This is a genomic window from Streptomyces sp. NPDC018026 (assembly GCF_044327745.1).
Lineage (GTDB): Bacteria > Actinomycetota > Actinomycetes > Streptomycetales > Streptomycetaceae > Streptomyces > Streptomyces rubrogriseus.
This window is the reverse complement of the sequence record NZ_JBIRFY010000006.1, coordinates 396645-452656: the sequence shown is the minus strand read 5'-3', so window position 1 is coordinate 452656 and position 56012 is coordinate 396645. Positions and strand designations below refer to the sequence as shown.

Annotated in this window: 56 protein-coding genes (2 of these 56 cut by a window edge); 35 read left to right on the top strand and 21 right to left on the bottom strand. The window is 71.8% G+C overall.

From position 1 onward, the window contains the following. The 10 genes from ACH4D3_RS21750 to ACH4D3_RS21705 form a co-directional block, all read left to right on the top strand. A protein-coding gene (locus tag ACH4D3_RS21750) for an ABC transporter permease (RefSeq protein ID WP_398324243.1) crosses the window boundary here: on the top strand, positions 1–703 show its 3' portion. It extends 329 nt beyond the left edge of the window; the window shows 703 of its 1032 coding nt (coding positions 330–1032); the start codon falls outside the window, past its left edge; its stop codon occupies positions 701–703. Between the two features lie 110 nt (positions 704–813). Continuing rightward, a complete protein-coding gene (locus ACH4D3_RS21745; RefSeq protein WP_398324241.1) occupies positions 814–2616 on the top strand; it encodes an ABC transporter substrate-binding protein in 1803 nt (600 codons plus the stop codon). 113 nt (positions 2617–2729) lie between these two features. Beyond that, on the top strand, positions 2730–3707 hold the full coding sequence (locus ACH4D3_RS21740) for an ABC transporter permease (RefSeq protein WP_115744033.1): 978 nt from the start codon (positions 2730–2732) through the stop codon (positions 3705–3707). Positions 3708–3717: 10 nt separating this feature from the next. After that, positions 3718–4779, top strand: a complete 1062-nt coding sequence (locus ACH4D3_RS21735) for an ABC transporter ATP-binding protein (RefSeq protein WP_398324239.1) — start codon at positions 3718–3720, stop codon at positions 4777–4779. A gap of 27 nt (positions 4780–4806) precedes the next feature. After that, positions 4807–5949, top strand: a complete 1143-nt coding sequence (locus ACH4D3_RS21730; RefSeq protein ID WP_398324238.1) for an ABC transporter ATP-binding protein — start codon at positions 4807–4809, stop codon at positions 5947–5949. Positions 5950–6152: 203 nt separating this feature from the next. Further along, positions 6153–7787: an ABC transporter substrate-binding protein gene (locus ACH4D3_RS21725; RefSeq protein WP_398324236.1), complete on the top strand. Its 1635-nt coding sequence runs from the start codon at positions 6153–6155 to the stop codon at positions 7785–7787. Positions 7788–7796: 9 nt separating this feature from the next. After that, positions 7797–8720, top strand: a complete 924-nt coding sequence (locus ACH4D3_RS21720; RefSeq protein WP_102930859.1) for an ABC transporter permease — start codon at positions 7797–7799, stop codon at positions 8718–8720. Beyond that, positions 8713–9693 (top strand): ABC transporter permease, encoded by a 981-nt coding sequence (locus tag ACH4D3_RS21715; RefSeq protein WP_398324235.1) that lies wholly within the window; start codon positions 8713–8715, stop codon positions 9691–9693. Before ACH4D3_RS21720 ends, ACH4D3_RS21715 begins: the two co-directional genes overlap by 8 nt. Positions 9694–9701: 8 nt before the next feature. Then, entirely contained in the window at positions 9702–10685 is a 984-nt protein-coding gene (locus tag ACH4D3_RS21710) for an ABC transporter ATP-binding protein (protein WP_398324233.1), read from the top strand. Further along, entirely contained in the window at positions 10678–11841 is a 1164-nt protein-coding gene (locus ACH4D3_RS21705) for an ABC transporter ATP-binding protein (protein ID WP_398324231.1), read from the top strand. Before ACH4D3_RS21710 ends, ACH4D3_RS21705 begins: the two co-directional genes overlap by 8 nt. Before the next feature lie 54 nt (positions 11842–11895). Here ACH4D3_RS21705 and ACH4D3_RS21700 read toward each other — a convergent pair whose 3' ends face one another. Then, positions 11896–14019, bottom strand: a complete 2124-nt coding sequence (locus tag ACH4D3_RS21700) for a prolyl oligopeptidase family serine peptidase (protein ID WP_398324229.1) — start codon at positions 14017–14019, stop codon at positions 11896–11898. Between the two features lie 186 nt (positions 14020–14205). On the opposite strand from ACH4D3_RS21700, the gene ACH4D3_RS21695 reads away from it, so the two are divergent. From ACH4D3_RS21695 to ACH4D3_RS21670, 6 genes are all read left to right on the top strand, one after another. Further along, positions 14206–14400, top strand: a complete 195-nt coding sequence (locus ACH4D3_RS21695; protein ID WP_398324227.1) for a hypothetical protein — start codon at positions 14206–14208, stop codon at positions 14398–14400. 79 nt (positions 14401–14479) lie between these two features. After that, positions 14480–14887 (top strand): DUF3592 domain-containing protein, encoded by a 408-nt coding sequence (locus ACH4D3_RS21690; protein WP_398324226.1) that lies wholly within the window; start codon positions 14480–14482, stop codon positions 14885–14887. 142 nt (positions 14888–15029) lie between these two features. Beyond that, positions 15030–15179 (top strand): hypothetical protein, encoded by a 150-nt coding sequence (locus tag ACH4D3_RS21685; protein WP_398324224.1) that lies wholly within the window; start codon positions 15030–15032, stop codon positions 15177–15179. A gap of 10 nt (positions 15180–15189) precedes the next feature. Next, positions 15190–16080: an N-acetyl-1-D-myo-inositol-2-amino-2-deoxy-alpha-D-glucopyranoside deacetylase gene (gene mshB / locus ACH4D3_RS21680; protein WP_398324222.1), complete on the top strand. Its 891-nt coding sequence runs from the start codon at positions 15190–15192 to the stop codon at positions 16078–16080. After that, a complete protein-coding gene (locus tag ACH4D3_RS21675) occupies positions 16077–16499 on the top strand; it encodes a DUF6113 family protein (protein WP_356856493.1) in 423 nt (140 codons plus the stop codon). The genes mshB and ACH4D3_RS21675 overlap by 4 nt, the downstream gene beginning before the upstream one ends. Positions 16500–16654: 155 nt before the next feature. Then, complete coding sequence (locus tag ACH4D3_RS21670) at positions 16655–18955, top strand: hypothetical protein (protein ID WP_398324220.1); 2301 nt, start codon at positions 16655–16657, stop codon at positions 18953–18955. 97 nt (positions 18956–19052) lie between these two features. Here ACH4D3_RS21670 and ACH4D3_RS21665 read toward each other — a convergent pair whose 3' ends face one another. Then, entirely contained in the window at positions 19053–19949 is an 897-nt protein-coding gene (locus ACH4D3_RS21665; protein ID WP_398324218.1) for a transglutaminase-like domain-containing protein, read from the bottom strand. A 41-nt stretch (positions 19950–19990) separates the two neighbouring features. Next, positions 19991–21025, bottom strand: a complete 1035-nt coding sequence (locus ACH4D3_RS21660) for a GNAT family N-acetyltransferase (RefSeq protein ID WP_398324217.1) — start codon at positions 21023–21025, stop codon at positions 19991–19993. A gap of 140 nt (positions 21026–21165) precedes the next feature. Here ACH4D3_RS21660 and fdxA point away from each other — a divergent pair, with 140 nt between their 5' ends. Both fdxA and ACH4D3_RS21650 read left to right on the top strand, forming a co-directional pair. Beyond that, a complete protein-coding gene (gene fdxA, locus ACH4D3_RS21655; RefSeq protein WP_003973842.1) occupies positions 21166–21486 on the top strand; it encodes a ferredoxin in 321 nt (106 codons plus the stop codon). A 116-nt stretch (positions 21487–21602) separates the two neighbouring features. Beyond that, a complete protein-coding gene (locus tag ACH4D3_RS21650) occupies positions 21603–22700 on the top strand; it encodes a bifunctional succinyldiaminopimelate transaminase/glutamate-prephenate aminotransferase (protein WP_398324215.1) in 1098 nt (365 codons plus the stop codon). A gap of 161 nt (positions 22701–22861) precedes the next feature. On the opposite strand, the gene ACH4D3_RS21645 is transcribed toward ACH4D3_RS21650, so the two are convergent. Both ACH4D3_RS21645 and ACH4D3_RS21640 read right to left on the bottom strand, forming a co-directional pair. Then, positions 22862–23293, bottom strand: coding sequence for an ATP-binding protein (locus ACH4D3_RS21645; RefSeq protein ID WP_398324214.1), 432 nt, complete (start codon positions 23291–23293; stop codon positions 22862–22864). Between the two features lie 336 nt (positions 23294–23629). Further along, positions 23630–24535: a heavy metal transporter gene (locus tag ACH4D3_RS21640; RefSeq protein WP_398324377.1), complete on the bottom strand. Its 906-nt coding sequence runs from the start codon at positions 24533–24535 to the stop codon at positions 23630–23632. Positions 24536–24681: 146 nt separating this feature from the next. Here ACH4D3_RS21640 and dapE point away from each other — a divergent pair, with 146 nt between their 5' ends. Then, positions 24682–25761, top strand: a complete 1080-nt coding sequence (dapE, locus tag ACH4D3_RS21635) for a succinyl-diaminopimelate desuccinylase (protein ID WP_398324212.1) — start codon at positions 24682–24684, stop codon at positions 25759–25761. Positions 25762–25878: 117 nt separating this feature from the next. Beyond that, the gene (locus ACH4D3_RS21630) at positions 25879–26637 is read left to right on the top strand and encodes a TIGR00730 family Rossman fold protein (RefSeq protein ID WP_398324210.1); all 759 of its coding nucleotides are present in this window, start codon (positions 25879–25881) and stop codon (positions 26635–26637) included. 39 nt (positions 26638–26676) lie between these two features. On the opposite strand, the gene folP is transcribed toward ACH4D3_RS21630, so the two are convergent. After that, positions 26677–27537 carry a dihydropteroate synthase gene (gene folP, locus ACH4D3_RS21625; protein WP_398324209.1) on the bottom strand — a complete coding sequence of 287 codons (861 nt, stop codon included), beginning with the start codon at positions 27535–27537 and terminating at the stop codon, positions 26677–26679. A gap of 168 nt (positions 27538–27705) precedes the next feature. Between folP and ACH4D3_RS21620 the strand changes: the two genes are divergently transcribed. Together ACH4D3_RS21620 and ACH4D3_RS21615 are read left to right on the top strand one after the other, a co-directional pair. Next, the gene (locus tag ACH4D3_RS21620; RefSeq protein ID WP_398324207.1) at positions 27706–28065 is read left to right on the top strand and encodes a DivIVA domain-containing protein; all 360 of its coding nucleotides are present in this window, start codon (positions 27706–27708) and stop codon (positions 28063–28065) included. Beyond that, on the top strand, positions 28062–28646 hold the full coding sequence (locus tag ACH4D3_RS21615; RefSeq protein WP_398324206.1) for a DNA-3-methyladenine glycosylase I: 585 nt from the start codon (positions 28062–28064) through the stop codon (positions 28644–28646). Before ACH4D3_RS21620 ends, ACH4D3_RS21615 begins: the two co-directional genes overlap by 4 nt. A gap of 455 nt (positions 28647–29101) precedes the next feature. Here ACH4D3_RS21615 and ACH4D3_RS21610 read toward each other — a convergent pair whose 3' ends face one another. Then, entirely contained in the window at positions 29102–29905 is an 804-nt protein-coding gene (locus ACH4D3_RS21610) for an enoyl-CoA hydratase/isomerase family protein (protein ID WP_398324204.1), read from the bottom strand. A gap of 360 nt (positions 29906–30265) precedes the next feature. On the opposite strand from ACH4D3_RS21610, the gene ACH4D3_RS21605 reads away from it, so the two are divergent. After that, positions 30266–30433, top strand: a complete 168-nt coding sequence (locus ACH4D3_RS21605; protein WP_003966491.1) for a DUF3117 domain-containing protein — start codon at positions 30266–30268, stop codon at positions 30431–30433. A gap of 110 nt (positions 30434–30543) precedes the next feature. Here ACH4D3_RS21605 and ACH4D3_RS21600 read toward each other — a convergent pair whose 3' ends face one another. Further along, positions 30544–31242 (bottom strand): O-methyltransferase, encoded by a 699-nt coding sequence (locus ACH4D3_RS21600; protein WP_398324374.1) that lies wholly within the window; start codon positions 31240–31242, stop codon positions 30544–30546. A gap of 245 nt (positions 31243–31487) precedes the next feature. Between ACH4D3_RS21600 and sigE the strand changes: the two genes are divergently transcribed. The 5 genes from sigE to ACH4D3_RS21575 all read left to right on the top strand — a co-directional run bounded on the left by sigE (position 31488) and on the right by ACH4D3_RS21575 (position 36852). Then, positions 31488–32159: an RNA polymerase sigma factor SigE gene (gene sigE, locus ACH4D3_RS21595; protein WP_398324202.1), complete on the top strand. Its 672-nt coding sequence runs from the start codon at positions 31488–31490 to the stop codon at positions 32157–32159. Then, positions 32156–33145 (top strand): zf-HC2 domain-containing protein, encoded by a 990-nt coding sequence (locus tag ACH4D3_RS21590; RefSeq protein WP_398324201.1) that lies wholly within the window; start codon positions 32156–32158, stop codon positions 33143–33145. The genes sigE and ACH4D3_RS21590 overlap by 4 nt, the downstream gene beginning before the upstream one ends. A gap of 94 nt (positions 33146–33239) precedes the next feature. After that, positions 33240–35315: a trypsin-like peptidase domain-containing protein gene (locus ACH4D3_RS21585; protein ID WP_398324199.1), complete on the top strand. Its 2076-nt coding sequence runs from the start codon at positions 33240–33242 to the stop codon at positions 35313–35315. A gap of 146 nt (positions 35316–35461) precedes the next feature. After that, positions 35462–35950, top strand: a complete 489-nt coding sequence (locus tag ACH4D3_RS21580) for a sec-independent translocase (RefSeq protein WP_398324197.1) — start codon at positions 35462–35464, stop codon at positions 35948–35950. A gap of 230 nt (positions 35951–36180) precedes the next feature. Further along, positions 36181–36852 (top strand): hypothetical protein, encoded by a 672-nt coding sequence (locus ACH4D3_RS21575; RefSeq protein ID WP_398324195.1) that lies wholly within the window; start codon positions 36181–36183, stop codon positions 36850–36852. Positions 36853–36930: 78 nt separating this feature from the next. Here ACH4D3_RS21575 and ACH4D3_RS21570 read toward each other — a convergent pair whose 3' ends face one another. The 3 genes from ACH4D3_RS21570 to ACH4D3_RS21560 are packed head-to-tail and all read right to left on the bottom strand — an operon-like array spanning position 36931 to position 39999. After that, positions 36931–38064, bottom strand: a complete 1134-nt coding sequence (locus ACH4D3_RS21570; RefSeq protein WP_373902575.1) for an Mrp/NBP35 family ATP-binding protein — start codon at positions 38062–38064, stop codon at positions 36931–36933. Between the two features lie 44 nt (positions 38065–38108). After that, a complete protein-coding gene (locus tag ACH4D3_RS21565; RefSeq protein WP_361003987.1) occupies positions 38109–38708 on the bottom strand; it encodes a DUF1003 domain-containing protein in 600 nt (199 codons plus the stop codon). Beyond that, positions 38698–39999 carry a magnesium transporter MgtE N-terminal domain-containing protein gene (locus ACH4D3_RS21560; protein ID WP_398324193.1) on the bottom strand — a complete coding sequence of 434 codons (1302 nt, stop codon included), beginning with the start codon at positions 39997–39999 and terminating at the stop codon, positions 38698–38700. Before ACH4D3_RS21560 ends, ACH4D3_RS21565 begins: the two co-directional genes overlap by 11 nt. 510 nt (positions 40000–40509) lie before the next feature. Here ACH4D3_RS21560 and ACH4D3_RS21555 point away from each other — a divergent pair. After that, positions 40510–41247, top strand: coding sequence for a hypothetical protein (locus ACH4D3_RS21555; RefSeq protein WP_398324191.1), 738 nt, complete (start codon positions 40510–40512; stop codon positions 41245–41247). Positions 41248–41262: 15 nt separating this feature from the next. Here ACH4D3_RS21555 and ACH4D3_RS21550 read toward each other — a convergent pair whose 3' ends face one another. After that, entirely contained in the window at positions 41263–41775 is a 513-nt protein-coding gene (locus ACH4D3_RS21550) for a hypothetical protein (protein WP_398324189.1), read from the bottom strand. 33 nt (positions 41776–41808) lie between these two features. Beyond that, positions 41809–42924 carry a magnesium and cobalt transport protein CorA gene (locus ACH4D3_RS21545; RefSeq protein ID WP_398324188.1) on the bottom strand — a complete coding sequence of 372 codons (1116 nt, stop codon included), beginning with the start codon at positions 42922–42924 and terminating at the stop codon, positions 41809–41811. A 511-nt stretch (positions 42925–43435) separates the two neighbouring features. Between ACH4D3_RS21545 and ACH4D3_RS21540 the strand changes: the two genes are divergently transcribed. Then, on the top strand, positions 43436–44032 hold the full coding sequence (locus ACH4D3_RS21540) for a suppressor of fused domain protein (protein ID WP_007444419.1): 597 nt from the start codon (positions 43436–43438) through the stop codon (positions 44030–44032). Positions 44033–44094: 62 nt separating this feature from the next. Here ACH4D3_RS21540 and ACH4D3_RS21535 read toward each other — a convergent pair whose 3' ends face one another. After that, on the bottom strand, positions 44095–45318 hold the full coding sequence (locus ACH4D3_RS21535; protein WP_398324186.1) for an MFS transporter: 1224 nt from the start codon (positions 45316–45318) through the stop codon (positions 44095–44097). Between the two features lie 172 nt (positions 45319–45490). Here ACH4D3_RS21535 and ACH4D3_RS21530 point away from each other — a divergent pair, with 172 nt between their 5' ends. From ACH4D3_RS21530 to ACH4D3_RS21520, 3 genes are all read left to right on the top strand, one after another. Further along, a complete protein-coding gene (locus tag ACH4D3_RS21530) occupies positions 45491–46141 on the top strand; it encodes a DUF6758 family protein (protein ID WP_193486358.1) in 651 nt (216 codons plus the stop codon). Between the two features lie 154 nt (positions 46142–46295). Beyond that, a complete protein-coding gene (locus ACH4D3_RS21525; RefSeq protein ID WP_398324184.1) occupies positions 46296–47153 on the top strand; it encodes a PHP domain-containing protein in 858 nt (285 codons plus the stop codon). Between the two features lie 64 nt (positions 47154–47217). Continuing rightward, positions 47218–47823, top strand: a complete 606-nt coding sequence (locus ACH4D3_RS21520) for a MarC family protein (protein ID WP_003973815.1) — start codon at positions 47218–47220, stop codon at positions 47821–47823. Positions 47824–47889: 66 nt separating this feature from the next. On the opposite strand, the gene ACH4D3_RS21515 is transcribed toward ACH4D3_RS21520, so the two are convergent. After that, entirely contained in the window at positions 47890–48042 is a 153-nt protein-coding gene (locus ACH4D3_RS21515) for a hypothetical protein (protein ID WP_007444413.1), read from the bottom strand. 235 nt (positions 48043–48277) lie between these two features. On the opposite strand from ACH4D3_RS21515, the gene ACH4D3_RS21510 reads away from it, so the two are divergent. Continuing rightward, complete coding sequence (locus ACH4D3_RS21510) at positions 48278–49183, top strand: NYN domain-containing protein (protein WP_398324371.1); 906 nt, start codon at positions 48278–48280, stop codon at positions 49181–49183. Positions 49184–49255: 72 nt separating this feature from the next. On the opposite strand, the gene ACH4D3_RS21505 is transcribed toward ACH4D3_RS21510, so the two are convergent. Then, positions 49256–50152 carry an alpha/beta fold hydrolase gene (locus ACH4D3_RS21505; RefSeq protein WP_398324182.1) on the bottom strand — a complete coding sequence of 299 codons (897 nt, stop codon included), beginning with the start codon at positions 50150–50152 and terminating at the stop codon, positions 49256–49258. Positions 50153–50262: 110 nt separating this feature from the next. Continuing rightward, a complete protein-coding gene (locus ACH4D3_RS21500; RefSeq protein WP_398324180.1) occupies positions 50263–52827 on the bottom strand; it encodes a DEAD/DEAH box helicase in 2565 nt (854 codons plus the stop codon). A gap of 504 nt (positions 52828–53331) precedes the next feature. Between ACH4D3_RS21500 and ACH4D3_RS21495 the strand changes: the two genes are divergently transcribed. Next, a complete protein-coding gene (locus ACH4D3_RS21495; protein WP_398324178.1) occupies positions 53332–54105 on the top strand; it encodes a ferritin-like domain-containing protein in 774 nt (257 codons plus the stop codon). Positions 54106–54241: 136 nt separating this feature from the next. On the opposite strand, the gene ACH4D3_RS21490 is transcribed toward ACH4D3_RS21495, so the two are convergent. The 4 genes from ACH4D3_RS21490 to ACH4D3_RS21475 form a co-directional block, all read right to left on the bottom strand. Then, a complete protein-coding gene (locus ACH4D3_RS21490; protein ID WP_398324176.1) occupies positions 54242–54511 on the bottom strand; it encodes a hypothetical protein in 270 nt (89 codons plus the stop codon). Positions 54512–54722: 211 nt separating this feature from the next. Continuing rightward, the gene (locus tag ACH4D3_RS21485) at positions 54723–54950 is read right to left on the bottom strand and encodes a DUF3107 domain-containing protein (RefSeq protein WP_115744078.1); all 228 of its coding nucleotides are present in this window, start codon (positions 54948–54950) and stop codon (positions 54723–54725) included. A 142-nt stretch (positions 54951–55092) separates the two neighbouring features. After that, entirely contained in the window at positions 55093–55734 is a 642-nt protein-coding gene (locus ACH4D3_RS21480; protein ID WP_398324174.1) for a TetR/AcrR family transcriptional regulator, read from the bottom strand. A gap of 174 nt (positions 55735–55908) precedes the next feature. Further along, positions 55909–56012, bottom strand: partial view of a hypothetical protein gene (locus ACH4D3_RS21475; protein ID WP_361004023.1) — the final stretch only. 124 nt of this gene lie beyond the right edge of the window; the window shows 104 of its 228 coding nt (coding positions 125–228); its start codon lies beyond the right edge, outside the window; the stop codon is at positions 55909–55911.

Sequence of the window (56012 nt, the reverse complement as noted above, 5' to 3'; positions counted from 1 at the left end):
CGGCATCGAACCGGGCCTGGGCCGCGACGTGTTCACCCAGCTGCTGTACGGCATGCGCAACTCGATGGCCACCGCGCTGGCGGCGACCATCATCATGACCGTGCTGGGCGTCCTGATCGGCCTCGCCGGCGGCTACTTCGGCGGCAAGATCGACTACTGGCTCGGCCGGATCACCGACTTCTTCATGGCCCTGCCCAGCCAGCTGTTCTTCGTCGCCGCGATGCCCGTCATCACCACGGTGTTCGTCGCTCCGGACAAGGAGACGCCGACCTATGTGCGAGCCTCGGCGATCATCATCGTGCTGGCCTTCCTGGGCTGGATGAGCATGTCCCGCATCGTCCGGGGCGCCACGATGTCCCTGCGCGACCGGGAGTTCATCGAGGCGGCGCGCATCTCCGGGGCCTCGCCCTGGCGCATCATCCGCAAGGAACTGCTGCCCAACATCGTCACCCCGACGCTGGTACAGGCGACGCTCACGCTGCCGAGCACCATCCTCAACATCGCGTTCCTGTCCTTCGTGGGCGTGGGGTACGTCGAGCCCACCCCGGACTGGGGACGGATGTTCTCCATCGGCGCCAACATCGTCGAGCAGGATCCGTACTACATGCTCTTCCCCGGTGTGGCCATGGTGATCTTCATTGTGGCCTTCAACCTCCTCGGTGACTCGGTGCGGGACGCCTTCGATCCCAAGGGAAACCGCTGAGGCCAAGGGGGACCCCCCACATCCTCGCCCGGCCGGTTCGGCGCCGCTCAGCCCGGCTCCGGCCACGTACCAGCAGTGCTCACTACTCACAGGCAGGTGGATTCGTCCTCATGAGCATTCTCCGTAACCGCACCGCGACGGCCGCGATAGTCGCAGTCGCCGCCGGCGCCCTGACCCTCACCGCCTGCGGTGGTGGCGACAGCAACGGCTCCGCCAAGGACAACAGCAAGAAGAAGGAGGACGCCAAGTCGCAGTCGAAGCCGGTCCAGATCGGCGACGCGCAGGCGTCCACCGGCCCGGCCCCCGAGGTCCCCGGCGCCAAGCCCGGCGGCACCGCGACCGTCTACCAGGAGGCGGACTTCTCGCACCTGGACCCGGGCCAGATCTACGTCTCCGACGGCAAGCTGCTCAGCCGCCTCATCTTCCGCGGTCTGACCCAGTACAACGAGGACGAGAACGGCAACCTGACCGTCGTGGGCGACCTCGCCACCGACGCGGGCAAGGCGTCCGACGGCGGCAAGACCTGGACGTACACCCTGAAGGACAACCTGAAGGACGCGAACGGGAACCCGATCAACTCGGCGGACATCCGCAACACGGTCGAGCGCCTGTACTCGAACTACATCACCGACGGTCCCACGTACCTGCAGCAGTGGCTGTCGGGTGACGGCACCACCTACCGCGACGCCTACGGCGGTCCGGACAAGGGCAAGCACCTGCCCGACAACGTCCTGGAGACCCCGGACGACAAGACGATCGTCTTCCACTTCAAGGTCGCCCGCCCCGACCTGCCGCAGATGCTGACCATGCCCGGTTACAGCGTCGTCCCGGAGGAGACGGACACCAAGGAGAAGTACGACTCCGCCCCCGTCGCCGTCGGTCCGTACAAGATCGCCGAGTTCAAGCCCGGCAAGTCCATGAAGCTGGTCAAGAACACCCAGTGGGACCCCAAGTCCGACTCGGTGCGCCACCAGTACGTCGACGGTTTCAACATCGAGATGAACCACGACGACGAGGACCAGACCAAGACCCTCCTCGCCGACCAGGGTGGCGCCAAGAACGCCATGATGTTCACCGGCCAGGTCGCCACGACGCAGCTCCAGAAGGTCGTCGGCGACAAGGACGCGATGAAGAACCGCACGATCCAGGGCTACGCCCCCTACGTGTGGCAGCTCAACTTCAACCTGGACCGCGTCAAGGACAAGAAGCTCCGTGACGCGATCACCCTGGCCCTGCCCTCGGCCGCGGTCTTCAAGGCCGACGGCGGTGCCTACGGCGGTGAGGTCGCCAACTCGCTGATGTCGCCCACCACCCCGGGCTACGACGAGTCGTTCGACCCGTTCAACCGTGCCAAGAAGCCGAACGGCGACATCGAGGCCGCCAAGAAGCTGATCAAGGAGGGCGGCTTCGAGGGCAAGAGCCTCGTCTACGCCTACGGCAACACGCCGACCCGTCAGCAGCAGGCCGTCCTGATCGCCGACGCCCTGGAGAAGATCGGTCTGGACATCCAGAAGAAGGAGATCGACTCCGCCACCTGGTACGAGCAGGTCGGCAAGGTCAAGAACGGCTACGACCTGTACATGACCGGCTGGGGCCAGGACTGGCCGTCCGCCTCCACGGTCATCCCGCCGGTGTACGACGGCACGCAGATCCAGGACGGCGCGTCGAACTACTCGCACATCAACGACGACCACGTCAACTCGGAGATCCAGCGCATCCAGCAGATCACCGACACGGCCGAGGCCACCAAGGCGTGGGCGGAGCTGAACGAGTACATCTCCAAGGAGGTCAACCCGGCCGCCCCGATCTACTACACCAAGGTCTTCCAGATCTTCGGTTCGAACATCGGCGGCATCCGCTACAGCTCGGACTCGAGCTACGTGGACGTGACCCGGGTCTTCCTCAAGAAGTAACCCGCACGGTAGGGAATCCGGTGGTGGGCGCGCGGCGGAGCGCCCCCACCGGGCCCGGATCCGGTCCACACCTCCCCATCCGACTGCCGCAGTCCTGAGAGCAGCTGTCTGCCATGCTTCAATTCCTCATTCGCCGGTCCTTCGGCGCGGTGCTGATCCTGGTGTTGATCAGTGCCTTCACCTTCTTCATGTTCTTCGCGATCCCGCAGGACCCGGCATTGCTGGCCTGTGGCAAGAACTGCACTCCGGACGCGCTGGAGATCATCCACAAGAACCTGGGCCTCGACCAGCCGGTCACCGTCCAGTACTGGCACTTCCTGGCCGGCATCTTCACCGGGCGGGACTTCGCGGTGGGCCACTGCGACGCCCCCTGCTTCGGCGTCTCCTTCGCGAACAACCAGAACGTCTGGGACACGATCCTGGACCGCTTCCCGCTGACCGTCTCGCTGACCGTCGGCAGCCTGGTCGTCTTCCTCGTCGTCGGTCTCGGAGCGGGCCTGCTGGCCGCCAAGTACCGCGGCTCCTGGATCGACAAGGTCTTCACCTCGGGTTCGCTGGTCATCAGCTCCCTGCAGATCTACTTCCTCGGCCCGCTGGTGCTGCTCCTGCTCGTGTACAACACGGGCTGGCTCGAGAAGCCCAAGTACGTGCCGTTCTCCGAGGACCTGGGCGGCTGGTTCATGGGTCTGCTGATCCCATGGCTGGTGATGGCGACCATCTTCACCGCCCAATACACCCGTATGGGCCGCTCGTCGATGATCGAGCAACTCCAGGAAGAGCATGTGAAGGCGGCCCGTGCCAAGGGCATGTCGGGCAACTACACCTTCTTCCGCTACGCCTGGCGCGGCTCCCTCGTCCCCATCGTCACCATCCTCGGTATCGACCTGTCCTCGCTCATGGGCGGCGGCATGGTGACCGAGCTGACGTTCGGCCTGGCCGGTGTCGGCCGGCTCGCGCTGGACTCCGTCACCAACAAGGACCTGCCGATGCTGATGGGCGTCATGCTGGTCAGCGCCGCGCTCATCATCTTCTTCAACCTGATCGTGGACGCCATGTACGCAGTCATCGACCCGCGCGTGCGCCTGTCCTAGGAGAACCACCGTGACCACTCAGACCAAGCCCGAAGCGGCCCCGGCCGCCGCCGCGGGGGACGCGTTTCTCTCGGTGCGCGACCTCAAGGTCCACTTCTCCACCGAGGGCGGCGTCGTCAAGGCGGTGGACGGTCTCTCCTTCGACCTGGAGCGGGGCAAGACCCTCGGCATCGTCGGCGAGTCCGGCTCCGGCAAGTCGGTGACCAACCTGGCCGTCCTCGGCCTGCACGACCGCCGCAAGACCGCGGTCGACGGCTCGATCACGCTGGACGGCCAGGAACTGACCGACGCCAGTGAGAAGCAGCTGGAGAAGCTGCGCGGCAAGAAGATGGCGATGATCTTCCAGGACGCGCTGACCGCGCTGTCGCCGTACTACACGGTCGGCCGGCAGATCGCGGAGCCGTTCATGAAGCACAACGGCGCGTCCAAGAAGGACGCCCGGGTGCGCGCCATCGACCTGTTGCAGAAGGTGGGCATCCCGCACCCGCACAAGCGGGTCGACGACTACCCGCACCAGTTCTCCGGCGGTATGCGCCAGCGCGCCATGATCGCCATGGCCCTGTCCTGCAACCCCGACCTGCTGATCGCGGACGAGCCCACCACGGCGCTCGACGTGACCGTCCAGGCGCAGATCCTCGACCTGCTCAAGGACCTGCAGCAGGAGTTCGGCTCCGCGATCATCATGATCACCCACGACCTGGGCGTGGTCGGCAACATGGCCGACGACATCATGGTCATGTACGCGGGCCGGGCCGTGGAGCGCGGCACGGTGCGCGAGGTGCTCAAGTCCCCGCAGCACCCGTACACCTGGGGTCTGCTGAGCTCGATGCCGAACCTCACCTCCGACGTCGACGAGCCGCTGATGCCCATCCCGGGATCGCCGCCCTCGCTGATGAACCCGCCCTCCGGGTGCGCGTTCCACCCGCGGTGCGGCTTCACCGACCTGGTCTCCGGCGAGCGCTGCTCGGGCGAGCGTCCGACGCTCCCGAACGGCCGCGCCGCCGCCTGTCACCTGACGGGCGACCAGCGGCAGCAGGTGTTCATCGAGAAGATTCAGCCCCGGCTGGGCTGAGCGGAAACCGGCGACTGGGGCATCACCATGAGCGACAACAGCAAGACCACCACAGCGGTGGCCGACGACTTCCCGCAGCAGCGGGACGGCGACACCGCGCCGCTTCTCAAGGTCAGCGGCCTGTCGAAGCACTTCCCGATCAAGGGCGGCTTCCCGATCAAGCGCACCGTCGGCCACGTCAAGGCTGTCGACGGCGTGGACTTCGAGGTCTTCCCGGGCGAGAGCCTCGGCCTCGTCGGGGAGTCCGGCTGCGGCAAGTCGACCACCGGCCGGCTGCTGACCCGGCTGTACGAGCCGACGCAGGGCAGGATCGAGTACCGGGGCAAGGACATCACCCGGGCCAACCGGCGGGAGCTGGCGCCGATCCGGTCCGAGATCCAGATGATCTTCCAGGACCCGTACGCGTCCCTGAACCCGCGGCAGACCGTCGGCACGATCATCTCGGGCCCGATGGAGATCAACGGGATCAACCCGCCCGGCGGCCGGGAGAAGCGCGTCCGGGAGCTCCTGGAGATCGTCGGTCTCAACCCGGAGCACTACAACCGCTTCCCGCACGAGTTCTCCGGCGGCCAGCGGCAGCGCATCGGCGTGGCACGGGCCGTCGCGCTGCAGCCGAAGCTCATCGTCGCCGACGAGCCGGTCTCGGCCCTCGACGTGTCGATCCAGGCCCAGGTGGTGAACCTGCTGCAGGAAGTGCAGCGGGAGATGGGCATCGCGTTCGTCTTCATCGCCCACGACCTGGCGATCGTGCGGCACTTCTCGCAGCGCGTCGCGGTGATGTACCTGGGCAAGATCGTGGAGATCGCGGACCGCGACTCGCTCTACAACCGCCCCCGTCACCCGTACACGCACGCCCTGCTGTCGGCCGTGCCCGAGGCGGACCTCGACGCCGACAAGAAGGAGCGGATCCGGCTCGAGGGCGACGTGCCCTCGCCGATCTCGCCGCCCTCCGGCTGCCGGTTCCGCACCCGGTGCTGGAAGGCGCAGGACAAGTGCGCCACCGAGGAGCCGCCGCTGGTGCAGCTCTCCGGGAACCGGGAGGGCCACCTGACGGCCTGCCACTTCCCGGAGGCGGGCTCGACGGAGGCCAGGGCCGAGGACATCGTCATGGACCCGGGCCTGAAGGCGATGGAGGACGGCGCCGACGGCGCCGCCGTCTCCAAGGGCTGACCGGCCCACGAAGGCAGCCGGGAAGGGCGGCGGCGGGAGCGGGACTCCCGCCGCCGCCCTTCCGCATGCCGCCACACCTCCCGCACCCGTCCGGAGGACACCGGCAACCCGTACGGACCGTACGGGTGTGCGCCCCCGAGTACGCCCCTCGAAGCTGGACCGGAACGGACCAGCGGACGAGTCAGGGCACGAGGAGGCACTCCATGCGCGGAGCCACGCACGCCAAATGGGCCGCTTGCGCGGCGGCGGTAGTCCTCGCGGCGACGGCCTGCGGCGGCGGGGGCGGGGACGGGGGCAGCGGCGGGGGCAGCGGCGGCGTGCTCAGCTCCTCCTGGGGCGACCCCCAGAACCCGCTGGAGCCGGCCAACACCAACGAGGTGCAGGGCGGCAAGGTCCTCGACATGATCTTCCGGGGACTGAAGAAGTACGACCCCGAGACCGGCGAGGCGCAGAACATGCTCGCCGAGAAGATCGACACCTCCGACTCGCAGAACTTCACCGTCACCGTCAAGGACGGCTGGACCTTCAGCAACGGCGAGAAGGTCACCGCCCAGTCCTTCGTGGACGCCTGGAACTACGGCGCGAGCCTCAAGAACAACCAGCGCAACGCGTACTTCTTCGCCTACATCGACGGCTACGACAAGGTGCACCCCGAAAGCGGCTCGCAGAGCGCCGACACGCTCTCGGGACTGAAGGTGACCGGCCCCCTCACCTTCACGATCAAGCTCAGCCAGAAGTTCTCCACGTTCCCCGACACCCTCGGCTACCCGGCCTTCGCGCCGCTGCCCAAGGCGTTCTTCGACGACCACGACGCCTGGCTGAAGAAGCCGATCGGCAACGGCCCCTACCAGGTCGACAACTACACCCGCGGCTCCCAGATGTCCCTGCGCAAGTGGGACGACTACCCCGGCCCGGACAAGGCGCAGAACGGCGGCGTGGACCTCAAGGTCTACACCGACAACAACACCGCCTACACCGACCTGATCGCGGGCAACCTCGACCTGGTCGACGACGTCCCGGCCTCCCAGCTCAAGAACGTCAAGAACGACCTCGGCGACCGCTACATCAACACCCCGGCGGGCATCATCCAGACCCTCGCCTTCCCGTTCTACGACAACGACTGGAGCAAGCCAGGCTCGGAGAAGGTCCGCAAGGGCCTGTCCATGGCGATCGACCGCAAGCAGATCACCGACACGATCTTCCAGAACACCCGCACCCCGGCCACCGACTGGACCTCACCGGTCCTCGGCGAGGACGGCGGCTACAAGCCGGGCCTGTGCGGGGACGCCTGCGAGTACAACGCCGAGGAGGCCAAGAAGCTGGTCAAGGAGGGCGGCGGACTCCCCGGCGGCCAGGTCAAGATCACCTACAACGCCGACACCGGCTCCCACAAGCAGTGGGTCGACGCGGTCTGCAACTCCATCAACAACGCCCTGGACAACGACCGCGCCTGCGCCGGCAACCCGGTCGGCACCTTCGCCGACTTCCGCAACCAGATCACCGACCAGAAGATGAGCGGCCCCTTCCGCGCGGGCTGGCAGATGGACTACCCGCTCATCCAGAACTTCCTTCAGCCGCTGTACTACACCAACGCCTCCTCCAACGACGGCAAGTGGTCCAGCGAGAAGTTCGACGACCTCGTCGACCAGGCCAACGCCGAGACCGACACCGCCAAGGCCGTCGGCCTCTTCCAGCAGGCCGAGGAGGTCCTCAGGGACGACATGGGGGCCATCCCGCTCTGGTACCAGAACGGCAGCGCCGGCTACTCCGACCGGCTCTCCAACGTGAAGCTCAACCCGTTCAGCGTCCCGGTCTACAACGAGATCAAGGTCGGCTGAGGGGGCGCCATGGGACGCTATGTCGTCCGGCGGCTGCTCCAGATGATCCCGGTCTTCATCGGGGCCACGCTGCTGATCTTCCTGATGGTCAATGTGATGGGCGACCCCATCGCGGGCCTGTGCGGGGACCGGGAGTGCGACCCGGCGACGGCCGCGCAGCTGCGGCACGAGTTCGGCCTCGACCAGCCCGTGTGGCAGCAGTACGCCACCTACATGGGCAACGTCTTCACCGGCGACTTCGGCACCGCCTTCAACGGCCAGCCGGTCACCGAGCTGATGGGGACGGCGTTCCCGGTCACCATCCGGCTCACCATCGTCGCGATCCTCTTCGAGATCGTCGTCGGCATCGTCCTCGGCGTCGTCACCGGCCTGCGCCGCGGCCGCCCCGTCGACACCGGGGTGCTGCTGCTGACCCTCGTCGTCATCTCCGTCCCCACCTTCGTCACCGGCCTGCTGCTCCAGCTGCTGCTCGGCGTCAAGTGGGGCTGGATCGACCCGGCCGTCTCCTCCGAGGCGGCCTTCGGCGAGCTGATCGTCCCCGGCCTGGTGCTCGCCTCGGTCTCGCTGGCCTACGTCACCCGGCTGACCCGCACCTCCATCGCCGAGAACCGGCGCTCCGACTACGTCCGCACCGCCATCGCCAAGGGCCTGCCCCGCCACCGGGTCATCACCCGGCACCTGCTGCGCAACTCCCTCATCCCCGTCGTCACCTTCATCGGCACCGACATCGGCGCCCTGATGGGCGGCGCCATCGTCACCGAGCGGATCTTCAACATCCACGGCGTCGGCTACCAGCTCTACCAGGGCATCCTGCGCCAGAACACCCAGACCGTGGTCGGCTTCGTCACCGTCCTGGTCCTCGTCTTCCTCGTCGCCAACCTCGTCGTCGACCTCCTGTACGCCGTACTCGACCCGAGGATCCGTTATGCCTGACCAGGAGCCCTACGAGCCCGAACGCGCCATCGCCGGCACCGGCATGGGCGGCACGATGGACCTCGGCGCGAGCGAGGCGGTCACGCTGGAGCAGCCGCCGGGCCCGGACGGGGCCGACCCGCGCGACAAGCCCCGCAGCCTGTGGTCCGACGCCTGGCACGACCTGCGCCGCAACCCCGTCTTCATCATCTCCGCCCTGGTGATCCTCTTCCTGATCGTCATCTCCCTGTGGCCCTCCCTCATCGCCTCCGGCAGCCCGCTCAAGTGCGACCTGTCCAAGGCCCAGGAGGGCTCGCAGGCCGGTCACCCCTTCGGCTTCAACGGCCAGGGCTGCGACGTCTACACCCGCACCGTCTACGGCGCCCGCACCTCGGTCGCGGTCGGCATCCTCGCCACGCTCGGCGTCGCGCTCCTGGGCAGCGTCCTCGGCGGCCTCGCTGGGTTCTTCGGCGGCGGCGGGGACGCGGTGCTGTCCCGGATCACCGACATCTTCTTCGCCATCCCGGTCGTCCTGGGCGGCCTCGTCCTGCTCTCCGTCATCACCAGCAACACCATCTGGCCGGTCATCGGCTTCATCGTGCTGCTCGGCTGGCCGCAGATCTCCCGCATCGCCCGCGGCGCCGTCATCACCGCCAAGCAGAACGACTACGTGCAGGCGGCCCGGGCGCTCGGCGCCTCCAACTCCCGCCTCCTGCTCCGCCACATCGCCCCCAACGCCGTCGCCCCGGTCATCGTCGTGGCGACCATCGCGCTCGGTACCTACATCTCCCTGGAGGCGACCCTGTCCTTCCTCGGCGTCGGTCTCAAGCCGCCCAGCGTCTCCTGGGGCATCGACATCTCCTCCGCCGCCCCCTACGTGCGCAACGCCCCGCACGCGCTGCTGTGGCCCTCCGGAGCCCTCGCCATCACCGTCCTGGCGTTCATCATGCTCGGCGACGCGGTGCGCGACGCCCTCGACCCGAAGCTGAGGTGAGCGACCGCATGCTGCTCGAAGTGCGCGACCTGCACGTGGAGTTCCACACCCGGGACGGCGTCGCCAAGGCCGTCAACGGCGTCAGCTACGGCGTGGACGCGGGCGAGACCCTCGCGGTGTTGGGCGAGTCCGGCTCCGGCAAGTCCGTCACCGCACAGACGATCATGGGCATCCTGGACGTCCCGCCGGGCCGGGTCACCGCGGGGGAGATCCTCTTCGAGGGCCGGGACCTGCTGAAGCTGAAGGAGGACGAACGGCGGAAGGTCCGCGGCGCCGAGATGGCGATGATCTTCCAGGACGCGCTGTCCTCGCTGAACCCCGTCCTGACCGTCGGCGCCCAGCTCGCCGAGATGTTCACCGTGCACCGCGGCATGTCCCGCAAGGACGCCCACGCCAAGGCCGTCGAGCTGATGGACCGGGTCCGCATCCCGGCCGCCCGGGAGCGGGTGCGGCAGTACCCGCACCAGTTCTCCGGCGGCATGCGCCAGCGCATCATGATCGCCATGGCGATGGCCCTGGAACCCAAGCTGATCATCGCCGACGAACCGACCACCGCCCTCGACGTCACCGTCCAGGCCCAGGTCATGGACCTGCTCGCGGAGCTCCAGCGCGAACTGCGCATGGGGCTCATCCTCATCACCCACGACCTCGGCGTGGTCGCCGACGTCGCCGACAAGATCGCGGTCATGTACGCGGGCCGGATCGTGGAGACGGCCCCGGTCCACGACATCTACAAGGCCCCGGCCCACCCGTACACCCGCGGCCTGCTGGAGTCGATCCCGCGCCTGGACCAGAAGGGCCAGGAGCTCTACGCCATCAAGGGACTGCCGCCCAACCTGACCCGCATCCCGCCCGGCTGCGCCTTCCACCCCCGCTGCCCGATGGCCCAGGACGTCTGCCGCACCGACGTACCGCCCCTCTACGACGTCACCGAGTCCGACGCCGAGCGGGGCAGCGCCTGCCACTTCTGGAGGGAGTGCCTGCATGGCTGAGACCACGGAGCCGATCCTCGAAGTCCGCGGCCTGGTCAAGCACTACCCGCTGACCTCCGGCATCCTCTTCAAGAAGCAGGTCGGCGCGGTCAAGGCCGTGGACGGCGTGGACTTCGAACTGGCCCGCGGCGAGACCCTCGGCATCGTCGGCGAGTCCGGCTGCGGCAAGTCCACGGTCGCCAAGATGCTGGTCAACCTGGAGCGGCCGACGGCGGGGGAGATCCGCTACAAGGGCGAGGACATCACCCGTCTGTCGGGCCGGGCCCTGAAGTCCGTCCGCCGCAACATCCAGATGGTCTTCCAGGACCCCTACACCTCCCTCAACCCCCGCATGACCGTCGGCGACATCATCGGCGAGGCCTACGACATCCACCCCGAGGTGGCCCCGAAGGGCGACCGGCGGCGACGGGTCCAGGACCTGCTGGACGTGGTCGGCCTGAACCCGGAGTACATCAACCGCTACCCCCACCAGTTCTCCGGCGGCCAGCGCCAGCGCATCGGCATCGCCCGCGGCCTGGCACTGCGCCCGGAGATCATCGTCGCCGACGAACCGGTCTCGGCCCTCGACGTGTCGGTCCAGGCCCAGGTGATCAACCTGATGGCCCGGCTCCAGGACGAGTTCGACCTCTCGTACATCTTCATCGCCCACGACCTGTCGATCGTCCGGCACATCTCGGACCGGGTCGGCGTGATGTACCTGGGCCGCATCGTGGAGACCGGCCGGGACGAGGAGATCTACGATCACCCCACGCACCCCTACACCCAGGCGCTGCTGTCCGCCGTACCGGTGCCCGACCCCGAGGCCCGGGAACACCGCGAGCGGATCATCCTGTCCGGCGACGTCCCGTCCCCGACCAACATCCCCTCGGGCTGCCGCTTCCGCACCCGGTGCTGGAAGGCGCGGGAGCGGTGCGCGCTGGAGGTACCGGCCCTGGCCGTCCCCGCCGAGTTCCGCTCCGTCTCCGGGCCCGCGGCGCACGACTCCGCCTGCCACTTCGCGGAGGAGAAGCAGGTGGTGCCGCCCGAGGAGCCAGGCCCGTCCGCGCCGTCCGAGGAGCCAGGCCCGTCCGTGCCGCCCGGGCCGCCCAAGTCGCCCAAGTCGCCCAAGTCGCCCGGACCGCACGGCGCGCACCGGGAGGACGGCGAAGGCGCATGACGCGGCGGTGCGGCGGGCCGGGCGACCGGGCCCCGGCCCGCCGCCGGGCGGGGGCTACGCCGGGGCGGGCAGCGACCGCTTGAGGAAGTCCACCTGGAGCCGCAGCAGGTTCTCGGCGACCGACTCCTGCGGGGTCATGTGGGTGACGCCGGACAGGGGCAGCACCTCGTGCGGCCGGCCGGCCGCCAGCAGGGCCGAGGACAGGCGCAGCGAGTGGGCGACCACCACGTTGTCGTCCGCGAGGCCGTGGATGACCATCATGGGCCGGTGCGGCTCGGCGGCGTCGACCAGACCGGCGTCGTCGATCACCGAGTTGCGGCGGTAGACCTCCGGCTGCTCGCCGGGGTCGCCGAGGTAGCGCTCCTGGTAGTGGGTGTCGTAGAGCCTGAGGTCGGTGACCGGGGCGCCCACGACCGCGGCGTGGAAGACGTCCGGCCGGCGCAGCGCCGCGAGGGCGGCGAGATAGCCGCCGAAGGACCAGCCCCGGACGGCGACGCGGTTCAGGTCCAGCGGGAAGTCGGCGGCGAGGGCGTGCAGCGCGTCCACCTGGTCCTGGAGCACCACGGCGGCCACGTCGTCCTTGACGGCCTTCTCCCAGGCGGGGGAGCGCCCAGGAGTGCCCCGCCCGTCGGCGACGACCACCGCGAAACCCTGGTCCGCGAACCACTGCGAGGTGAGGTGGGCGTTGTGCGCGGCCACGACGCGCTGACCGTGCGGACCACCGTAGGGGTCCAGGAGGACGGGGAGGGGGGTGTCACCGTGGTAGTCCGTTGGCATAAGCACGGCGCACGGGACGCGTCGTGCGCCCCCTTGGGTGAGGGTCACGCGCGGGGACAAACCCGGGTCTTCCGCATATGACGCGACGGTCGCCGCAAGCTTTCCCTCCCGCAGTACCTGCGCTCGGGATCCCGGCCGGTCGAGCGTCGCGGAGACGAGCACCGTCACGGCCCCCGCGCGAACCGCCGAGTGCACACCGGGCTCCTGCGACAGGCGTTCGACGCCCAGTTCGTTCACCCGGTAGACGTGCACCTCGCCGATCTCCGCCCCGGCCGCCTCCTCGCCCGCCGAGGCGGAGACCAGCACGTCGTCGGCGCCGACGTCCAGCACCGCCCGCAGGTGCAACTGAGCCCCGGTGAGCAGCCGTTCGCCCACCGCGAGCACTCGCGCACCGCCCTCGTCGGCGATCCGTACGAGTTGGCCCGAGGGGCTCCAGCAGGGCACCCCGGGGAAGAGTTCCAGCCAAATTGGATCTTCGTCGGCGTGCACCATCCGGGTCGTCCCCGACTCGGGGTCCACCGCCAGGAACAGCTGGCTGCGCTGGTCGCGCGCCTGTACGAGAAGCAGCGGCGCACCCGCGGCTGACCAGTGCACTCGCGCCAGATACGGGTACCGTGCCCGGTCCCAGAGGACCTCCGTGCGCCCCCCGTCGAGACCGACCGCGAACAGCCGTACGTCCGCGTTGGGGGTGCCCGCCGCCGGGTACGGCACGTGGTGTGGATCACGCTCGGGCCGGGCCGGGTCGGAGATCCACCAGCGCTGGACCGGCGTGTCGTCCACGCGGGCCACCAGCAGGCGGTCCGACTCCGGGCTCCACCAGAAGCCCCGGCTGCGCGACATCTCCTCGGCCGCCACGAACTCGGCGAGCCCGTACGTGACGCCCTCGCCGTCCGCCTCGGCCAGGGCCCTGTCCCCGTCACCCTCGGCGCCCACCACGCGCAGGGCGCCCTGGGCGACGTAGGCGACGTGCCGGCCGTCGGGGGAGGGGCGCGGGTCGATCACCGGCCCGGGGGTGGGCAGTTCGCGCGCGGTGCCGACCGGCAGCTCGGCCACGAAGAGCCGCCCTGACAAGGCGAAAGAGGCCAGCTCGACCGCCGAGTCGGTGGCGTAGCCGACGATCCCGGCGCCGCCCTCGCGGCTGCGTTCGCGCCGGGCCCGTTCCTCGGGCGACAGATGCTCCTGAGCGCCGCCCAGAAGGGCGCGGGGGTCGGCGGCGACGCGCTCCCCGCCCTTCTCGGTATCGAGCACCCACAGCGAATTGGCCCGGTCCGTACCGGTACCGGAGCGCAGGAAGGCGACCCGTGAACCATCGGGTGCCACGGTGAACGAACGCGGCGCGCCGAGCGTGAACCGCTGGGTGCGGGCGTGGCGTTTGGGGAAGGAGTCGGACTCGGTCGTCATGCCTTGACCATATTGGCCATGCGCCCCCTTGTGCGGCCGTGCGCCGAGAGATGCGCGCGCACGGATAGTTATGATCACTAGCGCATAGTGGGTATCAACCAGGTGCCCGCTGCGTGGATTTATCTGCCCCGAGCTCCGACTGCGACCGACCCCCCATGTCCCTGGGCCCATTGGAGGTGAGCCGCCGTGGCACTCTCGATTTCGGCGGTTGTGCTGCTGGCGATCATCGTCGTCCTGCTGGTCAGGAAATCAGGCTTGAAGGCGGGGCACGCGGTGGTGTGCATGCTCCTCGGCTTCTACCTGGCCTCGTCGACGATGGCTCCCACGATCAGTGAGCTGACGACGAACATCGCGGGGGTGATCGGAGGCATCAACTTCTGACGCCGCAACCGACCGGCACGCCGACGGCGTCCCTGTACCCGGAGCCCGAAGAACCCCGGGGAGACGGAGGCGCCGAGGCATGTCGAACGTGATGGGTGCTCTGTTGTGCGGCCTGGTCGGGGCGCTGCTCCTGTGGGCCGGACTGTACGACGCCGCACGGGTGCGCCGACTGCGCCACCACGGGGTCCGCACCACCGGCATGGTGGTCGACAACGTCCGGGTGCGCGACAGCAACAGCGGCCCCTCGTGGGCGCCGATCATCGCCTTCGCCGACCAGCACGGATACCGCGTGGAGTTCACCCCGAGCATGCGCGGGACCGGAATGGGCCTCGCGACCGGCCGCCAGGTCGACGTGGTCTACCTCCCCCACGACCCGCAGACGGCCCGCGTGTTCACCCGGCGCCACATGACCGGCCCGGTGCTGTTCGTCCTCGCCGTGGCCCTGGTGTTCCTCGGCATCGGCGTGGTCATCGCCGTGACGGGCTGACTGCCGGCACACTCAGGTCGGCGTCCGCCGACCGGCCGTCGTTGACGATGTCCAGCAGGGTGAGCCCGAAGGTCAGGGGGATGCCCGGGGAGGTCGTCGTGGAGTCGCCGAAGCTCGAGCGGATGTCCTGCCAGGGATCTCGGTGAGGTCGGACGAGGACGACGAGGACGGACAGGGCCCGCCTGCGGGAGTGGAGCGTGCCCAGGTCGGAGGCGAGTCCCTGGTCGACGACCGCCCGGCGGTGGTCGCGGACGGGCTCCTGCGTTACGGGGACGGGCGGGCGGCCTCATAGGGTGGACCCCATGAAGGAACTCCCCGGCCGGCGTCTGCTGCTGGTGCACGCGCACCCGGACGACGAGTCGATCAACAACGGCGTCACCATGGCCCGCTACGCGGCCGAGGGCGCCCACGTGACGCTGGTGACCTGCACCCTGGGCGAGCGGGGCGAGGTCATCCCGCCCGAGCTCGCCCACCTGTCCGGAGCCGCTCTGGGCGGGCACCGCCGGGGCGAGCTGGCGGACGCGATGCGCGCCCTCGGCGTCGACGACTTCCGGCTGCTCGGCGGGCCGGGGCGGTTCGCCGACTCCGGGATGATGGGGCTGTCCGACAACGACGACCCCGGCTGCCTGTGGCAGGCCGACGTCGACCGGGCCGCCGGGATGCTGGTCGACGTGATCCGCGAGGTGCGTCCCCAGGTGCTGGTCACCTACGACCCGAACGGCGGCTACGGCCACCCCGACCACATCCAGGCCCACCGCATCGCCATGCGCGCGGCGGAGCTGGCCGCCGAGGCCGGGTGCCCGATCGCGAAGGTCTACTGGAACCGGGTGCCGCGCTCCTGGGCCAAGGACGCCTTCGCCCGGCTCCGGGACGACCTGCCCGGCCTGCCGTTCGAGAAGGCGGCCGGCGTCGAGGACGTACCGGGTGTCGTCGACGACGAGCGGATCACCACCGAGATCCGCGGCGAGGGCACCGCGTACGCCGCCGCCAAGGCCGCCGCGATGCGCGCGCACGCCACCCAGATCACGGTCGGCGAACCGTATTTCGTCCTCTCCAACGACCTGGCCCAGCCGATCCTCACCACCGAGTACTACGAACTGGTGCGCGGCGAGCGGGACGGCGGCGACGGACGCGAGAGCGACCTGTTCGCGGGCGTCGCCGGGACCTCCGGCACCGGGGAGGCGACCTCGTGAACAGCCGCAACGAACCGCCGAGCTCCGCACTCGCCCAGCCGCTGCGCCCGCCCTCGCTCGGACGGGCCGCCCTGTACGCCGGACTCTTCGTGCTCGGCGCCGTCCTCGGAGTGGCGGGCGCGCTGCTCCAGCCGGCCTGGTTCCCGGGCGGGCTGCTGCTCGCGCTGGCCGCCGAGGCGGGGCTGTGTGTCGGGGCGGGCCGTGCCGTCGGGCGCCGGGGAGGGGCCGTCGCGCCCGCCCTCGGCTGGGCGCTCGCCGTGGTGCTGCTCACCACCAGCCGTCCGGAGGGCGACTTCCTCTTCGCCGCCGGTGCCGGCTCCTATGTCTTTCTGCTCGGCGGGATCGCCGTTGCTGTGATCTGCGCCACCCTCGCGCCGGTGCGGCAACCGGACGGCGGCCCCGCCCGACTTCGCAAGTGACGTACCACTTCGCCGTGCCGTGGGCGTGGGAGTCCCGTGTGGGTTTCCACGGCGGTCACGGGATACGCGCGAGAAGTGGCCAGTATGGTGGTGCGCGCCGCCGAGCCGCCCGCTGAAGGCGTGACGGGCGGCGGAGCCAACCGGGAGAACCTGCCTTGAGTCGTGAAACTGACAGTTCGTCCTCCGGGCCCCACGGGCGCGGCGGAGCCGCATACCCGTCGGGCACCCCGCCCTACGGGACACCCACGGCTTCCGACGCCGGTGCGGACGCGGGCCGTTCGGCCACGCGACCGGAGGAGCGCAAGACCGAGACGACGCTGACGACCCGGATCCGGATCAACATCCCCGGGTCGCGGCCCATCCCGCCGGTCGTGGTGCGCAAGCCCGTCGCGGACGGCGAGGACGCCGCCGACGGTACGGAGACGACGGGCGAGCGGCCCGCGCCGGCGCCGAGTGCCGCCGCGCCCGAGGCTCCCGCCGAGCCCGCCCAGCCCGCCCAGCCCGCCGAGGAGAAGCCGACGAGCGACTGGTTCGCGCCACGCAAGTCGGGCCCGGGCAAAGGCACTCAGGGCGGCGGTTCCACCAACGGTGCCGGTCTGCCCGCCGGTTCGGCGCCCACCGCCGGAACCCCGGGTGCGGCGGGGGCGCGTGGCGCGGGTCCCGCGGGTGCTTCGGGTGCCGGTGCGCGGCCGGGCGGCGGGAGTGGCCGTCCCGGTGGCGTCGTCGGTTCCATGAACGCACCCGGCGGTGCCCGGTCCGGGTCCGCGGGCGGCGCCGCCCGCTCCGGTGCGACCGGCGGGCCGGTGGCGCCCGGCCACGGTGGCGGCACCGGTTCCTTCGACGTGACCGAGGCGCTGGCGGCCGGTCCGCTGGGCGGCAACGGCAACGGCCCCCGGCCGGGCGCCGACGCCGGTGGCGAGCCGCGCCGTGACGACCTGCCGTACTTCGCGGGCGAGGGCCGGACCGGCCAGGCCCCCGGCGCCACCGGCGGGCAGCAGAACGGCCTGAACGGGCAGTCCCCGTACGGCAACGGGCCCCAGGGTCCCGCCGGACCCACGAGCGGCCCCGCGGGACCGACGAGCGGCCCGGCCACCGGCGCCAGCCGGCTGACGCCGCCCCCGGTCGGCGACCTCGGCGACCTCGGCATGTCCGGCGCTCCCGGGGCTCCGGGCGGCCGGCGCGAGTCCGCGCCGAACGCCATGCGCGGCCCGGGCGGTCCCGGTGGCCCCGGTGGCCCCGGCGCCGGTCCGGACGCCGCCCGCCTCGGCCCCGGCGGCGGGCTCAGCGACGACACCGCGATCCTCACCCCGCAGCGGCCGGTCCCGCCCGGCGCGGGCAACCCGGACAACATCTCCGGCAACACCGTCACCAGCGGCATCCCCGTCGTACCGGGCGAGCGCACCGCGCCGCCGTTCCCGGCCGGGTCCGGCGACGGGCCGATGGCGCACACGCCGCCCAAGCTGCCCGAGCCGGTCTCCGCCCCGCCGGCGAGCCCCGCCAAGCCAGCCAAGAAGAAGGGGCGGGGGAAGCTCCCGCTGCTCGTCGGCGGCCTGGTCGTCGTCGCCGGTGTCACCTACGGCGCCGGCCTGCTCATGAACCGCTCCGACGTGCCCAAGGGCACCACCGTGCTCGGCGTCGACATCGGCGGCGGCACCCGCGACGACGCCGTCGAGAAGCTGGACAAGGCCCTCGGCGCCCGCGCGGCCAAGCCGCTCAAGCTCACCGTGGGCGGCGAGACCGTCTCCCTGAAGCCGGACCAGGCGGGCCTCCAGCTCGACACCCAGGCCACGGCCAGCTCCGCGGCGACCAGCGACTACAACCCGATGTCCGTGATCGGCTCGCTCTTCGGCCAGAAGCGGGTCGTCGAACCGGTCATGCCCGTCGACGAGGAGAAGCTGCAGGCCGCCCTGGAGGACGCCGCGGGCGGGGCCGGGTCGGCGACCGAGGGCACGATCAAGTTCGAGTCCGGCAAGGCCGTCCCCGTGTACGGCAAGGCCGGCCAGGGCATAGACGTGGCCAAGTCGACCGAGGCCGTGCAGAGCGCCTACCGCGCCCAGGTGGAGTCCGGCACCGCCACCGCGGTGAACGTGCCGACGACCACCAAGCAGCCCACGGTCTCCAAGGCCGAGGTCGACCGGATGCTGAAGGAGTTCGCGGAGCCGGCGATGTCGGACAGGGTGACCGTGCAGACCGATGCCGCGCACTCCATTCCGCTGAGCCCCGAGAAGTCGCTGTGGAAGTTCCTCAGGGTCACGGCCGTCGACGGCAAGCTCGTCGACAAGCCCGACCTGAACGCCCTCAAGGAGCTCTACGGCCAGACGTTCGACGGTGTGCTCATCACCCGCGCCAACGGTGAGAAGACGGCCGTCACCCCCCAGGACGTCTACGGCGCCATGCGCCAGGCCCTGAAGAGCAAGACCGACCGGGTGGCCGTCATCGACACCAACCCCAGCTGACGCGGGCACAGGAGCGAGGGGCGGCGCCCGGCACTCGCCGGGCGCCCTCCCTCCGCGGCCCCGGACGACCGGAGTCCCACGGCGGGTGGGCGAAACCTCAGTTCAACATCGCCCGAGCCGCCCGGGCCTCCCTGCGCACCTCCTCGGCGACCGCCTCGTCCACCGCCCCCACCACCTCGGCGTACGCCTCCAACGCCCCGGCGCCCGCCGCGAACTCCCCCCGCTGCACCAACAGCACCGCCCGCTCGTAGCGCAGCCGCGCCGCATGCGCCGGCAACAGCAGCGCCAGCTCGACCGCCCACAGTCCCACCGCCGACTGCTCCGGCCGCGCCGCCGCCCACGCCCGGATGTTGTTCAGCACCCGTGCCACCACGTCCAACGGCGCCGCGGGCTCCAGCATCGACGCCCGCAGCTCGGCCCCCGTCGCCCCGGCGACCAGCACCTCCGCGTCCGTACCGCTCAGCAGCCGCCCCCCGTCGTACGGATCGACCAGCACCGGCTCCTCCGGCGCCGCGGACCCGGCGCCGGACGCCGCTCCCGGCTCGGCCCCGAAGCCGACCACGAAGTGCCCCGGCAACGCGACCCCGTACACCGGCGCCCCGGCCCGCCGGGCCACCTCCAGCCACACCACCGACAGCAGGATCGGCAGCCCGCGCCGCCGCCGCAGCACCTCGTGCAGCAACGACGACTCCAGCCGCTGGTAGTCCGCGGCGACCCCGTGGAACCCGTACCGCTCGCCCAGCAGGTCCCGCAGCGCCACCGCCCAGGCCCGCGGCGTACCCGGCCGGAACGGCAGCTCTCCGGCCAGCCGGTCCAGTTCCACCTGCGCGGCGTCCAGCCCCGCCTCGTCCAGCGCCCCGTCCGCCTCCGCGCCCACCAGCAGGCAGAGCGTGGCCAGGTCGGGACGCTCGGACCGCGCCTCTTGCGCGAACCGCCGCCGCAGTTCGGCCGACCGCTCGGGCGACGGGGGGCGAGGAGGACGAGGAGGACGCATGGCAGGCTCGTGCCCTTTCGGAGGGATGTCTCGGTGGCGGTCTACCGGTCGGCCCCGGCGGCCGCGGGCTCCCGGTAGTGGTGGTAGGCGTGGTGCGCCGCGAAGCCCATCCCGGCGTACAGCGCCCGGGCCCCGGCGTTGTCGGTCTCCACCTGGAGCCACGCCGCCGACGCCCCCTCGTCCAGCGCCCGCCGGGCCAGCGCGGCCATCACGGCCGTCGCGAGTCCCCGGCGCCGCTGCGCGGGGTCGACCTCGACGGCCGCGAAGGAGGCCCAGCGCCCGTCCACGACACACCGCCCGATCGCCGCCACGCCGCCCGCGCCGTCCGTGCCCCCCGGCCCCTCCGCGCGGGGCACCGTGGCGAACCACACCGACGGACCCGACTCCAGGACCCGCAGTGCCACTTCGCTCACCCCCTTGCGCTGGTACCGGGCCAGCCAGGTTTCGTCCGCCTCCCGGGACAGGACCACACCGGTGCCCTCGGCCAGGTCGGCGACCGGCGCCAGTGGCCCGGTCCACACCTCGGCCGTCACCTCCCGGACCCAGCCCCGCCGCTCCAGCTCCGCGCACAGCAGCTCCTGCGTACCGGCGGCGCCGGTGGAGGTCTGGACGTACGCGGGCAGCCCGCGCTCGCCGTACCAGCGGCGTACGGCCGTCAGCGCCTCGTCGAGCGGCAGCCCCGGATCGCCGAGCGGCAGCACGGAGTTGGCCCGCCGGGTGAAACCCCCGGCCGCCCGCAGCTCCCACCCACCGAGCCGCTCGCTCTCCACCGGGCGCCAGGACCGCGCGGCGACGCGCACCAGCTCCTCGTAGGACGCGGCGGGGCCGCGACGGCGGGCCGGGGCGGCCGGCACGACCTTCCCGGCGACCAGGGCGGATTCCGCGACACGGACGGACTCGCCACTCTTTCGTGTGATCAGCAGCACACCATCGGTCCATGATGTGAGAACGCCGACCGTGTCGGTGAACTTCTCACCTGCGACACCAGCTTCGCTCAAGCGCCGTACGGAGACTCGTTTGCCCACGTCAGCAGTGGTGATACGGACCTCAAGACGCCCGGCGGCAGAGAATTCCACGGGTCTGTCCACCCCTCCTGTTCGGATCATGCCCAAGAACGGAGATACTAGGGGCGGGCATCGACGACGCCGCGCTCCCGCGCGCCAGGCGGCGGAGCCTACGGAGGCCCGCCAGCGCCCTATCGAGGAGGAACGACAGCGTGACCTACGTCATCGCGCAGCCTTGTGTCGACGTGAAGGACAAGGCGTGCATCGAGGAGTGCCCGGTCGACTGCATCTACGAGGGCCAGCGGTCCTTGTACATCCACCCGGACGAATGCGTCGACTGTGGTGCCTGTGAGCCGGTCTGCCCGGTCGAGGCGATCTTCTACGAAGACGACACTCCCGAGGAGTGGAAGGACTACTACAAGGCGAACGTCGAGTTCTTCGACGAGCTCGGCTCGCCCGGCGGCGCCAGCAAGCTGGGGCTGATCGAGCGCGACCACCCCTTCGTCGCCGCGCTGCCGCCGCAGAACCAGTAAGAGCGGCCGGCACACGCGCCGCCTCGGTCCCGTACGGCCTGATCACCCCGATCGGCGCCGCACGGGACCGAGGCGTTTGCCGTACCGGCGCCGACGAGGAAAGGGAGCCACCCACCGTGTCATCAGTCTCCGACCGACTTCCCACCTTCCCCTGGGACAAGCTGGAGCCGTACAAGAAGACGGCCTCGGCCCACCCCGGCGGCATCGTCGACCTCTCGGTCGGCACCCCGGTCGACCCGGTCCCCGAGCTGATCCAGAAGGCCCTGGTGGACGCGGCGGACTCCCCGGGCTACCCGACCGTCTGGGGCACGCCGGCGCTGCGGGACGCCATCACCGGCTGGGTGGAGCGCCGCCTCGGTGCCCGCGACGTCACCCACCGCCATGTGCTGCCCGTCGTCGGTTCCAAGGAACTCGTCGCCTGGCTCCCCACCCAGCTCGGCCTCGGCCCCGGCGACAAGGTGGCCTTCCCGCGCCTGGCCTACCCGACGTACGAGGTCGGCGCCCGCCTGGCCCGCGCCGAGTACGAGGCGTACGAGGACCCGACCGAGCTGGACCCGGCGGGCCTGAAGCTGCTGTGGCTCAACTCCCCGTCGAACCCGACCGGCCGGGTCCTGTCCAAGGCCGACCTGACCCGGATCGTCGCCTGGGCCCGCGAGCACGGCGTCCTCGTCGTCTCCGACGAGTGCTACCTGGAGCTGGGCTGGGAGGCCGACCCGGTCTCGGTCCTGCACCCGGACGTCAACGGCGGCTCGTACGACGGCCTGGTCGCCGTCCACTCCCTCTCCAAGCGCTCCAACCTCGCGGGCTACCGCGCGGCCTTCCTGGCCGGTGACCCGGCGGTCCTGGGCTCGCTCCTGGAGATCCGCAAGCACGGCGGCATGATGACCCCGGCGCCGACCCAGGCGGCCGTGGTGGCGGCCCTCGGCGACGACGAACACGTCCGCGTCCAGCGCGAGCGCTACGCCGCTCGCCGCACCGCCCTGCGCGAGGCCCTGCTGGGCGCCGGCTTCCGCATCGAGCACAGCGAGGCCAGCCTCTACCTCTGGGCCACCCGCGACGAGTCCTGCTGGACCACGGTCGCCCACCTGGCCGACCGCGGCATCCTGGTGGCCCCGGGCGACTTCTACGGCCCGGCGGGCGCCCACTTCGTCCGCGTAGCCCTGACAGCAACGGACGACCGCGTTGATGCGGCAGTAGAGCGCCTGAAAGCTTGACTCGGCTGTGGGCAATCGTTCCGCAGGGCGGAACGGGTGGGCACAGCCCCCGACGCCGGGCCACGGCTAAAGACACGCCCACTGCCCCCACGTAGGCAAGCAAAACGCCGGGCCCTGGGAACCCCAGGACCCGGCGCCGTACAAGCCCGGCGCAGCCGCCGTCAGCCGATCGGCAGACCCTGCACCGGCAGCCCACCCTTGCCCAGCGCGTCCGTCGGCAGCCCACCCTCCGTGGCGCTCGCCGCCGTGTCACCCACGATGTCCCCGGCGGAGCCCGCCGCGTCCCCGGCCGCGTTCTGCGCGGCCGGGGTGGCCTTCTTGACGACCGAACCACCGGTCTTGCCGGCCGCCGGCACGGTCTTCTCGACGGCCTTGCCGCCGGTGTCGCCCGCGGTCTCGGTGACGTTCTGGGCCGCGGAGGCGGCGGTGTTGCCGACGTTCGCCCCGTCCAGGGCGGTCAGTCCCCCGAGGTTAGGGGTGGCCGGCAGTTCGGGAGCCGCGCTGGCGGAGCCGGCCGCACCGACCCCGGCAGCCGCTCCCGCAGCGACGAGCAGCGCGGCACGGGCGATCCGGCGGGTCAGGGGGAGGGACATGATGCTCCTTGGGCGTAAGTCGACAACAACGATGGGAATCCGACCGGGCCCGGAGGGCGACCGGAGAGTGATCGACCGGGCTCGGACGCAGTGACTACCGCTCGAGAGCCACGAAGGTTGCGGCGACCCAACGTAAAGAGTTGGTAATGCGTCGCATTATCAGGTGCACAGAAAAACGGGCAAAAGGGCGCCGGTCGGAAAGTCTGCTGAATCCTTACGGCCCTTGATTTTCCTGGGCCGCGACGCGCTCGGGGGTGAGGGTGCGAAAACCCGTGCTCCGCGTCGACTTCGCGCCGACGCGGGTCACTCGCAAAGATGACACTTCGTACGGGCGCCCTACCGGGCGGACGTGATCCGCACCGCTCCCGCCGCCCGCTCCGCGCCCTTGGCGCCCGCGGTGCCCATCGGGTACCACTTGCTGTCGGTGTTGCCCGCGGTCCACTCCCGGCCCGCGTAGGTGACCCGCTGGATGTGCAGCGAGGAGGCGTTGGCCACCGCCCAGTGCGCCAGTTGCCAGCCGCGCCGCCCGCGCTCCTCGGCCGACCCGGAGCCGGTGCCGCCGGTCACCGGCAGTGTCACGGTCCGCTCGTCCGAACCGGCCGCGGGCCGCCGGGACCCGGCGTCGCCGCCCACCTTTGCGCCGGCCGGTCGCAGCACGTCGTGCCCGAAGTCCCGCACCAGCGCCGCGCGGACCGCGTCCGGCCCCTTCTGCGGGGTCGCGCCGGGGCGCCCGTCGCAGGTCAGCGTGGCCGCCGACCGCCCGGTGAGCGCGGCGGCGAGCAACTCGGCGTCCGGTTCGTGCTTGGCGTAGGCGTACGGGAAGGCGCTGCGCTGCACCCGCTGGGCGGCGTCGGTCAGCGGGAGGTCGAGGTAGCCGGGCACCTCGACCAAGTGGTCGTAGAACAGGCCCGCCGAGTAGGCCGGGTCCATGATCTCCTCGGGCTTGCCCCAGCCCTGCGAGGGCCGCTGCTGGAACAGGCCGAGCGAGTCCTTGTCGCCGTGGTCCAGATTGCGCAGCGCCGACTCCTGCAACGCGGTCGCCAGCGCGATCGTCACGGCCCGCTCGGGCAGCTTGCGCGCGGTGCCCACGGCGGTGATCGTCGCCGCGTTCACCGCCTGCTCCGGCGTGAACTCGTAGGTCGTCCGGACGCCCTTGCCGCCGGCCACCTTGCAGCCCGGAGCGCCCCCGCCGCCGGTGACGTACTGCACCGCCAGATAGCCGGCGACCGCGAGCAGGACCATGGCGGCGGCGCCCGAACGGGCGAGGCGGCCACGGCGTTTGCGAGGTGGGGACGGCTGGAGCACGCGTACAAGGTACTGGAGGGTAGGGTTCGGTGTCCGCCGGGTGCGCACCTTGCCCGAAAGGGCAGGGCGTTAGGGTCGGGGCCATGGCCGATACCCCGCTTGACCTCACGCTGGACGCCGCGGAGCTTACCGCGCGGCTCGTCGACTTCCCGTCCGAGAGCGGCACCGAGAAGCCCCTGGCGGACGCGGTCGAGAGCGCCCTGCGGTCGCTGCCCCACCTGTCGGTCGAGCGGTACGGCAACAACGTCGTCGCGCGCACCGCCCTGGGCCGCGCGGAGCGCGTGATCCTGGCGGGCCACATCGACACCGTGCCGATCGCCGGGAACGTCCCGTCCCGGCTGGACGAGGACGGGGTCCTGTGGGGGTGCGGCACCTGCGACATGAAGGCGGGCGTCGCGGTCCAGCTGCGTATCGCCGCCACCGTTCCCGCCCCCAACCGCGACCTGACCTTCGTCTTCTACGACAACGAGGAGGTCGCCGCCGAGCTGAACGGCCTGAAGCACGTCGCCGAGGCGCACCCCGAGTGGCTGGAGGGCGACTTCGCGGTGCTCCTCGAACCGTCCGACGGCCAGGTGGAGGGCGGCTGCCAGGGCACCCTGCGGGTGCTGCTGAAGACCTCGGGGGAGCGGGCGCACTCGGCGCGCTCCTGGATGGGCTCCAACGCCATCCACGCCGCCGCCCCGATCCTCGCGCGCCTGGCGGAGTACGAGCCCCGCTACCCGGTCATCGACGGCCTGGAGTACCGCGAGGGCCTCAACGCGGTCGGTATCACGGGCGGCGTGGCCGGCAACGTCATCCCCGACGAGTGCGTGGTCACCGTCAACTTCCGCTACGCCCCGGACCGCAGTCCCGAGGAGGCCCTCGCCCACGTCCGCGAGGTCTTCGCGGACTGCGGGGTGACGGACTTCGTGGTCGACGACCACAGCGGCGCGGCCCTGCCCGGCCTGTCCCACCCGGCCGCGGCGGCCTTCATCGAGGCGGTGGGCGGCACCCCGCAGCCGAAGTACGGCTGGACGGACGTGTCCCGCTTCTCGGCGCTCGGCGTCCCGGCGGTCAACTACGGCCCCGGCAACCCGCACTTGGCGCACAAGCGCGACGAGCGGGTCGAGGTGGCGAAGATCCTCGCGGGGGAGGAGCGCCTGCGCTCCTGGCTGACGGCGTGATCCACGGCGGCCGCGGCGGGTTTGTGCCGCTGCGTGGCGGACATGCTGAGGTCCCTCGTACGTAACCCGCGTAGATCTACGCTGAGGTGGAAGAACCTGCAACTGGAGGGAGCTCGCATGGCTACCGGCAACCCGGAGGGCAAGAGGCGGCCACCGGAGGAGCAGCGCCTGGGCCCCGTCCTCCGGCGGCGGGACCAGGTGCAGGAGAGCACCACGGACCAGCGCCTGCTGGACGAGCGTGCGCCGACGGACTGGGTACACACCGACCCCTGGCGCGTGCTGCGCATCCAGTCGGAGTTCATCGAGGGCTTCGGCACGCTGGCCGAACTGCCGCCCGCCATCAGCGTCTTCGGCTCCGCCCGGACGCCCGTGGACTCGCCGGAGTACGAGGCGGGCGTCCGGCTGGGCCGCGGCCTGGTGGAGGCTGGCTTCGCCGTCATCACCGGCGGCGGGCCCGGCGCCATGGAGGCGGCCAACAAGGGCGCCCTGGAGGCGAAGGGCACCTCGGTCGGCCTGGGCATCGAGCTGCCCTTCGAACAGGGGCTCAACCCCTACGTCGACATCGGCCTGAACTTCCGCTACTTCTTCGTCCGCAAGATGATGTTCGTGAAGTACGCGCAGGGCTTCGTCGTGCTGCCCGGCGGCCTCGGCACCCTGGACGAGCTCTTCGAGGCCCTCACCCTGGTGCAGACCCAGAAGGTGACCCGCTTCCCCATCGTCCTGTTCGGCTCGGAGTACTGGGGCGGCTTGGTGGACTGGCTCCGCGGCACCCTGGTGGCCCAGGGCAAGGCCGCGGAGAAGGACCTCATGCTCTTCCACGTCACCGACGACGTGGACGAGGCGGTCGCCCTGGTCTCCAAGGAGGCGGGCCGCTAACGGCCGGTCACGGGCGGGGGCGAGGCCCCGGACCGGGTCCTAGGCCAGCCCCCGCCGCGCCACCGCCGGCTCCCGGTGCCCGGCGATCGTCGCCACCATGTCCAGCACCTGCCGGGTCTCCGCCACCTCGTGCACCCGGTACACCCTGGCTCCCAGCCACGCCGACACCGCCGTCGTCGCCAGCGTGCCGATCAGCCGTTCCTTCACCGGCCGGTCCAGCGTCTCCCCGACGAAGTCCTTGTTCGACAGGGACACCAGCACCGGCCACCCGGTGTCCACCATCTCCCCGAGGCGTCGCGTCGCCTCCAGGCTGTGCCGGGTGTTCTTCCCGAAGTCGTGCCCGGGGTCGATCAGCACCGACTCCCGTGGCACCCCCAGCCCCACCGCCCGCTCGGCCAGCCCCAGCGTCACCCGCAGGATGTCGGCCACGACGTCGTCGTACGTCACCCGGTGCGGCCGCGTCCGCGGCTCGGCGCCGCCCGCGTGCGTGCACACCAGCCCCACCCCGTACCGGGCCGCGACCTCCGCGAGCTTCGGGTCGACGCCGCCCCACGCGTCGTTCAGCAGGTCCGCCCCGGCCTCGCACACGGCCTCGCCGACCTCGTGCCGCCAGGTGTCCACGCTGATCACGACGTCCGGGTGCCGCCGCCGCACCTCCGCGACGAACCCCACCGTGCGCCGCGCCTCCTCCGCGGCCGACACCTCGTCCCCGGGACCGGCCTTGACCCCGCCGACGTCGATGATCGCGGCGCCCTCGGCCACGGCCTGCTCCACGCGCGCGAGGGCGGGCTCGTCGCGGAAGGTCGCCCCCCGGTCGTAGAAGGAGTCCGGGGTCCGGTTCACGATCGCCATGATCACCGGCTCGTGCGCCGCGAATTCGCGCCTGCCCAGCCTGAGCATCCCCTGTGACATCTCCTCGTCCACACCGTTCTCTCGTGCCGCTCTCGACCCCGGTCGGGCGGCCCTTCGACCACCGAGGCCCCGACTGTCAGACTCGCATGGCACGATCGAACCCGACACAACCGACTCCGGCACAACCGACGCCGACCCGACCATGGGGGCCCAGCGATGGTCATGTTCCTGTTCCTCGTCATCGCGCTGGCCGTCGTGGTGGCCGCGGTGACGCTCGCCGTGGTGGGCGGCGGTGAGAGCGGGGCGCTGCCCGACGCCGCACCCGAGCGGGTGAGGGACGCGCTGCCCCCGGACCGACCGGTGGGCCGCGCGGACGTGGAGCGGCTGCGCTTCCCGCTCGTGGTCCGCGGGTACCGCATGGCCGACGTCGACGACGCCCTCGGCCGCCTCGGCGCCGAGCTGGCCGAGCGCGAGGCCCGGATCGCCGACCTGGAGTCCGCGCTGGCGGGTGCACGGGCCGCGGCGGCCCACCGCCACGTCGTCATGGACAAGCCGGCTCAGGAGGAGCAGCAGTGAGCGCCGGGGAGGCCGTCGCGGGCCCGGACGGCGCGCTGCGCTGCCCCTGGGCGCTGTCCACCGCGGACTACGTCACGTACCACGACGACGAGTGGGGCCGCCCGGTCCACGGCGACGACGCGCTGTACGAGCGGCTCAGCCTGGAGGCCTTCCAGTCCGGCCTGTCCTGGATCACCATCCTGCGTCGGCGCACCGGCTTCCGCACCGCCTTCGCCGGTTTCGAGATCGCCAAGGTCGCCGCCTTCACCGACACCGACCGCGAGCGCCTGCTCGCCGACAGCGGCATCATCCGCAACCGCGCCAAGATCGACGCGACCCTCGCCAACGCGCGCGTGCTGGCCGAGTGGGACCCAGGCGACCTGGACGAGCTGATCTGGTCGCACGCCCCGGACCCGGCCGGACGACCGGCCCCGAAGACCCTCACCGACGTCCCGGCCGTGACCCCGGAGTCCACGGCCCTGTCCAAGGCCCTGAAGAAGCGGGGCCTGCGCTTCGTCGGCCCGACGACGGCGTACGCGCTGATGCAGGCGTGCGGACTGGTCGACGACCACCTGGCAGCGTGCGTGGCCCGCAGACCCTGAACCACGGACCACCTGCCACCGGCGGCCTGTCACCCACCGTCGCCCGGCCGCCGGTCACCCGCAGGTCCGCTCGCCGCTCGCCCGCGGCCTGTCGCCGGGCCGCCCGTCGTCACCGGCCGCCCGTGGCCTCACCGGCGGCCCGCGGTCAGCCGCCGGGCTGCTCGCCGCCTGCCGTCGGCCGCCTGTCAGCCGCGGGCCCGCTTACCGCCCGCCGTCGGCCGTCCGTGGCCTGTCGCCGGGCTGCTTGCCGCCTGCCGTCGGCCGCCTGTCACCTGGCCGCCTGTCGTCGGCATCGGCGGTCCGCGGGCGGCCGCCGGAACGCCCGCCGTCCGGCGTGGGCCGTAGGCGGCCCGTCAGTCGGCCGCCTGTCACCGGTCGCTTGCCGCCCGTCGGCGGTCGCCCGCGGCCCGGCGGCCGGGTGCCGGGCCGGCGGGTGCGTGTCCGCCGGTGTTCGCCTACCGGCCCAGGTACTTCGGCTTCTCCTTCTCGACGAACGCCCGCACCGCGATCGCGTGGTCCTCGGAGGCGCCCGCCCGCGACTGCAGCTCGTCCTCCTTGTCCAGCGTCTCGGAGAGCGAGTGCGTCAGCCCGTACGCCATCGCCTCCTTCAGCGCCGCGTACGCCACCGTCGGCCCCTCGGCCAGCGCCCGAGCCGTCTTCTCGGCCTCGGCACGCAGCTCGGCGGCGGGGACGACCCGGGTCGCGATGCCCAGCTCGTACGCCTCCTGCGCGCGGATGCTGCGCGGGAAGAGCAGCAGGTCGGCGGCGCGGCCCGGGCCGACGACGCGCGGCAGCGTCCAGGAGATGCCGGAGTCCGCGGTGAGCGCCACGCCCGCGAAGGACGTGTTGAACGCCGCCGTGTCCGCGACGATCCGGTAGTCCGCGGCGAGCGCGAAACCGAGCCCTGCTCCGGCCGCCACGCCGTTCACGGCGGCGACCACCGGCTTCTCGGCGCCGGCCAGCGCCCGGACGATCGGGTTGTAGTGCTCGCGCACCGTGCTCATCGTCTGCCCCGAGCCGGTCTCCCGGTCGGCGGCCAGCAGCCCGATGTGCTCCTTGAGGTCCTGGCCGACACAGAACGCCCGGTCCCCGGCCGCGGTCAGCAGCACCGCCCGTACGGCGTCGTCCGCCGCCGCGGAGCGCACCGCGTCCCGGAGCGCGACCTTGGTCTCGATGTTCAGCGCGTTCATCGCCTCGGGGCGGTTCAGCGTGATCGTCGCGAGCCCGTCGCTCACTTCGTAGAGCACGGTGTCGGCCATGGAGATCCCCTCCGCGTCGTGGCATGCAGTGGCATGTGTCCGGGAGACAGCATGACGGAGATCACCGGGAACGGATCGCTCATGAGGTGTGACCTGCGTCAAAGAAATCCGGTCCGTATCCATTCGGTGGAAGTGCGTGAGGGCGCGCAGTATCGCAGTCACATCGCCGAATTGAGTGGTTTTGCTCGCGCGCGTTGCCCAAGCGATGCCGACCGATGTTGGTCATCGGGTCCTGGGATGCGGGATAATGGCTGGGAAGCAATGTGTTCGATGCCGGTGTCGCGCGTCCAAGCCGGACTGCGCGTGCCCTCACGGGCCGTCGGCGGTGACGGTGAGCTGGTATCAGGAAGGGGAACGAGCATGGCGGCCATGAAGCCGCGGACGGGCGATGGCCCGCTCGAGGTGACCAAGGAGGGGCGGGGCATCGTCATGCGCGTTCCGCTCGAAGGCGGCGGGCGGCTCGTCGTCGAGCTGACCCCCGACGAGGCCGACGCGCTCGGCGACGCCCTCAAGAAGGTCGTCGGCTGACGCGCGAGCGACCATACCCGTTCAGTCGCCCCGGTACCGTTCGCGGTGCCGGGGTGATTGTTCTTCGAGGGCCTTTCCCGGTGCGCGGGACTTCTCCCCGGCGTTTCGGGTCAGCGCTTCACGGCGCACAGCAGTCCGTCGCCCACCGGGAGCAGTGACGGCACCAGTTCCTGGCTCTCCCGCACCGCGCGCAGGAGTTCCCGCACCCGCAGCACCTCGGTGGGCTGCGGTCCCGAGTCGATCGTGCGGCCGGCGCCGAAGACGCCCTCGAAGGCGACGAGACCCCCCGGGCGCAGCAGGCGCAACGATTCAGCGAGGTAGTCCAGGTACTCCAGACGGTCGCCGTCGCAGAAGACCAGGTCGTATCCGGCGTCCGCGAGCCGGGGCAGCACGTCCAGGGCGCGCCCGGGAATGAACCGGGCCCGGTTGCTGGCGAAGCCCGCGGCCCGGAAGGCCTGGCGGGCGAACTGCTGGTGCTCCGGCTCGGGGTCGACGGTGGTCAGTACCCCGTCCGGCCGCATGCCGTGCAGCAGATGGATACCGGAGACGCCGCAGCCGGTGCCGATCTCCGCGACGGCCTTGGCGTCCACGGCGGCGGCGAGCAACCCCAGGGCGGATCCCGTGCCCGGCGTCACCGAGCGCAGACCCGCCTCGCGGGCCCGGTCGCGTGCCCAGAGCAGCGCGTCGTCCTCGGCGACATAGGCGTCGGCGAACGCCCAGCTCGTCTGCCGGTTGCCGGTAATGACCCTCTCCTGTCCCCGTCGTTGCCTCGGCGTGACTGTATCCGTTGGCGTCGGGAACTCGCAGATGGGACCGGTCGTTTAAAGGGGGAAGCAAACAGGCGGTGCCGAGAGGCGATCGAGCGGGCGGGGACGAGCCGTACCGGCCCAGATCAAATTCTCGTAAAACCGCTTATCCGGAGCTAACGGGCGAGGTGGCTATGGTAGGGGCTCCACTGGACACCACCAGAGCCGACAGGGGAGGTGCGGCCGCACCCGCGGATCGGGGCGGAGTGCTGAGGCGCTTCCTCGGATCGGCAGGCAGGCCGAAATCCGTGAACGACACCGCTGCTGACCACAGCCACGCCGACGGTCCCACCACGGGACACGCCCAGACCGCGACCTTCTCCGGCGACGCGGACGGGCAGGCGTGGACTCCGCCCACCTGGGAGGAGATCGTCAGCACCCACAGCGGCCGGGTCTACCGCCTCGCCTACCGCCTCACGGGCAACCAGCACGACGCCGAGGACCTCACCCAAGAGGTCTTCGTCCGTGTCTTCCGCTCCCTGTCGACCTACACGCCTGGCACCTTCGAGGGCTGGCTGCACCGCATCACGACCAATCTCTTCCTGGACATGGTGCGCCGCAAGCAGCGCATCCGGTTCGACGCGCTGGGCGACGACGCCGCCGAGCGGCTGCCCAGCAGGGAGCCCACCCCGCAGCAGCTCTTCCACGACGCCCACTTCGACGCGGACGTCCAGCAGGCGCTGGACACCCTCGCGCCCGAGTTCCGTGCCGCCGTCGTCCTGTGCGACATCGAAGGGCTGTCGTACGAGGAGATCGCCGCGACTCTCGGCGTCAAGCTGGGCACGGTGCGCTCCCGCATCCACCGCGGCCGTTCCCAGCTGCGCAAGGCGCTCGCGCACCGGTCCCCGAAGGCGCGGGCCGACCGTCGCTCGTTCGCGGCCGGTGTGCCCGCACTGGGAGGAGGGGGCACGAGCGCGTGAGTGGGTCACGGCCTGAGACCGAGGGACACCTCGCAGAGCAGCACCTGGGAGACCGACTCTCCGCCCTGGTGGACGGAGAGCTCGGTCATGACGCGCGTGAGCGCGTGCTGGCGCACGTGGCGACCTGCCCTAAGTGCAAGGCGGAGGTCGACGCGCAGCGCCGGTTGAAGAACGTCTTCGCGGAAGCGGCCCCGCCGGCCCCGTCCGAGAGCTTCCTGGCCCGCCTCCAGGGGCTTCCCGGCGGTGGTGATTTCGACGGTGGCGGCTCGCCGTTCAGCGGGCTGCCCGGAGGCTTCGGCGCGTCCGCGGCCTCCGGCGTCTTCGGCCCGAGGCGGGACGAGCGGTTCGAGTTCGACTACGTCCCCGCCGGGTCGCACGCCCCGGTGCTGACGTCCGCCACGTCGGGGCGCGGCTTCCGCATCCACGAGGTGAGCAGGCAGGAACCCGACCGCTCGGCCTCGCGCAGCCTGCGGCTCGCCTTCGCGGCCGCCGGAGCGGTGTCGCTGGCCGCGATCGCGCTGGGCGGCGTGACCCTCGGCACACCGGACACCACCACCGAGGCACGCGGTTCGGGCAGCGGCAGCAATGTGACGCCGCTGCGCACCCCGGGCTCGGCCGCGGCCACCGGTTCCGAGAGCCAGCGCCGCCGCACGGGCGGGCCGCTGCTCGGGCAGGGGCAGCGCGCGCTCGGTGACCTCCCCGTCGCGTCCACCACGGCGTCGGCGCCACTGCTGCCCGGCATGCCGGCCCCCGCCGGGGGTGACGCACGCCAGCAGGCGGTCCGGGCGCTGACCACTCCGGTGACGGCCGGAGCCGCCGCCATGTCCCCGCTGATACGTCCGCTGGAAGCCGTTCCGCCACTCCCCCTGAGCTCCTGGTCGGCGGCCCCCGAGGTCAGGCCGCCCGGCCTGCTCGCCGCCCCCGACCCCGCTCCGTCCCCCTACCCGGCGGCTTCCCCGACCGCCTCGTACCCTCCGCTTCGCTGACGGGATCTGCGCGCCGGTCCGCGAACCTGATTGAATCCGGGGTGGCGCCAGAGTTCTCGGAGCCGACGATCTGCGGCCAGCTGCGGGGGAGAAGATGAACGAGGGGAAGCCCACGAAGGCGAAGTGGTGGAGTCGTCCCCGCTCGTCCGAGGACGCACCCGACGGCGACTTCGAACTGGAACGCCCTCGCCCGGCCCCCACCACGGGCACGGGCACGGCCACCGACGACCGGGCGGCCGACGGGGGCGACTTCGAGCTGGCCCGCCCGGCGGCGACCCCCCGCTCGGCCGAAGCGGGCGACTACGAACTGGATCTGCCCCGGCCCGAGCGGGACGAACCGACGGACGCGCCACCGCGTCCACGCACGGCCCGCGCAGCCGACGCCGACCCGGCGGCCGGTCCGGGCGCACACCGGCACCCGGACGCACACCGGCAGCCGGCCGCCGACGCCTCCGAACCGACGGCGGCCGGCGGGCCACGTCAGGACGGTCTTCCCGCCGGTCCGTCGACGGCCGCCGGCCCAGCGGTGGCCACCGGGTCGTCGGGACACGGAGGCGCCGACGCCGCCGAGCCGACGGATGCCGGTCTGCCCCGGCAGGGGGACGGCACGTCCGACGCCGAGCGGCCCAAGCCGCTGCACGAACCCGACCCGTACAGCACCCCGCCGTACGGTGAGCCCGGCCCCTGGGCCCCCGCACCGCCGGTCCAGCACCCCGCGGCCACCCCGGCGCACGGCACGGTGACGGCCGCGGCGCCGCACGCCCCGGTCGCGCCCGCGACAGAGGGCCCGCACGCCCACGGGCCGCACCCGAGCGCGTCGTCGGTGTCTCCGCCCGCGGGTGCGGTGCCCGACCCCGCGTTCGCGGACGCCCCGCCCCCGGTGCCGCCGACGGCACAGGAGCAGCATCCGGCGGCGGCCGCCCCGGCGTACGACACGGCGCCCCACGACGCGGCCCCGCCCCCGGCCGCGCCCGCCGATCCGTGGGGGCGTTACGACCCCTGGGCCGCCTCCGCACAGCACCACGACGCGGCCGACCGCGCGCCGAAGCGGCGACGCGGGCCGCGCACGAAGGCGCTGGTCGGCGGGGCGCTGCTCATCGCCCTGGTCTCCGGCGGCATCGGCGGCGGCGTGGGCGCGTACCTGGAACGGAACGGCGGTGTGGGCACCGTCGAGCTGCCCCAGGCCGGACCCGAGGCGGCCGAGCGGGACCCGGACAGCGTCGCGGGCATCGCCGCGCGTGCCCTGCCCAGCGTGGTGACCCTGCACGTGAGCGGCAGCGAGGCGGCTGGTACCGGCACCGGGTTCGTACTCGACGGCCGCGGCCACATCCTGACCAACAACCACGTCGTGGAGCCCGCAGGCTCCGGCGGCGAGATCACCGTGACCTTCAACAGCGGCGACACCGCCGAGGCCGAGGTCGTCGGCCGGGACAGCGGGTACGACCTCGCCGTGGTGAAGGTCAAGGGCGTCAGCGGCCTCACCCCCATGCCCCTCGGCAACTCCGACAACGTGCGCGTCGGCGACCCCGTCGTCGCCATCGGCGCCCCCTTCGACCTGGCCGGCACCGTCACCTCCGGCATCATCAGCGCCAAGGAGCGGCCCATCACCGCGGGCGGTGAGGAGGGCGACGGCAGCGACATCTCGTACGTCGACGCCCTGCAGACCGACGCGCCCATCAACCCCGGCAACTCCGGCGGCCCTCTCCTGGACGCGCGGGGCCGGGCCATCGGCATCAACTCCGCCATCCGCTCCGCCGACAGCGGCAGCGCCGAGTCGGACGACGGGCAGGCCGGTTCCATAGGCCTCGGCTTCGCCATCCCCATCAATCAGGGCAAGCGCGTCGCCGAGGAACTGATCAACACCGGCAAGGCCGCCCACCCCGTCATCGGCATCACCCTCGACATGAACTACACGGGTGACGGCGCCCGCGTGAGCGCCAAGGGCGGCGACGGCGGACCCGCGGTCACCACCGGCGGCCCCGGCGCGAAGGCGGGTATCAAGCCGGGGGACGTGATCACCGCGGTCGACGGACAACGCGTGCACTCCGGCGAGGAACTCATCGTCAAGACCCGCGCCCACCGCCCCGGCGACCGCCTGGAACTGACCCTGGAACGCGACGGCAAGGAGACGAAGGTCTCACTGGTGCTCGGCTCCTCCGGCGGCGACTGACCGCCGGAAGGTCCCGACAAGGCGCCAGGAAGGCAAACAATTCGGAAAGCGCCCACGTACACCCACTCGGGGCTCACGGGACGGTACCGGTCGGACGGGATCGGCGGGTACCGTGGTGGCGGCCCGGACATCCCAAGGAGCTTCAGGTGTTCAATGACATAGGCGCACTAGAGCTGGTGACGCTCGTCGTCCTCGCCGTGCTCGTCTTCGGTCCGGACAAGCTCCCCAAGGTCATCCAGGACGTGACGCGCACCATCCGGAAGATCCGGGAGTTCTCGGACAGCGCCAAGCAGGACATCCGCCAGGAGCTGGGCCCCGAGTTCAAGGACTTCGAGTTCGAGGACCTCAACCCCAAAACGTTCATCCGCAAGCAGCTGGACAACGACGAGCTGGGGCTCAAGGAGATCCGCAACGGCTTCGACCTGAAGAAGGAGATGGCCGAGGTCACCGACGCGGTCCACGGCCGCGACGCGGAGCCCTCGTCCTCGGGGTCGTCCGCCGGATCGCCGTCCTCCGGATCGTCGTCCGCCGCGTCCGGCGGCGGCCGCGTCGACATGTCGAAGAAGCCCGAGAAGCCCGGGAAGACCGACAAGCCCGCCGACGACCGACCGCCCTTCGACATGGACGCCACCTGACCCTGCTCCTCCCACGCCCGGCCCGCGGGCGGGAACGTGACGTGTCTCATACTCCGGACGGGGCGCACAGGCCCTGAAGGCGACGCCCGCGCGGCTCACGCGCCGGGCGATTTCCCGGCTGCCGCCAGTGGGGTGGCTATGCTGCCCGAGTTGTTGTGCGGACCGGACGAGTGCGCCCGAAGGGGGGCGGGCCGTTCCGGTCCGACCAGAGCGAGGAGGCGTCCGGGCACATGGAGACGACGAGTCGGGCAGTCGCGCAGGCGCCGGCCGCGGAGGGCGGACCACAGTCCCCCGCCGGCCGGCACACGGTCGACGGCTACCTGCGTGCGCCCTTCCCGTGGTACGGCCTCGACGAGGCCTTCACGGGACGGCGCCGGCTGATGCAGATCGGTACGGCGGCCGACGGGGCCGTGGAGCACGGCTCGATCGGGCACGGCGACGAACCGTCGGTGCGCAACGAGCACGTGGCGGGCGACGAGCAGGACGCCAAGGAGAAGTTCGCGGTCGTCGTGACCGTCGCGGCCAACCCCGACCGGCGCAGCGCCGACGGCACCGGCCTGCTGGAGGCCACCTCGGTGTCCTCGGCGGCCTGGCTGGCCGGCGTGGGCCTGCTGTCCTTCACCTGGCCCGGCCAGATGGACCACTCGCTGCGCGACGACTGGCTGGAACAGCAGACGGAGACCGCGTGGGTCCTCGCGGACGACCTCGACAGCGAGGACTGGACGACGCTGTCCCTGCCGGTGGACGGCGTGCCGACGCCCTTCCACTACCGGGAGTCCGAGTTCGGCTGGGTGCTGGCCGGTTCGACCGGGCAGGGCGTGCACCTCGGCGCGTACGGGCGGGGCATGAGCGCCTACGGGCTGGCCTTCGCCGTCGTCAAGGACATCGCCGCGTACGCCTGACCGGGGCCCGCCCCGCAGCCGTACGTACGACGAGGGGCGCCGTCCCGGCGGACAGCGCCCCCACTCCCGTACGGGACGTCAGAACTTGTTCTTCGGCGTGATCCCCAGCGACAGGCCGGAGAGGCCGCGCTGGCGCCCGCCCAGCTTCCCCGCGATCGAGCGCAGGGCCGCGCCCGCCGGGGAGTCCGGGTCGGACAGGACGACGGGCTTGCCCTCGTCGCCGCCCTCGCGCAGCCGGACGTCGATCGGGATGGAGCCGAGGACCGGCACCGACGCACCGGTCGTACGGGTCAGGCCGTCGGCGACCGCCTGCCCGCCGCCGGTGCCGAAGACGTCGACCATCTCGCCGCAGTGCGGGCAGGGCAGCCCGGACATGTTCTCCACCACGCCGACGATCTTCTGGTGGGTCTGCACCGCGATGGCGCCGGCCCGCTCCGCCACCTCGGCGGCAGCCTGCTGAGGGGTCGTCACGACCAGGATCTCGGCGTTCGGCACCAGCTGCGCCACCGAGATCGCGATGTCGCCGGTGCCGGGCGGCAGGTCGAGCAGCAGGACGTCCAGGTCGCCCCAGTACACGTCCGCCAGGAACTGCTGGAGCGCGCGGTGCAGCATCGGGCCGCGCCAGACCACCGGCGCGTTGCCCGGGGTGAACATGCCGATCGAGATGACCTTCACGCCGTTGGCCGAAGGCGGCATGATCATGTTCTCGACCTGGGTGGGACGCCCGTCGGCGCCCAGCATGCGCGGCACGGAGTGGCCGTAGATGTCGGCGTCGACGACACCGACCTTCAGCCCGTCCGCCGCCATTGAGGCCGCCAGGTTCACCGTCACCGAGGACTTGCCGACGCCGCCCTTGCCGGACGCGACCGCGTACACCCGGGTCAGGCTGCCGGGCTTGGCGAAGGGCACCTCGCGCTCGGTCTGCCCGCCGCGCAGGGCGGTGGCCAGCTCCTTGCGCTGCTCGTCGCTCATCACGTCCAGCTCGACGTCGACGCGCGTGACGCCCTCGACGCGGGAGACCGCGTCCGTCACGCGCTGCGTGATGGTGTCCCGCATGGGACAGCCGGAGACCGTCAGGTACACGGCGACCGCGACCGCTCCGTCCGCGCCGATCTCCACCGACTTGACCATCCCCAGCTCGGTGATGGGCCGGTTGATCTCGGGGTCGTTCACCGTCGCCAGTGCTTCGCGCACCGCGTCTTCCGTAGCCATAGGGTCGATGGTACGGCGCCGCCCACGGGGCACGGAAAGCCCCGTCAGCGGTCGTGTACGTCACGCCCCGCGGACCGATCCGCCGGGAATACCCCGCGGTCGGGGTGATGGCCGTTCTGCCGCTCCTCCAGGTCCTTGACGAGGTCCTGGAGCTCGGAGCGGATCCAGTCCCGCGTCGCGACCTCGCCGAGCCCGATCCGCAGGGCGGCGATCTCCCGGGTCAGGTACTCGGTGTCGGCGATCGACCGCTCGTTCTGCTTGCGGTCCTGCTCCAGGTTGACCCGGTCCCGGTCGTCCTGCCGGTTCTGCGCGAGCAGGATCAGCGGGGCCGCGTAGGAGGCCTGGAGCGACAGCATCAGCGTCAGGAAGATGAAGGGGTACTCGTCGAAGCGCAGGCCGCTCGGCGCGGACACGTTCCACACCACCCACAGGATGATGACGACCGTCATCCAGACGATGAACCGCCCGGTGCCCAGGAACCGCGCGACGCGCTCCGACAGGCGGCCGAAGGACTCCGGGTCCCACTCGGGCAGCAGCCTGCGGCGCGGCGGACGCGGCTGGTCGAGACGGGCGCGGGCCCGGGAGGACGCGGTGGCCCCCGACGCCGCGCGCTCCCGGGTCGTCGTCTCGCGCTCAGGCACCATCGGCGCCCACCTCCCCCGTCGCCGGCTCCGTCCCGTCCAGGTGGTACTCGGTCTCCCGCCAGTCGTCGGGCAGCATGTGGTCCAGTACGTCGTCCACCGTGACCGCGCCGAGCAGCGACCCCGAGTCGTCCACGACGGGCGCCGCGACCATGTCGTACGCGGCGAAGAACCCGGCGACCACGGGCAGCGCGGCGTCCGGCTCCAGGGGTTGCAGGTCGTCGTCGAGGATCGAGCCGACCAGCGTGTACGGGGGGTCGCGCAGCAGGCGCTGGAAGTGGACCGTGCCCAGGTACTTGCCGGTCGGGGTCTCCTCGGGCGGGCGGCAGACGTAGACCTGGGCGGCGTGCGCCGGCGACAGGTCGGGGTTGCGGATGCGGGCCAGGGCGTCGGCGACGGTCGCGTCGGGCCGCAGCACGATCGGCTCGGTCGTCATCAGACCGCCGGCCGTGTGCTCCTCGTACGCCATCAGGCGCCGCATGTCGGCCGCGTCGTCGGGCTGCATCAGGCTCAGCAGCCGCTCCTTGTCCGCCTCGGGCAGCTCGCCGAGCAGGTCGGCGGCGTCGTCGGGGTCCATCGCCTCCAGGACGTCCGCGGCGCGCTCCTCCTTGAGCTTGCCGAGGATCTCGATCTGGTCGTCCTCCGGCAGCTCCTCCAGCACGTCGGCCAGCCGGTCGTCGTCGAGGGCGGCGGCGACCTCGGCGCGGCGCTTGGCGGACAGGTGGTGCAGGACGTTGGCGAGGTCGGCCGGGCGCAGCTGCTCGAAGGTGGCCAGCAGGTTCTCGGCGCCCTGCCCCTGCTCCTCGACGGAGAAGCCGGAGACGCCGGACCACTCGACGGTGAGCGTCTCGCCCTTGTTGCGGCGGAAGGCGCCGCCCTTCCTGCCCTTGCGGACGAAGACCTTGTCGATCTCCCAGTCCCGGCGGGCGGGCAACTGCTGCACCGACAGGTCGAGGACCGTGACCTCCTCGCCCGTCTCGGTGAGCGTGACCCGCCGGTCGAGCAGCTCGCCGAAGACGAGGCGCTCGGTGGGCCGCTGCTCGAAACGCCGGACGTTGAGCACGCCGGTGGTGATCACCTGACCGGACTCGATGCCGGTGACCCGGGTCATCGGCAGGAAGATCCGGCGGCGGGTGGTGAGTTCGACGACCAGTCCGAGTACGCGCGGGGGTTTGCGGCCGACGCGGAGCATGACGACCAGATCGCGCACGCGTCCCACCTGGTCACCGGCCGGGTCGAACACGGCGATGCCGGAGAGGTGGGAGACGAAGATCCGGGGGGCGCCCGCTGCCATGGCCGCGGCTCCTTTCCTCACGCTCGCGCTTCGCGGAGCGGAGCGCGCGAGCCTGAGAGTCGAGTGGGGGTGAGTGAAAGCTGATTCGTACGGTGTCCCTTTTCCGAATTGCCCGCTCGGACGCGCTTCAGGCTAGGGCCTGTCCGGCGGATCATGCCGCAGACGCGGGGTCTGGCACGCCCATCTGCCGCGTTGTCGTCACTCGCCGACTCCCCCACGCTCGACTGCGCTCGCGCGGGGGGACCCCCATCGCGTCGACTCCCTCCTCCGCCTTGCAGCTGCACGCACCAGACCCCGCTCACCCGCGTCGATGAGGCGCCGTGACTTTCCTGCGACCTGATCCGCCGGACAGGCCCAGCCCGTCCCGATCCGCCTCGCCCTGGTGGCCGGTCCGGACGGACTGGCTCCGTTCGCCCCGCACGGCCCCGGTACGCTGCGCCCTGGCCCGGTCGGTTCGCCGCCGACGTCCGTCGGCCCCGTGTCAGCCCCGTCAGAAAGGCAGTCCCACCTGTGTCTGTGACTCCCCGGCGCCGAATCCGCAGGGCCGCCTGGCTGGGCGCGGTGTGCGCCCTGGCCGTGACGGGAGCCGGGCTGACGGGATGCAGCAGCGAGGACCCCGACGCGGGCACCAACGGCCTCGGGAAGCTCCCGGCCGACAAGATCCAGGCGAAGGCCGGGACGGCCGCCCGGGCCGCCCGGACGGTGCGCCTGCACGGCTCCGTGGAGGCCGGCGGCAGCACGTACACCCTCGACATGCGGCTGAAGGCCGACGGAGGGACCGGGTCGGTCGCCGCCGAGGGAACCACGTTCGGACTGCTGCGCGTCGGCGAGCAGCTCTTCCTCAAGGCCGACGCCGGGTTCTGGAGCCACGACGGCGGCGACGCCAAGGCGGCCGACAAGCTCGCCGGCAAGTACGTGAAGGTGCCGCAGAGCGACCCCGTGTACAAGAAGTTCAGCGGCTTCACGGACAAGGACGTCCTCCTCGGCGGTCTGCTGACCCTGCACGGCACGGTGAAGACGGACGGCCGCCACGAGCAGGCCGGGGTGCGCACCATCCGGATTTCCGGCGACGACGGCGCGGGCGGCTCGCTGGACGTCTCCCTGGAGGGCACCCCGTACCCGATGCGCCTGGTGCGGGCGGGCAGCGCGGGCACGATCGGCTTCTCCGACTGGAACAAGGACTTCGCGCTGGAGCAGCCGACGAAGGACGACACCCTGGACTACGGCAAGCAGCTGCCGTCCTCCTGAGCCGTCCCGAAGCCGTCAGCGCCGCTTGCGGCGCTTCAGCAGCAGGCGCGGCAGTCCCGCCGGCACCGGCTGCCGGGTCGTCGCCGGGCTCGGCAGCGGTGCCTCGGCCAGCGAGGCGTCGGGCAGCGGCGCCGTGGTCCCCGTCGGCTCCAGGCGCAGCACCCGGCACTCGCGGGCCCAGCGGCCGGTCATGGCCTCGCCGTCCGGGGCGTTCAGCCGCTTGCCCTTCAGGTCGCCCACCGCCGCCTGCCACGCCTCGGAACCGGACGGCAGCTCCACGACCCGGGCGGTCCAGGAGACCAGCCGGCCGCCCTTGTCCTTGCTGCGCACCGTGACCTCGGCCGCGGCCCCGTCGGCGAGACCCGGCAGCGGCTGCTCGCCCGGCCCGTCGCCGACGACGCAGGCCGCGCCGTCGTGCCAGACGTGCCACAGCGCCCGGGCGGGCACCCCGGGGCCCTTGACCCAGACGAGGCCGGACTTCTTGGTGGCCTCCTCGATGAGGGCCTGGTCGAGCAGCTCGCTTGTCATGCGGTCAGCCTATCCAGGGGCCCGGGGGCGGGTTCAGAGCCAGCCGTTGCGCTTGAGGGTGCGGTGGATGCCCAGACAGATGCCGACCGTGATCGACAGGACCAGCGGGTAGCCGAACTTCCAGTGCGTCTCCGGCATGTAGTCGAAGTTCATGCCGTAGACCCCGCACACCATCGTGGGTACGGCGATGATCGCGGCCCACGAGGTGATCTTGCGCATGTCCTCGTTCTGCGCGACGGACGCCTGGGCGAGGTTGGCCTGGAGGATGGAGTTCAGCAGTTCGTCGAAGCCGATGACCTGCTCCTGCACCCGTGCCACGTGGTCGGCGACGTCTCGGAAGTACTTCTGGATCTCCGGGTCGACCAGCCGCATCGGCCGCTCGCTGAGCAGCTGCATGGGACGCAGCAGCGGCGCCACCGCCCGCTTGAACTCCAGCACCTCGCGCTTGAGCTGGTAGATCCGCCCGGCGTCCGTGCCGCGCGGCGAGCCCTTGCGCCCCGGCGAGAACACCTCCGTCTCGACCTCGTCGATGTCGTCCTGCACCGCGTCGGCGACCGCGATGTAGCCGTCGACGACGTGGTCGGCGATGGCGTGCAGCACCGCGGAGGGGCCCTTGAGCAGCAGCTCCGGGTCCTCCTGGAGGCGGCGGCGCAGCGCCCGCAGCGAGCCCTGCCCGCCGTGCCGGACGGTGATGAAGAAGTCCCGGCCGGTGAAGCACATGACCTCGCCGGTCTCGACGACCTCGCTGTTGGCGGTGAGCTGGTCGTGGTCGACGTAGTGGACGGTCTTGAAGACCGTGAACAGGGAGTCGTCGTAGCGCTCCAGCTTGGGCCGCTGGTGGGCCTGGACCGCGTCCTCCACGGCCAGCGGGTGCAGCCCGAACTCCCGGGCGATACCGGCGAACTCGTCCTCGGTGGGCTCGTGCAGGCCGATCCACACGAACCCGCCGTCGCGGCGCACCTGGCGCATCGCCGTGTGCGGGGTCAGCGGCAGGTCCGTCTCGACGCGGGTGCCGTCGCGGTAGACGGCGCAGTCGACGACGGCGGAGGCCGTCGCCGGGTCACGGGTGGTGTCGTAGGCACCGCCGTCCTTGCGCAGCGAGACGCGGGACGGGCGGACCGCGGCGCGCAGGTCACGGATCATCGACATGGCAGGCTCCTTCGCGGCGGGCGGCGAACGAGGCCGGAGACGGGTGGAACCACCCGGAATGAGGACGTCCAGACCACGCGTGCTCGGCGCGTCCACAAAGCGGGGGGCACCGCACCGTCGCGGTGGCCGACTTCGCTGCTGATTCAGCTGCTGACCCGGACCGACGGCCGGGTCAGGCAAAACGAGACGAAGTGCTCTTCCTTGCGAGGGCGCGCCTGCGGACAGCGGCGACGGGAAGAAAGCCGGTGCGGCTGCGTCAGCGGCCGGAAGAGCGGGTGGTACTGCACGGTCGACTTCGGTCCATGCCAGCCCCACCTCCTCCGGCCGGTCCCTCGTGAGGGACGATCCATTCCCCTTGTTTGGAGGGGTTCCCCGTAGGGGAGTGTTCACAGTGTCGGGGACTTGATCGCGACGCACTGCGTGCTGCCCCGAACCGCTGGGCCAGAGTACCAGTCACCCGACGTGTCAAGGCGCCGCTTTGCCTCTTCCCGACGAGTTCTATGCTCGCCGCATGGCTGATGTTCTTCCTCTGGTCGAGGCCCGGTTGCACAGCGCGCTGGGTGAGCCGGACGCGCGCGCGGCGGTCACCTTCCTCGGCACCGACCGCATCGAGGTGCTGCGCTTCCCCGCCGCCGGCCAGGAGGGCGACGTCGTCCGCTACGCCACCCTCGGCATGTCGGCCCAGCCCATGGCGGACCCGACGGCCGCGCTCGCCGACCCGGTCAAGGGCCCCCGCGCCGAGCTGGTGCTCTCCGTGCGCTCCGGGGCGGCCGACACCGACAAGGTGCTGCGCCCGCTCGCCGTACTGGCCGCGTCCCCGCAGGTCGAGGGCGTGATCGTGGCGCCCGGCGCGTCGCTGGACGTCGGTGAGCCGCTGTGGCCCGGGGCCCCGTTCACCTCGGTCCTGGTCGCCGAGCCGGGGGGCCTGGTCGAGGACCTGGAGCTGGACGCCCCGCTGGACCCGGTGCGCTTCCTGCCGCTGCTGCCGATGACGCCGAACGAGGCCGCCTGGAAGCGGGTGCACGGCGCGCCCGCCCTCCAGGAGCGCTGGCTGAACCACGGAACGGACCTGCGCGATCCGTCGCGCAGGTCCGTCCCGCTGGACTGACACCGGGGGCCGGCCCGGTGGGCCGACCCGCCGGAGTGACGTAACTCACCGGTTCCGTCTCGTCAGTTGGCGAAGACCGTGACCGAGTCCTCGCTCGCGTGCTTCGGCTCCAGTTCCTCGGCGTCGGCGGTGAGCGCCCGGCGCCGTACGAGGACCACGACCGCGCCGAGCAGGGCGGTCACCGCCGCCACCACGAACGGGATGTGGACGTCGGTCCACTCCTCGATCTTCGGCGCGAAGTAGGGCGCGGCCGCCGCGGCGAACCAGCGCACGAAGTTGTAGCCCGCGCTCGCCACCGGACGCGGAGCGTCCGAGACCCCGAGGGCCAGCTCGGTGTAGACGGTGTTGTTCACGCCGATGAACGCGCCGGACAGGATCGTGCAGACGATCGCCGCGGTGTGGTTGCCGTACCCGAGGACCAGCACGTCGGCCGCGAGCAGCACCAGCGAGCCGCCGAGCACCTTGAGCGAGCCGAAGCGCCGCTGCATGCGGGGTGCCACCAGCACCGAGAAGACGGCGAGCAGCACGCCCCAGGCGAAGAACACCGCGCCGGACTTGTACGGCGTCATGTTCAGCACGAAGGGCGTGAAGGCCAGCACGGTGAAGAACGTGTAGTTGTAGAAGAACGCCGAGACCGCGGCGGAGGCGAGGCCGCCGTGGCCCAGCGCCCTGATCGGGTCGAGCAGCGAGGTCTTGCGGGCGGGCTTCGGCTGCTCCTTGAGGAACACCGTGATGCACAGGAAGCCGATCGCCATCAGGAAGGCCGTGCCGAAGAACGGGTAGCGCCAGCTGGCGTCGCCGAGCAGTGCGCCCAGCAGCGGGCCGCAGGCCATGCCGAGGCCCAGGGCGGACTCGTAGAGCAGGATCGCGGCGGCGCTGCCGCCGGCCGCCGCGCCGACGATCACCGCGAGGGCCGTCGAGACGAACAGCGCGTTGCCCAGGCCCCAGCCGGCCCGGTAGCCGACGAGCTGGCCGACGGTGTCGGAGGTGCCGGCGAGGCCCGCGAAGACCACGACGAAGGCCAGGCCGAGCAGCAGGGTCTTGCGGCCGCCGATGCGGCTGGAGACGAAGCCGGTGACCAGCATGGCCAGGGCGGTGATGAGGAAGTACGAGGTGAACAGGAGCGAGACCTGTCCGGCGCTCGCGTCCAGGCCCTTGGCGATGGACGGGAGGATCGGGTCGACGAGCCCGATGCCCATGAAGGCCACGACGGACGCGCCCGCGGTCGCCCACACGGCCTTGGGCTGCCGCAGGATGCTGCCCGCACCCGCGTCGAAGGGATCCATGCTTGCTCTCCAAAGGGGACGAGAGGGGACGGGAGGGGGACAAGAGGGGTGCCAAATGGTTGGCGTATACACATAGTAAGTTAGCTCTGCTAATTAATGCAACATACACCTAGTTCCGCGCACGGGTGATCGTCCTTGACGTGGGCGGGCGAGGGTAGGACCGTGGGGCTCTATGAGGGGCGAACCCAGTTGCCCGAAGTGTGGTGGCCGGGTCAGGGCTCCCGGCCTCTTCGCCGATTCCTGGCAGTGCGACCTGCACGGCATCGTGCACCCGGTCCAGCCCGTACTCCCGCCCAGCGTCGAGGCGCTCGGCGTCGTCGTGCACCGCACGCAGGTGCCGTTGTGGATGCCCTGGCCGCTGCCGGTCGGCTGGCTCTTCACCGGTGTGGCCTGTGCGGGCGACGACCGCAGCGGGGGCCGGGCGACCGCCGTCGCCTGTTCCGGGCCGGGCCCGCTCGGGGGCATCGGTGAGCTGATCCTGGTCGCCGAGGAACTCGGCGTCGGCCTCGGCGCGCGGTACGCGGGCCTCGACGGCCCGGATCCCGGACCGTACCTGGACGTCGAGAAACCGCCCCAGGTCAAGGTCCTGGCCGCGGGCCGCCCCACCCCCCTCTGGCACGTCTCCGGGGGGCCCGTCGACCGTGCCGTCTTCGCCGGGGAGGCCCTCGGCATGTGGCTGTGGGCCGTGGTGTGGCCCGAGCGGTCCGGGCTGCTGATGTACGAGGAGCTGGTGCTGACCGACCTGCGGGACGCCGGTGCCGAGGTGGACCTGGTGCCGTGCGGGGCGCTGTCGCCGCGGCTGATCGAGCCGACGGCGCCGTAGCGCCGCCGGGGGCGGACGGGGCGGCGGGGCGGCGGGGCGGCGGGCCGTGGTGGCGTAGGGGGCGCAGGGGTGCTGCGGGTGTGACGGCGGGGGGTCGAGTTCCGGTTATCCTTGAGCGTCCCCTTCCGTCCCGTCACCGCTTGGAGTCAGCGTCGTGCGTATCGATCTGCACACCCACTCCACCGCGTCCGACGGCACGGACACCCCGGCCCAGCTGGTGCGCAAGGCCGCCGCGACCGGACTCGACGTCGTCGCGCTGACCGACCACGACACCACCCGCGGCCACGCCGAGGCCGTCGCCGCCCTGCCCGAGGGGCTCACCCTCGTCACCGGCGCCGAGCTCTCCTGCCGCCTCGACGGCGTCAGCATGCACATGCTGGCCTACCTCTTCGACCCCGAGGAGCCCGCCCTGCTCGCCGAGCGCGAGCTGGTCCGGGACGACCGGGTGCCGCGGGCCCGGGCCATGGTCGCCAAGCTCAACGAACTGGGCGTGCCCGTCACCTGGGAGCAGGTCGCCGGGATCGCCGGCGGCGGCTCGGTCGGCCGGCCGCACGTGGCCTCCGCCCTCGTGGAACTGGGCGTCGTCCCCACCGTGAACGACGCATTCACCCAGGACTGGCTGGCCGACGGCGGCCGGGCCCACGTGGCGAAGCACGAGACCGACCCCTTCGAGGCGCTCCGGCTGATCAAGGGCGCGGGCGGGGTCGCCGTGTTCGCGCACCCGGCCGCCGCCAAGCGCGGACGCACCCTGTCCGAGGCCGCGATCGCCGACCTGGCGGCCGCCGGGCTGGACGGCATCGAGGTCGACCACATGGACCACGACGCGCAGACGCGGGCACGGCTGCGCGGGACGGCGAAGGAGCTGGGGCTCCTGGTGACCGGTTCGAGCGACTACCACGGCAGCCGGAAGACCTGCGTGCTCGGCGAGTACACGACCGACCCCGAGGTGTACGGGGAGATCACGCGACGGGCGTTCGGGGCGTTCCCCGTGCCGGGGGCCGGCGGGGCCTGAGCCTCACCCTCCGCGCGATCTCCTTCCACTCTTCCCCCTCCTCCGCAAGGCCAGTAGCTCACCCATGTTCGACGTCGCCGTCTTCGGCTCCCTCTTCCTGACCCTTTTTGTCATCATGGATCCCCCCGGGATCACCCCGATCTTCCTCGCGCTCACCTCCGGCCGCCCCGGCAAGGTGCAGAAGCGGATGGCCCTCCAGGCCGTCTGCGTCGCCGGTGGTGTGATCACGGTGTTCGGTCTGCTCGGGCACCAGATCCTCGACTACCTGCACGTGTCCGTGCCCGCCCTGATGATCGCGGGCGGGCTGCTGCTCCTGCTGATCGCCCTCGACCTGCTCACCGGCAAGACGGACGAGCCGAAGCAGACCAAGGACGTCAACGTCGCCCTCGTTCCGCTGGGCATGCCGCTGCTCGCCGGGCCCGGCGCGATCGTGTCGGTCATCCTGGCCGTGCAGAAGGCGGACAGCGTGACCACGCAGGTCTCGGTGTGGGCGGCGATCCTCGCCATCCACGTGGTGCTGTGGCTGGTGATGCGGTACTCGCTGCTGATCATCCGGGTCATCAAGGACGGCGGTGTGGTCCTGGTGACCCGGCTCGCCGGCATGATGCTCTCCGCGATCGCCGTGCAGCAGATCATCAACGGCGTCACCCAGGTGATCCAGGGCGCGTGAGCGCAGCGACAGGGCCCCCGCACGGTGTTCCGTGCGGGGGCCCTGAGCATGTGCGAACAGTCCGCGTTACAAGGCCGAGGTGTCGGCGGGGCGGATCCACAGGCGCTGCCCGATGGCGGCGGCCTGCTGAACGATGCGGTTCACGGAGGCGGCGTCCACGACAGTCGTGTCCACGGGGGTCCCGTCGACGTCGTCGAGTCGCATGACTTCAAAGCGCATGGCCTCTCCCTTGATCTGGTCATCCTCCTGCGGAGAACTACTGGTGTGGCTCCTGGGTCGTCGGTGCCCGGGCTTCCGTAGTGGTCAACGGGATGCCCTCTGCAAACATTCCCTACGCTAAGGAAATTTTTCGCACGACTAATTACTGACAGGTAAGTCGCTTGTTACAGCGCGATAGGTGTCTCGTACAAGACTGACCGGGACCGGTTGTGTTCGTAGCGTGACCGCCGGGACAATGGAGGTGATGAACGACGACCTCGCGTCCCTGAACGCTCGCATCGATCGCACGAACGAGCTGCTCCAGCGCATGCTCGCCGAGGTGGCGAAGACCCCCTCGACCCACGCGATCTTCGTCGACGCCGGTTACCTGTACGCGGCGGCGGGGCGACTGGTGGCCGGGACCGAGGACCGCCGGGCCTTCGACCTGGACGCCGAGGGGCTCATCGAGGCCCTCATCGACAGGGCCCGGACCATCTTCGCCGACAGCCGCCTGCTGCGCGTGTACTGGTACGACGGCGCCCGCCGCCGCATTCACACCGCCGAGCAGCAGTCCATCGCCGAGCTGCCGGACGTCAAGGTGCGCCTGGGCAACCTCAACGCCAACAACCAGCAGAAGGGCGTCGACTCCCTCATCCGCACCGACCTGGAGTCCCTCGCCCGGCACCGCGCCATCAGCGACGCGGCCCTGCTCGGCGGCGACGAGGACCTCGTGTCGGCGGTCGAAGCCGCCCAGGGGTTCGGCGCCCGCGTCCACCTGTGGGGCATCGAGGCCCCCGAGGGCCGCAACCAGGCCGAGCCGCTGCTCTGGGAGGTCGACAGCCAGCGCACCCTCGACCTCGACTTCTTCAAGCCGTACGTCTCCCGGCGCACGGCCCCCGCCGTCGAGGCGACGGGTCTCACCCGCCCGGCCCGGGAGGACGTCCGCTTCGTGGGTGCGCAGATCGCGGCGAAATGGCTGGCGGCCCGGGGGCGCGAGTCCCTCGTCGAGCTGCTCCCCGGCCACCCCTACCTGCCCGGCTCCGTGGACCAGGACCTGCTGGTGGAGGCCGAGGGACTGCTGCAGTACTCGCTGCGCGGCCAGGCCGACCTGCGCCGGGCGCTGCGGGACGGCTTCTGGGAGCACCTGCGGGCGCAGTACTAGAGCCTGCCGGCGGAGTACCGGGGCCTGTCGGCGGAGTACGGGGGCCTGTCCGCGGAGTACTGTCCGCGGGGCTCAGCGCACGTACGGCCGGGGCGGCACGGGATGGTCGTCCCAGAAGTCGGCGAGGGCGCGGGCGGTCGCCAGGGGCTGGTCGGTGTTGGGGGAGTGCTCGGCGCCCGCGACGACCGTCCGGCGCGCGTCCAGCCGCAGGGCCATCTCGTCCAGGAGGGGCACGGGCCAGGTGTCGTCATAGGTGCCCGACAGCACGTGGAACGGCAGCGGTACGGCGGCGAGCTCGGCGACACGGTCCGGCTCGGTGCACAACTGGCGTCCCGTGGCGAGCAGTTGCGCCGGCCTGGTGCCCAGCCAGCGGTCGCGCAGCCGTACCGGGTCCTCCGGTCCGTGGGCGGGGTCCGGGGCGCCGGCCTCTTCCGGCGGTCCCATGGCCTGCATCACGTTCCAGACCTCCGCCATCGTCATCGTGTCCAGCGCGTCCCGCAGCAGCTTCACCCGCTGCCGCTGCGACTCGGAGATCCGCGCCGGGCCCGAGGACATCAGCGTGAGGGAAAGGAACGGGGCGGCGTCGAGCAGGACGGCGGCCCGTGCGATCTGGCCGCCCAGGGAGTGCCCCACGAGGTGCACGCGCGTCCCGAGGGCGGCGGCCTGCGCGAGCACGTCCCGGGCCAGTTCGGCCCGCGCGTACCCTGCCTCGTCGTGCTCGGGCCCGTCCGACTCGTACTGCCCGCGTCCGTCCACGGCGACCGTGCGGTAGCCGCGCGCCCCGAGCGGCCGGTGCAGCAGGGTGAAGTCCTCCTTGCTCCCCGTGAAGCCGGGCAGCATCATCACCACGCCCTTCGGCGCGACCCCGGCGGCCACGGGCGAGTCGACGACGGCGAACTCACCGCGTGCGGTACGCAGCCGGTACGTGCGGGCGTCCGGGGGCGGGCTGAAGGCGGCGTTCCTGCTCACGGGCAGAGGCTATCGGGCGATGCGCACGGGAGTGACGACGCCCAACGCCGTCGGCCCCGTCCCACGTGGGTGGCGGGACGGGGCCGACGGCCCGGGACGAGCGGCGCGGATCAGCTCTCGCCGGCCTCCGCGGGCTGCGCGGCGGCGGCCGTCTTGCGGGTACGGCGGGCCTTCGGCTTCGCCTCCGCCGTCTCGGCACCCGCCGCGGGCGCCTCGACGGCAACCGCGGCCTTACGGGTCCGGCGCCGCGGGGCGGCCTCCGGCTCCTGCGAGGCCTGCGCCGGAATCTCGGCGGCGGCCTCGACGGCCGCGGCCGCCTTCCGGGTGCGGCGGGCCCTGGGCTTCGCGTCCGCGGCCTCGGCGGTGTCGGCGGCGGCTTCCGCTGCCTTGGTGGCGGCCGTCTTGCGGGTGCGGCGCGGCTTGGCCTCGACCTCGGCCTCGGCGTCTGGAGCAGCCTGCACCGCCGGTTCGGCGGTCTTGCGGGTGCGGCGGGTCTTCGGCTTCGCGTCCGCGGCCTCGGCGGTGTCGGCGGCGGCTTCCGCTGCCTTGGTGGCGGCCGTCTTGCGGGTGCGGCGCGGCTTGGCCTCGGCCTCCGCTTCGGCGTCTGGAGCAGCCTGCACCGCCGGTTCGGCGGTCTTGCGGGTGCGGCGGGTCTTCGGCTTCGCGTCCGCGGCCTCGGCGGTGTCGGCGACGGCTTCCGCCTTGGCGGCGGCCGTCTTCCGCGTGCGGCGCGGCTTGGCCTCGGCCTCGGCGTCCGGAGCAGCCTGCACGGCGGGCTCGGCCGCCTTGCGGGTCCGGCGGCGCGGCTTGGTCTCGGCCGGCTCGGACGCGGGCTCGGTCGCTCCCTCGGCCGTGTCGACCGCCGCCTCGGCGGCCGTGGCCTTGCGGGTGCGCCGGCGCGGCTTCTCGACAGGAGCCTCCACCGTCGGAGCCTCGACGACCGCCGGAGCCTCGACGACTGCCGGAGCCTCGACGACTGCCGGAGCCTCGATCGACTCCTCAGTGGCCGGGGCGGCCGGGGCCTCGGCCGCCTTGCGGGTGCGGGTGCGGCGGCGCGGCTTCGTCGGGGCCTCCACGGCCTCCACGACCTCCACGACCTCCGGGGTCTCCACCGTTTCCACGACCGGAGCCTCGGAAGGCGCGAGCGCGGCGTCCTCGGCGGCCTGCGCCGCAGGGGAGTCGGTGCCGGGCGTCGCGGCGGTCTCCTGGCGGCGCGAGGGCTCACCGCTCCGGGTACGGCGCCGGCGGCGCAGCGTGCGGGGACCCTTGTCGCCGTCGGTACCCGCGGAGGCGTCCGCACCACCGGTCACGGCCTCGGCCGCGGGGGCCACGGAGGCCTCCGCGTCCACCGGCGCACCGCCGCGCATCCGACGGCGGCGGCGCGGCGTCGTACGGGACGAACGGTCGCGCTCGCGGTCGCCGGAACGCGAGTCGTCGCGCCCGCCTCGGCCACCCCGGTCGCCACGTCCGCGGCCACCGCGGCCACCGCGGCCGCCCGGCTCGCCCAGGTCCTCGAGCTCCTCCGCGTCGAGCCCGGCGCGGGTGCGCTCCGAGCGCGGCAGGACGCCCTTGGTGCCCTCGGCGATGCCCAGGTCGGTGTACAGGTGCGGGGAGGTGGAGTACGTCTCCGGCGGGTCGTTGAAGCCCAGGTCCAGCGCCTTGTTGATCAGCTGCCAGCGCGGGATGTCGTCCCAGTCGACCAGCGTGATCGCCGTACCCTTCGCGCCCGCGCGGCCGGTGCGGCCGATGCGGTGCAGGTAGGTCTTCTCCTCTTCCGGCGACTGGTAGTTGATGACGTGCGTCACGCCCTCGACGTCGATGCCGCGGGCGGCGACGTCGGTGCAGACGAGCACGTCCACCTTGCCGTTGCGGAAGGCGCGCAGGGCCTGCTCGCGGGCGCCCTGGCCGAGGTCGCCGTGGACCGCGCCGGAGGCGAAGCCGCGCTGCTTGAGCTGGTCGGCCAGGTCGGCCGCCGTGCGCTTGGTGCGGCAGAAGACCATGGCCAGTCCGCGGCCGTCGGCCTGCAGTATGCGGGCCACCATCTCGGGCTTGTCCATGTTGTGCGCGCGGTAGACGAACTGCTTCGTGTTCGCGACCGTCGCGCCCTCGTCGTCCGGCGAGGTGGCGCGGATGTGCGTGGGCTGCGACATGTAGCGCCGGGCCAGTCCGATGACCGCGCCCGGCATGGTGGCCGAGAACAGCATGGTCTGACGCCGGGCAGGCAGCATGTTGATGATCTTCTCGACGTCGGGCAGGAAGCCCAGGTCGAGCATCTCGTCGGCCTCGTCGAGGACCAGGCACTTGACGTGCTTCAGGCTCAGCTTCTTCTGGCCGGCCAGGTCCAGCAGGCGGCCCGGGGTGCCGACGATCACGTCGACGCCCTGCTTCAGGGCCTCCACCTGCGGCTCGTAGGCGCGGCCGCCGTAGATCGCGAGGACGCGTACGTTGCGGACCTTGCCGGCGGTCAGGAGGTCGTTGGTGACCTGCTGGCACAGCTCGCGCGTCGGGACGACGACGAGGGCCTGCGGCGCGTCGGTGAGGGACTCGGGCGCCGCCCGGCCCGCCTCGACGTCGGCGGGGACGGTGACGCGCTCAAGGAGCGGGAGGCCGAAGCCCAGCGTCTTGCCGGTGCCGGTCTTGGCCTGGCCGATCACGTCCGTGCCCGAGAGGGCCACGGGGAGCGTCAGCTCCTGGATCGGAAAGGGAGTCGTGATGCCGACGGCTTCGAGGGCTTCGGCGGTCTCGGGGAGGATCCCGAGGGATCGGAACGTCGTAGTCAGGGTGCTGCCTCTTCTGTGTACGTGGTGCGAGGCGAGCGCGCGGGTCGTGCCGGACCGTGTCGGGGACGTCGGCTGCCTTACGGGTGAGCCGTAGGACACGGGACCTCTGTCGACGCTCCAGCGCTCGTACCACTGAGGGTCCCCCTCCGGAACCCGTACGCAATGCGGCGTACGGCAAGGAGGGCTGTCGGGTCGGAGCCGATCGGGCCACCGACCGGGCATCCTCATGCGTGCGGCCCGACGACGATGTCACGTACCCGTACGTCGCATACTCGGCAGGCGCATTACCACCATACCCCGGATTCGCGCACACGCGATGGCCGATTTCCTCACGTAGTCGTCGTCACACTGACTGACCAGGGCCTTACCGCCGCTGAAGAGCGGGCTATTGTGCGCTGCATGACGAGCTCTGACAAGCCTGGCACCGCCGCAGACGCCCCCGCCGAGACCGCTGGTAACGCCGGTACCGCCGGAACCACCCCGGTCGCCGCCCGCGACTGGGCGGCGGCCGCGGCCGACCCGCAGTACCGCGCCGCGGTCGTGGACCTGCTCGGCGCGCTCGCGTACGGCGAGCTGGCGGCGTTCGAGCGGCTCGCGGAGGACGCCAAGCTGGCGCCCACGCTGGCGGACAAGGCGGAGCTGGCGAAGATGGCGTCGGCGGAGTTCCACCACTTCGAGCGGCTGCGCGACCGGCTGGCCGAGATCGGTGAGGAGCCGACGGGGGCGATGGAGCCGTTCGTGGCCGCCTACGACGGCTTCCACAAGCAGACGGACCCCTCGGACTGGCTGGAGGGTCTCGTCAAGGCCTACGTCGGCGACTCCATCGCGAGCGACTTCTACCGCGAGGTCGCCGCCCGCCTCGACACGGACACCCGCGAGCTGGTCCTCGCCGTGCTCGACGACACCGGGCACGCCGGTTTCGCCGTGGAGAAGGTGCGCGCGGCGATCGACGCCGATCCGCGCGTGGGCGGGCGGCTCGCGCTGTGGGCGCGGCGGCTGATGGGGGAGGCGCTCTCGCAGTCCCAGCGGGTGGTGGCCGACCGGGACGCGCTGTCGACCATGCTCGTGGGCGGGGTCGCGGACGGCTTCGACCTGGCCGAGGTCGGCAAGATGTTCTCCCGGATCACCGAGGCGCACACCAAGCGGATGGCGGCGCTGGGTCTGGCGGCCTGACGCCGTCACCCGGGCCGGGTGTCATCACTCGGGCCGGGCGCAACCGCAGGGGCCGGGCGCCGTCACTCGGGCCGGGTGTCACCACTCGGGCCGGGCGCCGTCGCCCGGGCCCGACGCGGTGCGGACGGTCTGCCGGTCAGGCGGGCGCCGAACTGCGGCGGAGCCTTCCCGCGGGGCGCAGCAGCAGCGACAGCGAGGCCGCGGAGACCGTCGCCGAACCCAGTAGCACCAGCACGAGTCCCCCGGCGCCCAGCGCGGTGTGCGTGACGAACGCCCCGAAGAGGGCCCCGGCGACACCGGTCGGCAGGACGAGGAGCGGCGCGGGCAGACGGTGCGGCAGACGGTGCGCGGCCGCCCATGCCAGGGCGAGGCCGAGAAGTGCGGCGCTGAGCGCTTCCAAGATCATGTCGGGGTCCCTCCCACATGGCCGGCCTGCCCCAAACGGTCACAGCCGACTTACCCCTGACCTGCGGAATGCAATCCTCCCCCTGTGGGTGAACTGTGCTCCGCCAGTGAACGGGAGTGGGGGGAGCCGGAAACGCGAAGACGGGTGGGGCCCGGCGGTGTGTCACCGCCGGGCCCCACCCGTTCTACGTCCGTCGTCCCGCGTCCGGCGGCTACAGCGCGCCGAAGCCCACCTTGCGCGGGGCCGGCTCGCCGATCTCGATGTAGGCGAGCCGGTCGGCCGGCACCAGGACCTTGCGGCCGTGTTCGTCCACGAGGCTCAGCAGCTGCGACTTGCCGGCCAGTGCCTCGCCCACCACGCGCTCGACCTCCTCGGCGCTCTGACCGCTCTCCAGAACGATCTCGCGGGGCGCGTGCTGCACGCCGATCTTGACCTCCACGGCTATGTCCCTCCGACGGTCAGTAAGTGCGCGATCTTCCGCGCCGTACCAGCACACATTAGCCCGGTGAGGGGACGTACACGCAGCGTCGGAGAACGCCAGGAGCGAACAGCCGGCGGGAACAGAACCGGTGCCGCGGTCCTCAGTGCTGCTCGGTGCCGTGCAACGGGAAGCCGGCGATGCCACGCCAGGCCAGCGAGGTCAGCAGCTGCACCGCCTGGTCGCGGGGCACGCTGCGGTCGCTGTGCAGCCAGGAGCGCGCCACCACCTGCGCGAGACCGCCCAGTCCCGAGGCCAGCAGCATCGACTCCGCGCGCGAGAGGCCGGTGTCCTCGGCGATGACGTCGCAGATCGCCTCCGCGCACTCGTTCGTCACCTTGTCCACGCGCTCGCGCACGGCGGGCTCGTTGGTCAGGTCCGACTCGAAGACCAGGCGGAAGGCGCCGCCCTCGTCCTCGACGTAGGCGAAGTACGCGTCCATCGTCGCCCGGACGCGCTGCTTGTTGTCGGAGGTCGACGCGAGCGCGCTGCGCACGGACTGGATCAGTGCCTCGCAGTGCTGGTCCAGCAGGGCGAGGTAGAGGTCGAGCTTGCCGGGGAAGTGCTGGTACAGCACCGGCTTGCTGACGCCTGCGCGCTCGGCGATGTCGTCCATCGCGGCCGCGTGGTAGCCCTGGGCCACGAACACTTCCTGTGCGGCGCCCAGCAGCTGGTTGCGTCGGGCTCGGCGGGGAAGGCGTGTGCCCCGCGGGCGTACCGCCTCTGTCTGCTCGATGGCTGTCACGCCGCCTCCCATAGTCGTCCTCGTGCGGTGTGCGCCGCGTTGACATCGTACTTTTCGGTAACCGTGGTGTGTGTGCTGCGAGCGCAGAATTTCACGGACCGGACGGTGGCGAAAGCCGCACAACAGGTTTCAAAAGGAGCCAGACCGGGCAAAGATCGGCCTCCGTTTCGGTGTTCAGCGGTAGTCGTCCTCGTCGTGCGAGACGACCCGGGCCTGCTCGGCCAGGTCCGCCTCGTTGGCGCGGTCCGGCTCGACGCCGGTCAGCGGCTCGTCGCGCT

Bases quoted from the DNA above. Each gene is read 5' to 3' on its own strand.
- ACH4D3_RS21610 (WP_398324204.1), bottom strand. From the start codon at position 29,905: ATGGCCGACACCGTGCTCTACGAAGTGAGCGACGGGCTCGCGACGATC.
- ACH4D3_RS21745 (WP_398324241.1), top strand. From the start codon at position 814: ATGAGCATTCTCCGTAACCGCACCGCGACGGCCGCGATAGTCGCAGTC.
- ACH4D3_RS21530 (WP_193486358.1), top strand. From the start codon at position 45,491: ATGAGGGGCGAACCCAGTTGCCCGAAGTGTGGTGGCCGGGTCAGGGCT.
- ACH4D3_RS21545 (WP_398324188.1), bottom strand. From the start codon at position 42,924: ATGTCGATGATCCGTGACCTGCGCGCCGCGGTCCGCCCGTCCCGCGTC.
- ACH4D3_RS21585 (WP_398324199.1), top strand. From the start codon at position 33,240: ATGAACGAGGGGAAGCCCACGAAGGCGAAGTGGTGGAGTCGTCCCCGC.
- ACH4D3_RS21630 (WP_398324210.1), top strand. From the start codon at position 25,879: ATGGCTACCGGCAACCCGGAGGGCAAGAGGCGGCCACCGGAGGAGCAG.
- ACH4D3_RS21730 (WP_398324238.1), top strand. From the start codon at position 4,807: ATGAGCGACAACAGCAAGACCACCACAGCGGTGGCCGACGACTTCCCG.
- ACH4D3_RS21490 (WP_398324176.1), bottom strand. From the start codon at position 54,511: ATGATCTTGGAAGCGCTCAGCGCCGCACTTCTCGGCCTCGCCCTGGCA.
- ACH4D3_RS21560 (WP_398324193.1), bottom strand. From the start codon at position 39,999: ATGGCAGCGGGCGCCCCCCGGATCTTCGTCTCCCACCTCTCCGGCATC.
- ACH4D3_RS21720 (WP_102930859.1), top strand. From the start codon at position 7,797: ATGGGACGCTATGTCGTCCGGCGGCTGCTCCAGATGATCCCGGTCTTC.
- ACH4D3_RS21510 (WP_398324371.1), top strand. From the start codon at position 48,278: ATGGAGGTGATGAACGACGACCTCGCGTCCCTGAACGCTCGCATCGAT.
- ACH4D3_RS21645 (WP_398324214.1), bottom strand. From the start codon at position 23,293: ATGTCCCTCCCCCTGACCCGCCGGATCGCCCGTGCCGCGCTGCTCGTC.
- ACH4D3_RS21605 (WP_003966491.1), top strand. From the start codon at position 30,266: ATGGCGGCCATGAAGCCGCGGACGGGCGATGGCCCGCTCGAGGTGACC.
- ACH4D3_RS21515 (WP_007444413.1), bottom strand. From the start codon at position 48,042: ATGCGCTTTGAAGTCATGCGACTCGACGACGTCGACGGGACCCCCGTG.
- ACH4D3_RS21715 (WP_398324235.1), top strand. From the start codon at position 8,713: ATGCCTGACCAGGAGCCCTACGAGCCCGAACGCGCCATCGCCGGCACC.
- ACH4D3_RS21725 (WP_398324236.1), top strand. From the start codon at position 6,153: ATGCGCGGAGCCACGCACGCCAAATGGGCCGCTTGCGCGGCGGCGGTA.
- ACH4D3_RS21665 (WP_398324218.1), bottom strand. From the start codon at position 19,949: ATGCGTCCTCCTCGTCCTCCTCGCCCCCCGTCGCCCGAGCGGTCGGCC.
- ACH4D3_RS21705 (WP_398324231.1), top strand. From the start codon at position 10,678: ATGGCTGAGACCACGGAGCCGATCCTCGAAGTCCGCGGCCTGGTCAAG.
- ACH4D3_RS21620 (WP_398324207.1), top strand. From the start codon at position 27,706: ATGGTCATGTTCCTGTTCCTCGTCATCGCGCTGGCCGTCGTGGTGGCC.
- ACH4D3_RS21535 (WP_398324186.1), bottom strand. From the start codon at position 45,318: ATGGATCCCTTCGACGCGGGTGCGGGCAGCATCCTGCGGCAGCCCAAG.
- ACH4D3_RS21520 (WP_003973815.1), top strand. From the start codon at position 47,218: ATGTTCGACGTCGCCGTCTTCGGCTCCCTCTTCCTGACCCTTTTTGTC.
- ACH4D3_RS21700 (WP_398324229.1), bottom strand. From the start codon at position 14,019: ATGACGACCGAGTCCGACTCCTTCCCCAAACGCCACGCCCGCACCCAG.
- ACH4D3_RS21565 (WP_361003987.1), bottom strand. From the start codon at position 38,708: ATGGTGCCTGAGCGCGAGACGACGACCCGGGAGCGCGCGGCGTCGGGG.
- ACH4D3_RS21690 (WP_398324226.1), top strand. From the start codon at position 14,480: ATGTCGAACGTGATGGGTGCTCTGTTGTGCGGCCTGGTCGGGGCGCTG.
- ACH4D3_RS21640 (WP_398324377.1), bottom strand. From the start codon at position 24,535: ATGGTCCTGCTCGCGGTCGCCGGCTATCTGGCGGTGCAGTACGTCACC.
- ACH4D3_RS21575 (WP_398324195.1), top strand. From the start codon at position 36,181: ATGGAGACGACGAGTCGGGCAGTCGCGCAGGCGCCGGCCGCGGAGGGC.
- ACH4D3_RS21540 (WP_007444419.1), top strand. From the start codon at position 43,436: ATGGCTGATGTTCTTCCTCTGGTCGAGGCCCGGTTGCACAGCGCGCTG.
- mshB (WP_398324222.1), top strand. From the start codon at position 15,190: ATGAAGGAACTCCCCGGCCGGCGTCTGCTGCTGGTGCACGCGCACCCG.
- ACH4D3_RS21495 (WP_398324178.1), top strand. From the start codon at position 53,332: ATGACGAGCTCTGACAAGCCTGGCACCGCCGCAGACGCCCCCGCCGAG.
- folP (WP_398324209.1), bottom strand. From the start codon at position 27,537: ATGCTCAGGCTGGGCAGGCGCGAATTCGCGGCGCACGAGCCGGTGATC.
- ACH4D3_RS21710 (WP_398324233.1), top strand. From the start codon at position 9,702: ATGCTGCTCGAAGTGCGCGACCTGCACGTGGAGTTCCACACCCGGGAC.
- ACH4D3_RS21740 (WP_115744033.1), top strand. From the start codon at position 2,730: ATGCTTCAATTCCTCATTCGCCGGTCCTTCGGCGCGGTGCTGATCCTG.
- ACH4D3_RS21550 (WP_398324189.1), bottom strand. From the start codon at position 41,775: ATGACAAGCGAGCTGCTCGACCAGGCCCTCATCGAGGAGGCCACCAAG.
- ACH4D3_RS21570 (WP_373902575.1), bottom strand. From the start codon at position 38,064: ATGGCTACGGAAGACGCGGTGCGCGAAGCACTGGCGACGGTGAACGAC.
- dapE (WP_398324212.1), top strand. From the start codon at position 24,682: ATGGCCGATACCCCGCTTGACCTCACGCTGGACGCCGCGGAGCTTACC.